At 70.5% G+C, this 55050-nt stretch carries 52 protein-coding genes, 7 tRNA genes and 2 pseudogenes (2 of these 61 running past the window's edge); 43 read left to right on the top strand and 18 right to left on the bottom strand.

What is annotated here, in order from left to right; genetic code table 11:
- The 4 genes in view from argJ to ACFT7S_RS08910 are tightly spaced (at most 25 nt apart) and all read left to right on the top strand, a layout consistent with a single transcriptional unit that may run on beyond the window.
- Positions 1 to 1134 carry the 3' portion of a bifunctional glutamate N-acetyltransferase/amino-acid acetyltransferase ArgJ gene (gene argJ, locus ACFT7S_RS08925; protein ID WP_382728944.1) on the top strand. 21 nt of this gene lie to the left of the window's left edge, so only the last 1134 of its 1155 coding nucleotides appear in the window; its start codon lies off the left edge, out of view; it ends in the stop codon at positions 1132 to 1134.
- The gene (gene argB, locus ACFT7S_RS08920) at positions 1131 to 2045 is read left to right on the top strand and encodes an acetylglutamate kinase (protein ID WP_382728943.1); all 915 of its coding nucleotides are present in this window, start codon (positions 1131 to 1133) and stop codon (positions 2043 to 2045) included. The genes argJ and argB overlap by 4 nt, the downstream gene beginning before the upstream one ends.
- Positions 2042 to 3238: an acetylornithine transaminase gene (locus tag ACFT7S_RS08915; protein ID WP_382728941.1), complete on the top strand. Its 1197-nt coding sequence runs from the start codon at positions 2042 to 2044 to the stop codon at positions 3236 to 3238. Before argB ends, ACFT7S_RS08915 begins: the two co-directional genes overlap by 4 nt.
- Before the next feature lie 25 nt (positions 3239 to 3263).
- Positions 3264 to 3800: an arginine repressor gene (locus tag ACFT7S_RS08910; RefSeq protein ID WP_018515284.1), complete on the top strand. Its 537-nt coding sequence runs from the start codon at positions 3264 to 3266 to the stop codon at positions 3798 to 3800.
- Between the two features lie 60 nt (positions 3801 to 3860).
- Here ACFT7S_RS08910 and ACFT7S_RS08905 read toward each other — a convergent pair whose 3' ends face one another.
- From ACFT7S_RS08905 to ACFT7S_RS08895, 3 genes are all read right to left on the bottom strand, one after another.
- The gene (locus tag ACFT7S_RS08905) at positions 3861 to 4562 is read right to left on the bottom strand and encodes a L,D-transpeptidase (RefSeq protein ID WP_382728939.1); all 702 of its coding nucleotides are present in this window, start codon (positions 4560 to 4562) and stop codon (positions 3861 to 3863) included.
- A 64-nt stretch (positions 4563 to 4626) separates the two neighbouring features.
- Complete coding sequence (locus ACFT7S_RS08900) at positions 4627 to 5226, bottom strand: pyridoxamine 5'-phosphate oxidase family protein (RefSeq protein ID WP_382728937.1); 600 nt, start codon at positions 5224 to 5226, stop codon at positions 4627 to 4629.
- A gap of 44 nt (positions 5227 to 5270) precedes the next feature.
- Positions 5271 to 6026 (bottom strand): hypothetical protein, encoded by a 756-nt coding sequence (locus ACFT7S_RS08895; protein ID WP_382728935.1) that lies wholly within the window; start codon positions 6024 to 6026, stop codon positions 5271 to 5273.
- A gap of 158 nt (positions 6027 to 6184) precedes the next feature.
- Here ACFT7S_RS08895 and ACFT7S_RS08890 point away from each other — a divergent pair, with 158 nt between their 5' ends.
- The 4 genes from ACFT7S_RS08890 (at position 6185) to ACFT7S_RS08875 (ending at position 10927) form a co-directional block, all read left to right on the top strand.
- A complete protein-coding gene (locus ACFT7S_RS08890) occupies positions 6185 to 7378 on the top strand; it encodes an argininosuccinate synthase (protein ID WP_382728933.1) in 1194 nt (397 codons plus the stop codon).
- Between the two features lie 121 nt (positions 7379 to 7499).
- Complete coding sequence (argH, locus tag ACFT7S_RS08885) at positions 7500 to 8927, top strand: argininosuccinate lyase (RefSeq protein WP_382728931.1); 1428 nt, start codon at positions 7500 to 7502, stop codon at positions 8925 to 8927.
- 69 nt (positions 8928 to 8996) lie between these two features.
- Positions 8997 to 9968: an aldo/keto reductase gene (locus tag ACFT7S_RS08880; protein ID WP_382728929.1), complete on the top strand. Its 972-nt coding sequence runs from the start codon at positions 8997 to 8999 to the stop codon at positions 9966 to 9968.
- Between the two features lie 80 nt (positions 9969 to 10048).
- Positions 10049 to 10927 (top strand): sigma-70 family RNA polymerase sigma factor, encoded by an 879-nt coding sequence (locus tag ACFT7S_RS08875; protein ID WP_382728927.1) that lies wholly within the window; start codon positions 10049 to 10051, stop codon positions 10925 to 10927.
- An 11-nt stretch (positions 10928 to 10938) separates the two neighbouring features.
- Here the strand turns inward: ACFT7S_RS08875 and ACFT7S_RS08870 are convergent, their stop codons facing one another.
- Entirely contained in the window at positions 10939 to 11445 is a 507-nt protein-coding gene (locus tag ACFT7S_RS08870) for a hypothetical protein (protein ID WP_382728925.1), read from the bottom strand.
- A 91-nt stretch (positions 11446 to 11536) separates the two neighbouring features.
- Between ACFT7S_RS08870 and ACFT7S_RS08865 the strand changes: the two genes are divergently transcribed.
- Together ACFT7S_RS08865 and ACFT7S_RS08860 are read left to right on the top strand one after the other, a co-directional pair.
- Positions 11537 to 12088, top strand: coding sequence for a TetR/AcrR family transcriptional regulator (locus ACFT7S_RS08865; RefSeq protein WP_382728923.1), 552 nt, complete (start codon positions 11537 to 11539; stop codon positions 12086 to 12088).
- Entirely contained in the window at positions 12085 to 13629 is a 1545-nt protein-coding gene (locus ACFT7S_RS08860; protein WP_382728921.1) for an MFS transporter, read from the top strand. The genes ACFT7S_RS08865 and ACFT7S_RS08860 overlap by 4 nt, the downstream gene beginning before the upstream one ends.
- 95 nt (positions 13630 to 13724) lie before the next feature.
- Here the strand turns inward: ACFT7S_RS08860 and ACFT7S_RS08855 are convergent, their stop codons facing one another.
- On the bottom strand, positions 13725 to 14396 hold the full coding sequence (locus tag ACFT7S_RS08855; protein ID WP_382728919.1) for a lysophospholipid acyltransferase family protein: 672 nt from the start codon (positions 14394 to 14396) through the stop codon (positions 13725 to 13727).
- Between the two features lie 232 nt (positions 14397 to 14628).
- Between ACFT7S_RS08855 and ACFT7S_RS08850 the strand changes: the two genes are divergently transcribed.
- From ACFT7S_RS08850 to ACFT7S_RS08840, 3 genes are all read left to right on the top strand, one after another.
- Positions 14629 to 15789 carry a glycerophosphodiester phosphodiesterase gene (locus ACFT7S_RS08850; protein ID WP_382728917.1) on the top strand — a complete coding sequence of 387 codons (1161 nt, stop codon included), beginning with the start codon at positions 14629 to 14631 and terminating at the stop codon, positions 15787 to 15789.
- A 115-nt stretch (positions 15790 to 15904) separates the two neighbouring features.
- Positions 15905 to 16453 carry a sigma-70 family RNA polymerase sigma factor gene (locus ACFT7S_RS08845; protein ID WP_382728915.1) on the top strand — a complete coding sequence of 183 codons (549 nt, stop codon included), beginning with the start codon at positions 15905 to 15907 and terminating at the stop codon, positions 16451 to 16453.
- A gap of 37 nt (positions 16454 to 16490) precedes the next feature.
- Positions 16491 to 16994 (top strand): GNAT family N-acetyltransferase, encoded by a 504-nt coding sequence (locus ACFT7S_RS08840; protein ID WP_382728914.1) that lies wholly within the window; start codon positions 16491 to 16493, stop codon positions 16992 to 16994.
- 21 nt (positions 16995 to 17015) lie between these two features.
- Here ACFT7S_RS08840 and ACFT7S_RS08835 read toward each other — a convergent pair whose 3' ends face one another.
- Positions 17016 to 17447 (bottom strand): hypothetical protein, encoded by a 432-nt coding sequence (locus ACFT7S_RS08835; RefSeq protein ID WP_382728912.1) that lies wholly within the window; start codon positions 17445 to 17447, stop codon positions 17016 to 17018.
- Positions 17448 to 17449: 2 nt separating this feature from the next.
- Positions 17450 to 17809, bottom strand: coding sequence for a hypothetical protein (locus tag ACFT7S_RS08830; protein ID WP_382728909.1), 360 nt, complete (start codon positions 17807 to 17809; stop codon positions 17450 to 17452).
- A 614-nt stretch (positions 17810 to 18423) separates the two neighbouring features.
- Between ACFT7S_RS08830 and ACFT7S_RS08825 the strand changes: the two genes are divergently transcribed.
- The 8 genes from ACFT7S_RS08825 (at position 18424) to ACFT7S_RS08790 (ending at position 29466) form a co-directional block, all read left to right on the top strand.
- Positions 18424 to 19485 (top strand): methionine ABC transporter ATP-binding protein, encoded by a 1062-nt coding sequence (locus ACFT7S_RS08825; protein WP_382728906.1) that lies wholly within the window; start codon positions 18424 to 18426, stop codon positions 19483 to 19485.
- Positions 19482 to 20153: a methionine ABC transporter permease gene (locus ACFT7S_RS08820; RefSeq protein ID WP_382728903.1), complete on the top strand. Its 672-nt coding sequence runs from the start codon at positions 19482 to 19484 to the stop codon at positions 20151 to 20153. The genes ACFT7S_RS08825 and ACFT7S_RS08820 overlap by 4 nt, the downstream gene beginning before the upstream one ends.
- Positions 20154 to 20225: 72 nt before the next feature.
- Complete coding sequence (locus tag ACFT7S_RS08815; RefSeq protein WP_382728900.1) at positions 20226 to 21092, top strand: MetQ/NlpA family ABC transporter substrate-binding protein; 867 nt, start codon at positions 20226 to 20228, stop codon at positions 21090 to 21092.
- Between the two features lie 101 nt (positions 21093 to 21193).
- Positions 21194 to 21880 carry a GNAT family N-acetyltransferase gene (locus ACFT7S_RS08810; protein WP_382728897.1) on the top strand — a complete coding sequence of 229 codons (687 nt, stop codon included), beginning with the start codon at positions 21194 to 21196 and terminating at the stop codon, positions 21878 to 21880.
- Positions 21881 to 21985: 105 nt separating this feature from the next.
- The gene (gene cbiE, locus ACFT7S_RS08805; protein WP_382728894.1) at positions 21986 to 23224 is read left to right on the top strand and encodes a precorrin-6y C5,15-methyltransferase (decarboxylating) subunit CbiE; all 1239 of its coding nucleotides are present in this window, start codon (positions 21986 to 21988) and stop codon (positions 23222 to 23224) included.
- Positions 23225 to 23556: 332 nt separating this feature from the next.
- Positions 23557 to 26892, top strand: a complete 3336-nt coding sequence (gene cobT / locus ACFT7S_RS08800; RefSeq protein WP_382728891.1) for a nicotinate-nucleotide--dimethylbenzimidazole phosphoribosyltransferase — start codon at positions 23557 to 23559, stop codon at positions 26890 to 26892.
- Between the two features lie 437 nt (positions 26893 to 27329).
- Complete coding sequence (gene cobA, locus ACFT7S_RS08795; RefSeq protein ID WP_382728888.1) at positions 27330 to 28583, top strand: uroporphyrinogen-III C-methyltransferase; 1254 nt, start codon at positions 27330 to 27332, stop codon at positions 28581 to 28583.
- A gap of 64 nt (positions 28584 to 28647) precedes the next feature.
- A complete protein-coding gene (locus ACFT7S_RS08790; RefSeq protein WP_382728885.1) occupies positions 28648 to 29466 on the top strand; it encodes a TrmH family RNA methyltransferase in 819 nt (272 codons plus the stop codon).
- 11 nt (positions 29467 to 29477) lie between these two features.
- Here ACFT7S_RS08790 and ACFT7S_RS08785 read toward each other — a convergent pair whose 3' ends face one another.
- On the bottom strand, positions 29478 to 30800 hold the full coding sequence (locus tag ACFT7S_RS08785; protein WP_382728882.1) for a protein kinase: 1323 nt from the start codon (positions 30798 to 30800) through the stop codon (positions 29478 to 29480).
- Positions 30801 to 31006: 206 nt separating this feature from the next.
- Here ACFT7S_RS08785 and ACFT7S_RS08780 point away from each other — a divergent pair.
- The 4 genes and pseudogenes from ACFT7S_RS08780 (at position 31007) to ACFT7S_RS08765 (ending at position 33257) form a co-directional block, all read left to right on the top strand.
- A pseudogene (locus tag ACFT7S_RS08780) lies at positions 31007 to 31296 on the top strand (hypothetical protein).
- A 188-nt stretch (positions 31297 to 31484) separates the two neighbouring features.
- Positions 31485 to 31691, top strand: coding sequence for a hypothetical protein (locus ACFT7S_RS08775; RefSeq protein ID WP_382728879.1), 207 nt, complete (start codon positions 31485 to 31487; stop codon positions 31689 to 31691).
- Positions 31692 to 31908: 217 nt separating this feature from the next.
- Complete coding sequence (locus ACFT7S_RS08770; RefSeq protein WP_382728876.1) at positions 31909 to 32895, top strand: phosphotransferase family protein; 987 nt, start codon at positions 31909 to 31911, stop codon at positions 32893 to 32895.
- A gap of 65 nt (positions 32896 to 32960) precedes the next feature.
- Complete coding sequence (locus tag ACFT7S_RS08765; RefSeq protein ID WP_382728873.1) at positions 32961 to 33257, top strand: zf-TFIIB domain-containing protein; 297 nt, start codon at positions 32961 to 32963, stop codon at positions 33255 to 33257.
- A 125-nt stretch (positions 33258 to 33382) separates the two neighbouring features.
- Here ACFT7S_RS08765 and ACFT7S_RS08760 read toward each other — a convergent pair.
- The 5 genes from ACFT7S_RS08760 to ACFT7S_RS08740 all read right to left on the bottom strand — a co-directional run bounded on the left by ACFT7S_RS08760 (position 33383) and on the right by ACFT7S_RS08740 (position 33828).
- Positions 33383 to 33457, bottom strand: a tRNA-Val gene (locus ACFT7S_RS08760).
- A 23-nt stretch (positions 33458 to 33480) separates the two neighbouring features.
- Positions 33481 to 33552 (bottom strand) — tRNA-Val (locus ACFT7S_RS08755).
- Positions 33553 to 33571: 19 nt separating this feature from the next.
- Positions 33572 to 33643, bottom strand: a tRNA-Val gene (locus tag ACFT7S_RS08750).
- A 1-nt stretch (position 33644) separates the two neighbouring features.
- Positions 33645 to 33718: transfer RNA gene (locus ACFT7S_RS08745), tRNA-Cys, on the bottom strand.
- A gap of 37 nt (positions 33719 to 33755) precedes the next feature.
- Positions 33756 to 33828: transfer RNA gene (locus ACFT7S_RS08740), tRNA-Gly, on the bottom strand.
- Positions 33829 to 33991: 163 nt separating this feature from the next.
- Here ACFT7S_RS08740 and ACFT7S_RS08735 point away from each other — a divergent pair.
- The 3 genes from ACFT7S_RS08735 to ACFT7S_RS08725 are packed head-to-tail and all read left to right on the top strand — an operon-like array spanning position 33992 to position 36734.
- Positions 33992 to 35029 carry a chorismate-binding protein gene (locus ACFT7S_RS08735; RefSeq protein WP_382729220.1) on the top strand — a complete coding sequence of 346 codons (1038 nt, stop codon included), beginning with the start codon at positions 33992 to 33994 and terminating at the stop codon, positions 35027 to 35029.
- Positions 35026 to 35847, top strand: a complete 822-nt coding sequence (locus ACFT7S_RS08730; RefSeq protein WP_382728870.1) for an aminotransferase class IV — start codon at positions 35026 to 35028, stop codon at positions 35845 to 35847. Before ACFT7S_RS08735 ends, ACFT7S_RS08730 begins: the two co-directional genes overlap by 4 nt.
- A 50-nt stretch (positions 35848 to 35897) precedes the next feature.
- Entirely contained in the window at positions 35898 to 36734 is an 837-nt protein-coding gene (locus ACFT7S_RS08725) for a GNAT family N-acetyltransferase (protein WP_382728867.1), read from the top strand.
- Between the two features lie 32 nt (positions 36735 to 36766).
- On the opposite strand, the gene ACFT7S_RS08720 is transcribed toward ACFT7S_RS08725, so the two are convergent.
- Positions 36767 to 37282 carry a DsbA family protein gene (locus tag ACFT7S_RS08720; RefSeq protein WP_382728864.1) on the bottom strand — a complete coding sequence of 172 codons (516 nt, stop codon included), beginning with the start codon at positions 37280 to 37282 and terminating at the stop codon, positions 36767 to 36769.
- Between the two features lie 154 nt (positions 37283 to 37436).
- Here ACFT7S_RS08720 and ACFT7S_RS08715 point away from each other — a divergent pair, with 154 nt between their 5' ends.
- The 4 genes and pseudogenes from ACFT7S_RS08715 (at position 37437) to ACFT7S_RS08700 (ending at position 40571) form a co-directional block, all read left to right on the top strand.
- The gene (locus ACFT7S_RS08715; protein ID WP_382728862.1) at positions 37437 to 37886 is read left to right on the top strand and encodes a hypothetical protein; all 450 of its coding nucleotides are present in this window, start codon (positions 37437 to 37439) and stop codon (positions 37884 to 37886) included.
- A gap of 317 nt (positions 37887 to 38203) precedes the next feature.
- Positions 38204 to 39211, top strand: coding sequence for a LacI family DNA-binding transcriptional regulator (locus ACFT7S_RS08710; protein ID WP_382728859.1), 1008 nt, complete (start codon positions 38204 to 38206; stop codon positions 39209 to 39211).
- 41 nt (positions 39212 to 39252) lie between these two features.
- Positions 39253 to 39803: pseudogene (locus ACFT7S_RS08705) on the top strand (acetylxylan esterase); the annotation flags it as partial.
- 612 nt (positions 39804 to 40415) lie between these two features.
- Positions 40416 to 40571: a hypothetical protein gene (locus tag ACFT7S_RS08700; RefSeq protein WP_382728856.1), complete on the top strand. Its 156-nt coding sequence runs from the start codon at positions 40416 to 40418 to the stop codon at positions 40569 to 40571.
- Positions 40572 to 40662: 91 nt separating this feature from the next.
- On the opposite strand, the gene ACFT7S_RS08695 is transcribed toward ACFT7S_RS08700, so the two are convergent.
- Positions 40663 to 41235, bottom strand: coding sequence for a CGNR zinc finger domain-containing protein (locus ACFT7S_RS08695; RefSeq protein WP_382728853.1), 573 nt, complete (start codon positions 41233 to 41235; stop codon positions 40663 to 40665).
- Between the two features lie 374 nt (positions 41236 to 41609).
- Positions 41610 to 42023, bottom strand: coding sequence for an SsgA family sporulation/cell division regulator (locus ACFT7S_RS08690; protein ID WP_003959770.1), 414 nt, complete (start codon positions 42021 to 42023; stop codon positions 41610 to 41612).
- Positions 42024 to 42213: 190 nt separating this feature from the next.
- Between ACFT7S_RS08690 and ACFT7S_RS08685 the strand changes: the two genes are divergently transcribed.
- From ACFT7S_RS08685 to ACFT7S_RS08655, 7 genes are all read left to right on the top strand, one after another.
- Positions 42214 to 42666 carry a TIGR02611 family protein gene (locus ACFT7S_RS08685; RefSeq protein ID WP_382728850.1) on the top strand — a complete coding sequence of 151 codons (453 nt, stop codon included), beginning with the start codon at positions 42214 to 42216 and terminating at the stop codon, positions 42664 to 42666.
- Between the two features lie 63 nt (positions 42667 to 42729).
- Positions 42730 to 42801: transfer RNA gene (locus ACFT7S_RS08680), tRNA-Val, on the top strand.
- Between the two features lie 315 nt (positions 42802 to 43116).
- The gene (locus ACFT7S_RS08675; RefSeq protein WP_382728847.1) at positions 43117 to 44388 is read left to right on the top strand and encodes an ABC transporter substrate-binding protein; all 1272 of its coding nucleotides are present in this window, start codon (positions 43117 to 43119) and stop codon (positions 44386 to 44388) included.
- Entirely contained in the window at positions 44388 to 45377 is a 990-nt protein-coding gene (locus ACFT7S_RS08670) for a carbohydrate ABC transporter permease (protein ID WP_382728844.1), read from the top strand. Before ACFT7S_RS08675 ends, ACFT7S_RS08670 begins: the two co-directional genes overlap by 1 nt.
- Positions 45374 to 46234 carry a carbohydrate ABC transporter permease gene (locus ACFT7S_RS08665; RefSeq protein ID WP_382728842.1) on the top strand — a complete coding sequence of 287 codons (861 nt, stop codon included), beginning with the start codon at positions 45374 to 45376 and terminating at the stop codon, positions 46232 to 46234. Before ACFT7S_RS08670 ends, ACFT7S_RS08665 begins: the two co-directional genes overlap by 4 nt.
- A gap of 8 nt (positions 46235 to 46242) precedes the next feature.
- Complete coding sequence (locus ACFT7S_RS08660) at positions 46243 to 46836, top strand: hypothetical protein (protein WP_382728839.1); 594 nt, start codon at positions 46243 to 46245, stop codon at positions 46834 to 46836.
- A gap of 81 nt (positions 46837 to 46917) precedes the next feature.
- Positions 46918 to 49674: a Tat pathway signal sequence domain protein gene (locus tag ACFT7S_RS08655; protein ID WP_382728836.1), complete on the top strand. Its 2757-nt coding sequence runs from the start codon at positions 46918 to 46920 to the stop codon at positions 49672 to 49674.
- A gap of 28 nt (positions 49675 to 49702) precedes the next feature.
- Here ACFT7S_RS08655 and ACFT7S_RS08650 read toward each other — a convergent pair whose 3' ends face one another.
- Entirely contained in the window at positions 49703 to 52210 is a 2508-nt protein-coding gene (locus ACFT7S_RS08650; RefSeq protein ID WP_382728833.1) for an SCO7613 C-terminal domain-containing membrane protein, read from the bottom strand.
- A 78-nt stretch (positions 52211 to 52288) separates the two neighbouring features.
- Between ACFT7S_RS08650 and ACFT7S_RS08645 the strand changes: the two genes are divergently transcribed.
- Together ACFT7S_RS08645 and ACFT7S_RS08640 are read left to right on the top strand one after the other, a co-directional pair.
- Positions 52289 to 52735, top strand: coding sequence for an SRPBCC family protein (locus ACFT7S_RS08645; RefSeq protein ID WP_382728830.1), 447 nt, complete (start codon positions 52289 to 52291; stop codon positions 52733 to 52735).
- Positions 52736 to 52774: 39 nt separating this feature from the next.
- Positions 52775 to 52846, top strand: a tRNA-Val gene (locus tag ACFT7S_RS08640).
- A 79-nt stretch (positions 52847 to 52925) separates the two neighbouring features.
- Here ACFT7S_RS08640 and ACFT7S_RS08635 read toward each other — a convergent pair.
- Positions 52926 to 53651 carry a 3'-5' exonuclease gene (locus ACFT7S_RS08635; protein ID WP_382728827.1) on the bottom strand — a complete coding sequence of 242 codons (726 nt, stop codon included), beginning with the start codon at positions 53649 to 53651 and terminating at the stop codon, positions 52926 to 52928.
- A gap of 196 nt (positions 53652 to 53847) precedes the next feature.
- Between ACFT7S_RS08635 and ACFT7S_RS08630 the strand changes: the two genes are divergently transcribed.
- Positions 53848 to 54444, top strand: coding sequence for a DUF4365 domain-containing protein (locus ACFT7S_RS08630; protein ID WP_382728824.1), 597 nt, complete (start codon positions 53848 to 53850; stop codon positions 54442 to 54444).
- Positions 54444 to 55050 carry the 5' portion of a hypothetical protein gene (locus ACFT7S_RS08625; RefSeq protein ID WP_382728821.1) on the top strand. Its footprint extends 650 nt past the window's final position, so 607 of the gene's 1257 nt are visible here — the first part of the coding sequence; its start codon is at positions 54444 to 54446; its stop codon lies off the right edge, out of view. Before ACFT7S_RS08630 ends, ACFT7S_RS08625 begins: the two co-directional genes overlap by 1 nt.

The following is a 55050-nucleotide window of genomic DNA, read 5'->3' as shown; positions in this document are numbered from 1 at the left end:
GGATTCTCGGCGGCCGGTATCGCCGCCGGAATCAAGGAGAGCGGTCAGCCGGACCTGGCCCTCGTGGTCAACCACGGGCCGCGTCGCGCCGCCGCGGGCGTCTTCACCTCCAACCGCGTCAAGGCCGCCCCCGTCCTCTGGTCGGAGCAGGTGCTCAAGGGCGGCGAGGTGACCGCCGTCGTCCTCAACTCCGGTGGCGCCAACGCCTGTACGGGCCCCCAGGGCTTCCAGGACACCCACGCCACCGCCGAGAAGGCCGCCGAGGTCCTCGAAGGCCACAGCGCGGGCGAGATCGCGGTCGCCTCGACCGGACTCATCGGCCAGCTGCTCCCCATGGACAAGCTGCTGCCCGGCATCGAGCAGGCCGCGGCGGCGCTCAGCGAGCACGGCGGCGAGAGGGCCGCCATCGCCATCAAGACCACCGACACGGTGCACAAGACGAGCGTGGCCACCCGCGGCGGCTGGACCGTCGGCGGCATGGCCAAGGGCGCGGGCATGCTCGCCCCGGGCCTCGCCACCATGCTGGTCGTCCTCACCACGGACGCCGACGTCGAGACCACCGCACTCGACGCCGCACTGCGCGACGCCACCCGCACCACCTTCGACCGGGTCGACTCCGACGGCTGTATGTCGACCAATGACACCGTGCTGCTGCTCGCCTCGGGGGCGAGCGGAATCACGCCCGCGCAGGACGAGTTCGCCGAGGCCGTACGGACTGTCTGCGCCGACCTCGCCCGTCAGCTGATCGGCGACGCCGAGGGCGCTTCCAAGGACATCCGCATCGAGGTGATCAACGCCGCGACCGAGGACGACGCCGTCGAGGTCGGCCGGAGCATCGCCCGTAACAACCTCCTCAAGTGCGCCATCCACGGCGAGGACCCCAACTGGGGCCGCGTCCTCTCCGCGATCGGCACCACGAAGGCCGCCTTCGACCCGGACCGGCTGAACGTCGCCATCAACGATGTCTGGGTCTGCAAGAACGGCGGCGTGGGCGAGGACCGCGAGCGCGTCGACATGCGGTACCGCGAGGTCAAGATCACCGCGGACCTCTCCGAAGGCACGGAGTCGGCCGTCATCTGGGCCAACGACCTGACCGCGGAGTACGTCCACGAGAACAGCGCGTACAGCTCATGAGTACGGCGCGGAAGCACACCGCACTGCCGAAGGCGCAGATCCTCATCGAGGCGCTGCCCTGGCTGACCCGGCACAACGGCAGGACCGTCGTCATCAAGTTCGGCGGCAACGCCATGATCGACGAGGAGCTGAAGGCGGCCTTCGCCCAGGACGTCGTCTTCCTGCGCCAGGCAGGCCTCAAGCCCGTCGTCGTGCACGGCGGCGGCCCGCAGATCAGCGCCCAGCTCGACAAACAGGGCCTGGTCAGCGAGTTCAAGGCCGGACTCCGGGTCACGACGCCCGAGGCGATGGACGTCGTACGGATGGTGCTGGCCGGACAGGTCCAGCGCGAGCTGGTCGGTCTCCTCAACCAGCACGGCCCGCTCGCCGTCGGCATGACCGGCGAGGACGCCCACACCATCACCGCCGTCCAGCACCGGCCCACCATCGACGGCGAACTCGTCGACATCGGCAGGGTCGGCGAGATCACCGCGATCGACACCGGCGCCATACAGGCCCTCCTGGACGACGGCCGGATTCCGGTCGTCTCCTCCATCGCGCGTTCCGCCGACGACAACCACGTCTACAACGTCAACGCGGACACCGCGGCGGCCGCACTCGCCGCCGCGCTGAACGCCGAGACGCTGATGGTCCTCACCGACGTCGAGGGCCTCTACGAGGACTGGCCCAACAGCGACGACGTGATCAGCCGGCTCACCGCCACCGAGCTGGAGAAGCTGCTGCCGAGCCTGTCCAGCGGCATGGTCCCGAAGATGCAGGGCTGCCTCCACGCCGTACGCAACGGCGTCGAGACCGCCCGCGTCATCGACGGCCGGGTCCAGCACTCGATCCTGCTGGAGATCTTCACCGACGAAGGAGTCGGCACGATGGTCGTGCCCGACGCACCGACAGATACCCAGGGGGAGTCATGAGCAACGAGGAGCTCTCGCAGCGCTGGCAGGGCGCGCTGATGGACAACTACGGCACCCCGCAGCTCCCCCTGGTCCGCGGCTCCGGCGCCCATGTCTGGGACGCCGAAGGCACCGAATACCTCGACTTCGTCGGCGGTATCGCGGTGAACGCGCTGGGCCATGCCCACCCCGCCGTCGTCGAAGCCGTCTCCACCCAGATCGCGTCCCTCGGCCACGTCTCGAACCTCTTCATCGCCGAACCGCCCGTCGCCCTGGCCGAACGGCTGCTCCAGCTCTTCGGCCGGGCGGGCAAGGTCTACTTCTCCAACTCCGGCGCCGAGGCCAACGAAGCCGCGTTCAAGATCGGCCGGCTGACCGGGCGTACGCACATGGTCGCCACCGACGGCAGCTTCCACGGCCGGACCATGGGCGCGCTCGCCCTCACCGGCCAGCCCAAGAAACGGGAGCCGTTCGTCCCGCTGCCCGGCGACGTCACGCACGTCCCGTACGGCGATGTCGAAGCGCTCCGGACCGCGGTGACCACCGACACCGCACTGCTGATCATCGAGCCGATCCAGGGCGAGAACGGCGTCGTCGTCCCACCCAAGGGCTACCTGGAAGCGGCCAGGGAGATCACCCGGGCCACCGGCACCCTGCTCGTGCTCGACGAGGTGCAGACCGGCATCGGCCGCTGCGGCCACTGGTTCGAGCACCAGGCCCACCAGGGCGTCGAGCCCGACCTCGTCACCCTCGCCAAGGGCCTCGGCGGTGGACTGCCGATCGGCGCGACCGTCGCGTTCGGCGCGGCGGCCGAGCTGCTGAAGCCCGGCCAGCACGGCACGACGTTCGGCGGCAACCCGATCGCCTGCGCGGCCGGACTCGCCGTCCTGGACACGCTCGCGGCCGACGGCGCCCTGGACAACGTGAAGCGTCTCGGCGAGAAGATCCGGGACGGCGTGGAGGGCCTCGGTCACCCCCTGGTCTCCCACGTCCGCGGCTCCGGCCTGCTGCTGGGTATCGTGCTCACCGGACCCCTCGCACCGAAGGTGCAGCAGGCGGCCCAGGGAGCCGGACTCCTGGTCAACGCGCCCGCCCCCGATGTCGTACGGCTCATGCCGCCGCTGATCATCGGCGACGCGGAGGTGGACGCGTTCCTGCGAGTCCTGCCGGGCGCTCTCGACGCGGCATACGGGGACGGACAATCCGGAGAATGACGATCCGGAGATTGAGGCGACGACGATGACCGAGGCGCAGGAAACCGAGCACGGCGGGCCGTCCGTGCCGCAGACCCGCACGGCCCGCCACCGCCGGATCGTGGACATTCTGAACCGGCAGCCGGTGCGCTCGCAGAGCCAGCTGGCCAAGCTCCTCGCCGACGACGGGCTGAGCGTCACCCAGGCGACGCTCTCCCGCGATCTGGACGAGCTGGGCGCGGTGAAGATCCGTAACACCGGGGGCGAGCTGATCTACGCGGTGCCGAGCGAGGGCGGTTTCCGCACCCCGCAGGCACCGTTGGGCGGCTCCGCCAAGGAGGAGCGGATGCGCCGGCTCTCCGCCGAACTGCTCATCTCGGCGGAGGCCTCGGCCAACCTGGTGGTCCTGCGTACGCCTCCGGGCGCGGCGCAGTTCCTCGCCTCGGCCATCGACCAGGCCGAACTTCACGACATCCTCGGGACCATCGCGGGCGACGACACCCTGATGCTGATCAGCCGCGACCCGGCGGGCGGCCAGGCCCTCGCCGACCACCTCCTGCGCCTCGCCCAGAACGACCGCTGACATCTAAGGCCTTTCGTTTGGATCACGGCCGGGGTCACGCCCTGATCCGCCGGACAGGCCCTAGTAGCGGGTGATCGCCGTCCGGCCCGAACGCGTCCCGATCGCGATGTGAGGACGCCGGGCCGGATCGGCCCAGGCCAGGATCCGGCTCATCGCGGCCGCCGGTACGGAGACGCAACCGGCGGTCGCACCACGGCCGTTGACATGGAGAAAGATCCCGGCGCCCCGGCCCCGCACCGGCCGCTCGTAGTTGAAGCCGATGACGAGCGCGTGCGCGTACTGCGTGCCGTACGTGACCAGATGCTCGGCCTCCGTGGCCCGGCAGTCCGCAGGCCGCGGCTCCACCCACCGGTTGTAGGAGCGGGCCTCGTTGTCCTGGCACCACCAGGAACGGTCGTTGACCCGGCGGTACGGGTAGTCGGTCCCGGCCGGGGCCTGCTCGATCCCGAAGGCGTACGGCAGGTCGTACAGACCGGTGGGTGTGGTGTTCGTGTCCTGGGTACGCGTACTGCCCTCCGTCAGGCCCTTCGCGCCGAAGCGGGCCGGCGCCGACCCGGCCTCGGTCCAGCTGCCCCGCCGCCGCTCCCACCAGGTGACCGTGCCGGTGGTGGAGCCCTCGGACGGGGCCTCGGCGGTGATCAGCTGGGAGCCGCCGCCGGTGTCGGCGAGCCGCTCCGGAAGGGGCGGCGCGCCGGGGTCACCGGCCGCGACCGAGCCCAGCAGAGCCAGCAGTACCGAACCGGTGACCAGAAGTCTGCGCATGATCCGGACCGTACGACCACGGCGGCCGGGCCCCCACCGCGCCTGCTCCGTACGGCCCAACGGGTCACCCGGCGGGCGGCACGGGCATCGGAGGCAGCGGCAGCGGCAGCCCCGGCAGCCCGTCGATGCTCGTGGCGATGTCCGGCTTCTTCTCGAAGTACGCGCCGAGACTGTCGTCGTCCTCGCGACGGAAGCGGTCGGCGTGCAGCGAGCGGTCCTCGTCGTACGAGAGATACGGCACCGCGAAGCCGCACGTGTCCCGGATCAGTTCCGCCGTCACCACGATGATCGCCCGCAGTCCGTGGGGCGAGGGGTCCACGGCCGGGAAGTGGCTCAGCAGCCCGGCGAAGCGGGGATCGTCCCGGAACACCGGCTCCCCGCGCCCGTGCACCCGGACGATGTTCGGCGGTCCCTGGAAGGCGCACCACATCAGAGTGATGCGGCCGTTCTCGCGGAGGTGGGCGATGGTCTCCGCGGTGCTCCCGGCGAAGTCCAGATACGCCACGGTCCGTTCGTCGACCACGGCGAACGATCCGCTCACGCCCTTGGGGGAGAGGTTGACCGTGCCCTCCGCATCGAGAGGAGCGGTCGCGGTGAAGAAGATGTGCTGCTCTTCTATGAAGGTCCTGAGTCGTCCGTCGATGCGCTCGTACGTTTTTCCCATACGGGAATTTTATCGCGGCCGACTCCCGCCAGGACACGGCTATTTCACCCTGCGGGACGACCACCGCGCCGGGCGCGCGCACGCAGCAGCCACTTCGCCGCCACCCGTGCCGCGCGTGGCCGCTCCGGAGCGAGACACGCGAGCAGCCAGGGCTCATCGAACCGGTCGGCGTCCGGGAGCAGCGCGAGCGTCGCGGCCCGGACCACGGCGGGCGCGGGGTCCTCGAGCAGCGGGCACATCCGCTCGTAGGACACCACGTCGAGCGCACGCAGACCGGTGACCGCGTGGACGCGTACGGCCGAGAGCGGGTGTCCGGTCAGCGCCCACAGGGTGTCGGTGTCCGCCCGTTCCCCGCACTCGCCGAGCCCGGCGGCCGCCCCCGGATGCGCGGACGGATCGGAGCACAGGGCCCGGTAGAGGGGCAGCGGGTCGACTCCGGCCTGTCGCAGGACGTAGCGGGCGCAGGCCCGTACGACGGCGGAGCGGTCGGCAAGGCAGGGCTCCGCTTCACTGTGCCGCCCGGCCCCGCGCAAGGCGGTGACACCCGCCGACCGCACACGGGGCGCGCGTGCGTTCAGCAACCGGTCGAGTACGGCGGGCTCGGCACCGTCCCGCAGGCCGACGAGGGGGGCGTCCGCGCACAGGGCCTGGAGGGTGACATCGCCTTCGGTCGTGGCGATGACGGCCAGCCGCATGGGCGACAGCAGCCGTCGGCCGACCGCGATCCGGTGGGCGAGCCGGCGCGTCGCACGGTCCGGGTGCGCCATCAGCACCTCGACGTCGGCCGCCGGCGCCCCCACCCCTCGTCAGGCGCCGATCGTAGAGGGGCCGGGCATCAGGAGCCGCCGCCATTTACGGTTGCCCCGCTCTCCGGACCGTCCTGACCTGGAGCTTTGACAAAGCATACGGAGGACTGCATAGTTATACCCATCAGTGATTGCACCGTAAGGAGAAACCCGTGACCGAGCGCGTCGTACTCGCCTACTCGGGCGGCCTGGACACCTCCGTCGCCATCGGCTGGATCGCCGAGGAGACGGGCGCCGAGGTCATCGCCGTTGCCGTGGACGTCGGCCAGGGCGGCGAGGACCTGGACGTCATCCGCAAGCGCGCGCTCGCCTGCGGCGCCGTCGAAGCCGAGGTCGCGGACGCCAAGGACGAGTTCGCCGAGGAGTACTGCCTCCCGGCGATCAAGGCCAACGCCCTCTACATGGACCGCTACCCGCTGGTCTCGGCGCTCTCCCGGCCGACGATCGTCAAGCACCTCGTCGCCGCCGCCAAGAAGCACAACGCCGGCATCGTCGCCCACGGCTGCACCGGCAAGGGCAACGACCAGGTCCGCTTCGAGGCGGGTATCTCCGCGCTCGGCCCCGACCTGAAGTGCATCGCCCCGGTCCGCGACTACGCGATGACCCGCGACAAGGCGATCGCCTTCTGCGAGGAGAAGAACCTCCCGATCGCGACCACCAAGAAGTCCCCGTACTCCATCGACCAGAACGTCTTCGGGCGCGCGGTCGAGACGGGCTTCCTGGAGGACATCTGGAACGCGCCGATCGAGGACATCTACGAGTACACGCAGAACCCGGCCACCCCCCGTGAGGCCGACGAGGTCGTCATCTCCTTCAAGGAGGGCGTCCCGGTCGCCATCGACGGCAAGCCCGTCACCGTGCTCCAGGCGATCCAGCAGCTCAACGAGCGGGCCGGAGCCCAGGGCATCGGCCGGATCGACATGGTCGAGGACCGCCTCGTGGGCATCAAGTCCCGCGAGGTGTACGAGGCCCCCGGCGCGATCGCACTGATCACCGCGCACCAGGAGCTGGAGAACGTCACGGTCGAGCGCGAGCTGGCCCGCTACAAGCGGCAGGTCGAGCAGCGCTGGGGCGAGATGGTCTACGACGGCCTGTGGTTCTCCCCGCTCAAGCGCGCCCTGGACGGCTTCATCAATGAGGCCAACCAGCATGTCACCGGTGACATCCGGATGACCATGCACGCAGGCCGCGCGGTCGTCACCGGCCGGAAGTCCGAGCAGTCGCTGTACGACTTCAACCTCGCCACCTACGACTCGGGCGACACGTTCGACCAGTCCAAGGCGCAGGGCTTCATCGAGATCTTCGGACTCTCCTCGAAGATCGCGGCGCGGCGCGACCTGGCCTGACACACTTTCAGCCCCTCCGGCGTTTGAGGAGCGGGGGTCTGGGGGCAGAGCCCCAATTCGGGAAGGGGCGGGGTGGGGAGAAGAATCCCCGCCCCGCCCCACCGCACAACAAGGAGCAACCGTGAGCAGCAACACCAGCGACGTACGCCTCTGGGGCGCCCGCTTCGCCGACGGCCCGGCCGAGGCGCTGGCCAAGCTGTCCGCCTCCGTCCACTTCGACTGGCGGCTCGCGCCGTACGACATCGCCGGCTCCCGCGCCCACGCGCGCGTCCTCAACAAGGCGGGCCTGCTCAGCGAGGACGAGCTGACCCGGATGCTGAGCGGCCTCGACCAGCTCGAAACCGATGTGGCCGACGGCTCGTTCACCGGCACCATCGCCGACGAGGACGTCCACACAGCGCTGGAACGCGGTCTCCTGGAGCGCCTCGGCCCCGACCTCGGCGGCAAGCTGCGCGCCGGCCGGTCCCGCAACGACCAGATCGCCACGCTCTTCCGGATGTACCTGCGCGACCACGCCCGGATCATCGGCGGCCTCGTCGCCGAACTCCAGGACGCCCTGGTCGGCCTGGCCGAGGCCCACCCGGACGTGGCCATGCCCGGCCGTACGCACCTCCAGCACGCCCAGCCCGTCCTCTTCGCCCATCACGTCCTCGCCCATGTGCAGCCCCTGTCCCGGGACGCCGAGCGGCTGCGGCAGTGGGACGAGCGGAGCGCCGTTTCGCCGTACGGCTCCGGCGCGCTGGCCGGCTCGTCCCTCGGTCTCGACCCGGAGGCGGTCGCGGCCGACCTGGGCTTCGAGGGCGGCTCCGTCGCCAACTCCATCGACGGCACGGCCTCCCGCGACTTCGTGGCCGAGTTCGCCTTCATCACCGCGATGATCGGGATCAACCTCTCCCGGATCGCGGAGGAGATCATCATCTGGAACACGAAGGAGTTCTCCTTCGTCACCCTGCACGACGCCTTCTCCACCGGCTCCTCGATCATGCCGCAGAAGAAGAACCCGGACATCGCCGAGCTGGCGCGCGGCAAGTCGGGGCGCCTCATCGGCAATCTGACGGGCCTGATGGCCACGCTCAAGGCCCTCCCGCTCGCGTACAACCGCGACCTCCAGGAGGACAAGGAGCCGGTCTTCGACTCCTGCGACCAGCTCGAAGTCCTGCTGCCCGCCTTCACCGGCATGATGGCGACGCTGACCGTCAACCGGGAGCGCATGGAGGAGCTGGCCCCGGCCGGTTTCTCGCTCGCCACCGACATCGCCGAGTGGCTGGTCAAGCAGGGCGTCCCGTTCCGTGTCGCGCACGAGGTCGCGGGCGAGTGCGTCAAGGAGTGCGAGCAGCACGGCATCGAGCTGGACCAGCTCACCGACGAGCAGTTCGCGAAGATCTCCGAGCACCTCACCCCGGAGGTACGGACCGTCCTCAATGTGAAGGGCGCCCTCGCCTCCCGTGACGGGCGCGGCGGTACGGCCCCGTCCGCCGTCGCGGTCCAGCTCGCCGAGGTCAAGGCTGATCTGGCGGCGCAGCACGCCTGGGCAACCGCACGCCAGTAGGTGTAGGAACGGCATCGCGGGCTACGTTGAACGGGACGGACCACCGACCCGACCCACGAGGAGCCCGCGATGCCCTTCGCCAGGCTGGCCACCGCTACGACCCCGACCGCCCACATCGGTTTGGGCCTGGCCGCCGTCGCCAGACCCGGCTACATCAACCTCCACCGCGACCGGGACCTGCCCGACGACCGCAGTGTCGAGGCCCTGCGAGCCCGCACCCATGAGCTCCTCGACGCCGCCTACGCCCAGGGCGTCCGCTACTTCGACGCCGCCCGCTCCTACGGCCGCTCCGAGGAGTTCCTCGCCGACTGGCTGACGGCCCACCCCGAGGTCGACGACGTCGTCATCGGCAGTAAATGGGGCTACACCTACACCGCCGACTGGCGCGTGGACGCCGAGGACCACGAGGTCAAGGACCACGGCCTCGCCACGTACGAGCGCCAGCGCGCCGAGACCCAGGACCTGCTGGGGGACCGGCTCGACCTCTACCAGATCCACTCCGTGACCGCCGACAGCCCGGCCCTCACCGACAAGGAACTGCACGCGCGCCTCGCCGAGCACGCCGCCGAGGGCATCACCGTCGGACTCTCCACCAGCGGGCCCGGCCAGGCCGACGCCATCCGGGCCGCGCTCGCCGTCACCGTCGACGGCGCCCCCCTCTTCCGTACCGTCCAGGCCACCTACAACGTGCTGGAGACCTCCGCGGGACCCGCGCTCGCCGAGGCCCATGACGCCGGGCTCACCGTGATCGTCAAGGAGGGCATGGCCAACGGCCGGCTCGCGGGCACCGAGGCCCCCGCTGTCGTACGGGAGATCGCCGCGGAGGCGGGTCTCGAAGGTGACGCCGTCGCTCTCGCACTCGTCCTGCACCAGCCGTGGGCCGGTGTCGTCCTCTCCGGCGCGGCCACAGTCACCCAGCTCGCCGGAAACCTCCATGCCGCCGTCCTCGACCTCGACGAGCAGCGGCGGGCGCGGCTCGACGCGCTGGTGGAGGAGCCCGAGGCGTACTGGCGCCACCGCGCCTCATTGCCCTGGAGCTGAGCTTGCAGTTGCCGGAACCCGTCACATCCTGCCCGTCCGATCCGTCAGAGTGACAACGGACCGCGACGGAGGATGGGGCAGTGGACGAGAACGCGTACCTTGCAGAGCGTTTCGAGGAGAACCGGGACCACCTGAAGGCGGTCGCCCACCGGATGCTCGGCTCGCAGAACGAGGCCGAGGACGCGGTCCAGGAGGCGTGGCTGCGGCTGAGCCGTTCCGAGGCCGGGGACATCGAGAATCTGGGCGGCTGGCTGACCACCGTCGTCGGCCGGGTCTGCCTGGACATGCTGCGCTCGCGCCGCTCCCGGCGGGAGGAGCCCTTCGACCCGCCGACGGTGCCCGCGCCCGAGCCGGTGAGGGGCGGGCGGGACGGCGGTGACCCGGAGGAGCAGGTGCTGCTGGCGGACTCGGTCGGCCTGGCCATGTTCGTGGTGCTGGAGACCCTGGAGCCGGCCGAGCGGCTGGCGTTCGTGCTGCACGACATGTTCGCCGTGCCCTTCGACGAGGTGGCCAGGATCGTGGACCGGACCCCGGCGGCCGCCCGTCAGCTGGCCAGCCGGGCCCGCCGCCGGGTGCAGGGGGCCGAACCCGTCACCGACCCGGACCTGGCGCGCCGACGCACCGTTGTGGACGCCTTCCTCGCCGCCGCCCGTAACGGTGAGTTCGAGGCGCTCGTCGCTGTGCTCGACCCGGATGTCGTGGCGCGCTCCGACGCGGGCGCGGGTCTTGCGGTGCGGGGAGCGGCCGCGGTGGCCCGCCAGGCGATGATGTTCGCGCCGTTCGCCCGGTCCGCGCAGCTCGTCCTCGTCAACGGGGAGCTGGGCGTCGTATCGATCCGCGAGGGGCAGCAGTTCTCCGTCATGAGCTTCACGTTCACGGACGGGCGGATCGCGTCCCTGGACGCGATCACCGACCGGTCGCACCTGCGCGACCTGGATCTCATCCTGCTCGCCGACTGACGGCCGCGGGCTCAGTCCCCGGCCCACGCGGCGAGCGCGTCGAAGTCGTCCTGATCCAGACCGACCCACGGATCGATCCGCCGCAGCAGTGACCGGGCCGGGTGATGGGCCGCCACCCACGCCCGGTCCCGTTCCGTGATCTCGTCGTCGATCCAGGCGAACGGCCGCCCGGCCGCGTACTCCACGACATGACCGGTCTTCCAGAACACGCCCTCCGGTGTGCCGCCGAAGAGCGAAGGCCACTCGATGTACGGCAGCTCGGGCAGCCCGAGCGGCGGGGCGATCCATTCGTTGGCCTCGGCCATCCACGTCGTGGCCCAAGCCAGTTCGTACCGGTCGGCGAGGGCCAGCAGCGCGCCGCCGTGCCCGGGACTGAGCAGGACCGGCAGCGCGGGCCCCACCGTCCACCCGGACGGCCGCATCAGGTACTTGCGATATCCGTCCGGCGTACCGGGACGGGACAGCAACAGGTACGGGTTGAGCGGACCGTCGATGTCGATCAGCAACAGCGGCTTCATTGCCCCATGGTGCCCTCGGAGTGCCGGGCAGGGCGATGGGTTCGCCCTTAATGATGAGACGCGAATGTCTCATGTGGGTTATGGTTGTCTCATGACTCTGGATCGTGAGCAGGTGCTGCGAAGCGCCGCCGCACTGCTGACCCACAAATCCACCGCCACCATGGACGAGGTCGCCAAGGCCGCCGGCATCGGCCGCGCGACGCTGCACAGGCACTTCGCCGGGCGGGACGCGCTGGTCAAAGCGCTGGAGAATCTGGGCATCCAGGAATTCGAGGCGGCCCTGGACGCCTCCGCGCTGGACGAGGGCAGTGCGGAGGACGGCCTGCGCCGCTTCGTCGCCGCCGTCGAACCCGGCGCGGGGCTGCTCTCCTTCCTCGTCAACGAGAACCAGCTCTTCGAGGGCGACGAAGTGAACGAGGGCTGGAGCCGGCTCGACGCCCGGGTCGGCGCCTTCTTCCGGCGCGGCCAGGAGCGCGGCGAATTCCGCATCGACCTCACCCCCGCCTGGCTGACCGAGGCCCTCTACGGGCTCATCGGTACCGGCGCCTGGGCCGTACAGGTCGGCAGAGTCGCACCCAAGGACTTCCAGTACATGATCGTCGAGTTGTTGATCGGCGGAGCACGCCGGAGCGTGGAGCAATGACCAGCATCGCCCAGACCTCGCACATCGAGGACATCGTGCGCCGGCCGGGACGGTGGATCGCCCTGGCCGTCCTCGTCCTCGCCGTGCTGCTGGTGGCCGTCGACGCCACCGTCCTCGGACTGGCGACCCCGTTCCTCAGCGAGGACCTCGCACCGACCGGCACCCAGCTGCTCTGGATCGGTGACGTCTACTCCTTCGTCATCGCCGGGCTGCTCGTCTCCATGGGCAGCCTCGGCGACCGCATCGGCCGCAAGAAGCTGCTGCTGACCGGCGCCGTCGCCTTCGGTGCGGTCGCGGTGCTCAACGCCTACGCGACCAGCCCGGAGATGATGATCCTGGCCCGTGCGCTGCTCGGTGTAGCGGGCGCCACCCTGATGCCCTCCACGCTCGCCCTGATCCGCAACCTCTTCCACGACCCGCGCGAACGCAGCCTCGCCGTCGGCATCTGGGGCGCCATGGCCTCAGCGGGCGCGGCCGTCGGCCCCGTCATGGGCGGCTTCCTGCTCGAACACTTCTGGTGGGGCTCGGTCTTCCTGATCAACCTTCCGGTGATGGCCGTTCTCGTCGTCGTCGGCATCAAGATGATCCCCGAATCCAAGAACCCGGCACCGGGCCCCTGGGACCTCATCAGTGTCGGACTCTCGCTCATCGGCATGATCGCCATCGTGTACGCCATCAAGGAGCTCGCCGCCCACGGCGGGAGCCGGGAGGTGGCCGCCTCGGCCGTCATCGGGGTGGCGGCGCTCGCCTGGTTCGTACGCAGGCAACTGCGGCTCCCCGCACCGCTGCTGGACATGCGGCTCTTCCACCACCGGGGATTCTCGGGCGCGGTACTCGCCGACCTGCTGACCATCCTCGGCCTGGCCGGACTCGTCTTCTTCCTCTCCCAGTTCCTGCAACTGGTCCAGGGCCGAGGCCCGCTGGAGGCCGGTCTCGCCGAACTGCCCGCGGCCATCGGCGCGGTGGCCGCAGGACTGATGGCCGGAGTGGTGGCCCGCCGCTACTCCGTACGCTCGGTGGTGACGGGCGGACTCGCCGCCGTCGGGGTGGCGCTCGCCTCGGTGACCCTGCTGAGCAAGGACACCGGATACCCGATGCTCGGCTTCATGCTGCTAATCGTCGGAGTCGGTGCCGGATTCGCCTTCACCGTCACCGCCGACGTCATTCTCTCCACCGTCCCCAAGGAGCAGGCCGGCTCCGCGTCCGCGGTCTCCGAGACGGCGTACGAGCTCGGCGCGGCCCTCGGCATCGCCCTGCTCGGCTCCATCGTCACGGGTGTCTACCAGGGCTTCGAAACCCCGGCCGGCATCGGGTCCGGCACAGCGGCGGCCGCCCACGAATCGCTGGGCGGCGCCGTCGAAGCGGCCTCCACCCTCCCCGCCGCCCAGGCGCTGCCCCTGATGTCGGCCGCGCAGGAGGCGTTCGTCGAGGGGATGCGGTACGCCGCGGGCATAGGCGCCGCCGTACTGCTGGCGACGGCCGTGGCCGCCTGGTTCCTGCTGCGGGGCCAGAAGCTGGAGGACGGCATCGAGCACCCATAGCACGCGTAGTCCGCCGTGGCACGCGGAAGGGCCCGCACCCCCGGAATGCGCCGACCGGGGTACGGGCCCTTCTCTACGACGCGGAGCGCGTCAGCTCACGCGGCCTTGGCCTTCGTGGCGTACATGTCGACGTACTCCTGGCCGGACAGCCGCATCACTTCGGCCATCACCGAGTCCGTCACCGCACGCAGCACATAGCGGTCGCGGTCCATGCCCTCGTAGCGCGAGAACTCCATCGGCTCACCGAAGCGGACCGTGACCTTGCCCGGGCGGGGCAGCCCGGCGCCGCCCGGCTGGAGCTTGTCGGTGCCGATCATGGCGAACGGGACCACGGGGGCGCCCGTCATCAGGGTCAGCCGCGCGATGCCCGTACGGCCCCGGTAGAGCCGGCCGTCAGGGGAGCGCGTGCCCTCCGGGTAGATCGCGAAGGCGTGGCCCTCGTCCAGCACCCGGCGGCCCGTCATCAGTGCCGCGACGCCGCCGCGCCCGCCGTCCCGGTCCACCGGGATCATTCCGCAGCCCGTGAAGAACCAGGCCATCAGCCGGCCCTTGAGCCCCTTGCCCGTGACGTACTCGTCCTTGCCGATGTAGAACACCGGCCGGTCGCAGCAGATCGGCATGATCATCGAGTCGATGAACGTGAGGTGGTTGCCCGCGAGGATCACCGGCCCGGTCCCGGGAATGTTCTTGGCGCCTTCCACCTGTGGGCGGAACATCAGGCGCAGGATCGGTCCGAGCACTGCCTTGATGACCGTGAGACGGGACAACGGTTCCTCCGGTGTCATGGCCGGGCGGCCGGGGCGGGTGCGAATGAAGGTCCGTGCAGGTGAGGACGATACTCGCGGGTACTCACTGATCGCACATCGGGTTCACGAACTGGATACGCAGTGTTGACGTGTGTTTCCGCCACGTTCGTCCAGAAGCTGCCCCTCGGATGGCGTAGCTGCCTACGATCGGGCCTCGCCGACCAGGTGCCGGACATCACAGCGAGGAGCATTCATGACAGAGCGTGCGCACATGAGCCCCGGCAGGCGGACCCTTCTGGGTGCCGCGGTGCTCGGCACGGCAGCCCTCGGCCTGACCGGGACGGCCGCCGCCACCGAGCGCGGCAGCAGTGGGCAGGGCAAGGGCCGCGGCGGTTACCGCGATCTCCCGGTGCCGACCGTCATAGGCCACCGCGGAGCCAGCGGCTACCGGCCCGAGCACACCCTCGGCTCGTACCAGCTGGCCCTGGACATGGGCGCGCACGTCATCGAGCAGGACCTCGTGCCGACGAAGGACGGTCACCTCGTCTGCCGCCACGAGAACGACATCACGGGCACCACGGACGTCGCCGAGCACCCCGAGTTCGCGAGCCGCAGGACGACGAAGAAGGTCGACGGCGTCTCCCTCACCGGCTGGTTCACCGAGGACTTCACCCTCGCCGAGCTGAAGACGCTGCGCGCCAAGGAGCGCATCCCCGGCACCCGCCAGGAGAACACCCTCTACGACGGCCGCTGGGAGATCCCCACCTTCGAGGAGGTCCTGCGCTGGGCCGACAAGGAAGGTCGCAGGCGCGGCGCGCCGGTCTGGCTGTACGTCGAGACCAAGCACCCCACCTACTTCCGGTCCCTCGGCCTCGGCCTGGAGGAGCCGCTCGCGCGCCTGCTGCGGCGCCATGGCCGGCACCGCGAGAACTCCCCGCTCATCCTGCAGTCCTTCGAGCCGAGCTCGATGCAGCGGCTGGCGAAGCTTGTAGCCGCTCCCCGGGTCGTCCTGCTGTCCGGCGCCGCGACGCGCCCCTGGGACTTCGTGGAGGCCGGCGACCCGCGCACCGTCGCCGATCTCGTCCAGCCCGCCGGCCTGAAGTGGATGGCCTCGTTCGCGCAGGGCATCGGTCCGACGCTGGACCTGATCATCCCCAAGGACGGTGCGGGACGGCTGACCACGCCGACCACCCTGGTGCGGGACGCGCACCAGCAGGGCCTGATCCTGCACCCGTACACGATGCGCAACGAGAACAGCTTCCTGCCCGCCGACTTCCGCCGGGGCACCGACCCCAACGCGTACGGTGACGCGTTCGGCGCGTTCCGGGCGTACTTCGAGGCAGGCATCGACGGCGTCTTCTCCGACAACCCGGACACCGCGCTGCTCGCCGCGGCCGACTTCGCCCGGGACTGATCCGAAGAGGACCGACGCGCCGGGTCAGGCGTCAGCACCCGGCCGGGCGGACCCCGGTCGGGTGGCACTCCCCGCACACGGCAACCGGCCGCGCACCCGGCACGTCGGGTGGGGCATGACGCTTATCGATCATGCCCCGCCCCCGGCAGCCCCGGCCGTCGTGCGGGCCCTGCTCCCGCTGGTCCGCGCGGAGGCGAGGGCCGAGGCCCCGGCCGCCTCGGCCGACCCCGAAGATCTCGAACAGGCCGTATGGCTCCGGCTCTTCGAGCGCCTCGACACGCAGGGGCCGCCCGCCGACCCGGCCCGCTGGGTGCGCGACGAGGTACGCGCGGAGGCACGCCGGACCCGGCGGACGGCCCGTCACGAATACCCGTACGGCAGCGCCGAGCCCGCCGCGGACCCCTACGGCTGCCCGGAGCGCATCGTCGTCGGCGCCGACACGCGGCGGGTGTTACGCACGGCGGTGGAACGTCTGCCCGACAGGTGCGCGCGACTGCTGGCCGCGATGCTTTCCCCCGCCGATCCGACCTACCGGGAAATCGCAGGAAGGTTGGGTATGTCACAGGGGAGTTTGGGTCCGATGCGTTCCCGATGCCTTGGATGTCTGCGCAGAATGCTCGCGGCGGAGGTTGTAGCTCCTGAACTGCGGGGAAAGGAGCGGTAGACAACCGGCGGATCAGGTGAGCGGGAGGCATGCGCACATGGGCATGAGCGTGACCATCTCGGCGGCGGACACACGGGACGCCGAGCAGATATTCAAACTCCGATACCTCTGTTTCCAGAGCGAGGCGGAGCTCTACGGCAACTACCGGATCGACCCGCTCGTACAGACCCTCGACTCGGTCCGCGCGGAAGTCGATACGGACCTGGTGTTCGTGGCCCGGCTCGGCGACGAAGTCGTGGGTTCGGTACGCGGTTTCACCGATCCGGACGGCACCGGGCAGATAGGCAAGCTCTGCGTCCACCCCCGGCTCCAGGGACATGGCCTCGGTGCCCGTCTGCTGCGCGCCGCGGAATCGGGTCTCACCACCGGTCGCGCGACCACCCGCTTCCGGATCCACACCGGACACCGGAGCGAGGGCAACCTGCGGCTGTACCGCAGGGAGGGTTACGCACGCGTGGGGGACACCACCGGGCAGGACGGCGTCCGGCTGATCCTGCTGGAGAAGGACGCCGCCGCACCGGCCTACGTGGCCAGCGCCTGACGGGACGTCGTACGCGGGTGGTTACGCGCTCTTCGCGCGTCGCAGCCAGATCATCCCGGTGATCGGCAGGATCACCGGGATGAGCAGATAGCCCGTACCGAAGTCCGACCAGACGGTGGCGTCCGGGAAGGCCGAGGGCTCCACCCGCGTCCACGTACCGACGACGAGCACACCCACGAGCTCGGCGGCGCAGCACACCAGCGCCGCCCTGCGTGCCATCTCCCCGCCCCGCACCAGCGAGTACGTGATGAAGCCGTATACGACGGCGGCGACGGCCGACAGCACATAGGCCAGCGGTGCCTTGTCGAAGTCCAGGATCATCTGGACGACCGAGCGGGAGGCGGCGGCCACGGTGAACACCCCGTAGAACCAGACCAGTACGCGCCCCGGCCCGGTGCCGAGCTCGAACGGCTGCTTGCGGGAACCCTCGGTGGTGCGATCGGTCTCGGTCACGGTCAGTTTCCCCAGATGTCGTAGAGCCGTACTTCGAGGACGGCCAGTACGACCGCCCCCGCCGCCACCGTCACCGAACCCCAGCGGGTCCGCTCGGTCAGCGACAGGAAGCCGGCCGCGGGCACGGCGGCGAACGCACCGATCAGATAGGCGATGAAGACGGTCATCCCCTGCTCCGGCCGCTCACCGCGCGCCAACTGCACGACCCCGACGACCAGCTGCGCCAGCGCCAGTACGGAGACGACGGCCATCCCGATGAAGTGCCAGTCCTTCGTCGGCTGGTCCCGGAAAGCGGCGAATCCGCACCAGGCGGCAAGGGCGAGCGCGGACACGGCGACCGCGATCGTCAGGGCGTCAAGCATGGAGCGAGGGTATTACGTCCGCAAAGACCCCCCGCGTGCGGCCCCGGAACGCGGACTCCCCGCAGGCAGGGCGGACTGGCCGGAGTCCGCGGCCGCAGCGAAGATCGTGGCCTTGGCCACAGCGGACACCCGCCACCGGGCCGCACCGGACCCGGCCCGCTCCACCATCCCACCGGTATCGACGCAGGTCACAGCCGTTTCGGTGAAATCCCGCACGGCTCCGAGAAGCGTGCGGGGCGACCATCCATGACTGTCCGCTATCCGGACAGGCTGGCCGGCGTCGGCGTGACGTCTGTTTTACTTGGCCCATGACCACAACGAGCTACCGCATCCCTGCGACCGAGGCGATCACCACGCCCGGTGCTCGTTGTATGTGTCGAATGCGCGCCTTCTGAGGGCCCCCGCCTGAGTCTCACGCCCCGAAGAGAGACCGAGCCCACGCCGTCCGCACCCAGCGGAACGTGCCTGCCCGGGCATGCGCTGTCTTCCGGCCGTCCGCCGCGATCAGCTGTGCCGAGACCTGCCCGGTCAAACCACTGCGAACAGTCTCATCAGACGAATGCCCCGTGCCCGGCGGACACCGCGCCGCGCACTCGACAGTGACGGAAACCCCTGTGATCACCACTACGGGCCTCACGAAGGTCTACCAGTCGCGCGGCCGAGAGGTCACCGCCATCGACGGCGTCGACCTGCATGTCCGCGAGGGTGAGGTGTACGGCGTCATCGGACAGAGCGGCGCCGGAAAGTCCTCCCTGATCCGCTGCGTCAACCTGCTGGAACGCCCCACTTCCGGCACCGTGACCGTCGCGGGCCAGGACCTCACCGCACTCGCGGGCCGGGGCCACCGCGCCGGCAAGGAGCTCCGCGAGGCGCGCAGCCGCATCGGCATGGTCTTCCAGCACTTCAACCTGCTGGCCTCGCGCACCGTCCAGGACAACGTCGAACTTCCGCTGGAGATCCTCGGCGTCTCCGGCCGGGACCGGGCCCGCAAGGCCCTCGACCTTCTCGACCTGGTCGGCCTCTCCGACAAGGCGAAGGCGTACCCCGGCCAGCTCTCCGGCGGCCAGAAGCAGCGCGTCGGTATCGCCCGCGCCCTGGCCGGTGACCCCAAGGTGCTGCTCTCCGACGAGGCGACCTCCGCACTCGACCCCGAGACCACCCGCTCGGTGCTTCAGCTGCTGCGCGACCTCAACCAGCAGCTCGGCCTCACCGTCCTGCTCATCACGCACGAGATGGACGTCGTCAAGACGGTCTGCGACTCGGCCGCACTGATGCGCAAGGGCCGCGTCATCGAGTCCGGCACCGTCCGCGAGCTCCTCGCCACCCCCGGCTCCGAACTGGCCCACGAGCTGTTCCCCGTCGGTGGTACGGCATCCGGCCCGGACAGCACGGTCGTCGACGTCACCTTCCACGGCGAGGCCGCCGGCCGGCCGGTGATCTCCCAGCTCTCCCGTACGTACAACATCGACATCTCGATCCTGGGCGCCGCCATGGACACCGTCGGCGGCAACCAGATCGGCCGGATGCGCATCGAGCTCCCCGGCCGCTTCGAGGAGAACGTCGTCCCGATCGGCTTCCTGCGCGAGCAGGGACTCCAGGCCGAGGTCGTGGAGCCCGAAGCCCCCGGCGTACCCGCCCAGACCCCCGCCCCGCTCACCAAGGAGGCCGTCAAGTGACCTGGTCCGAAATGCAGCCACTGCTGACCCAGGGCACCGTCGACACCCTCTACATGGTGCTGTGGTCCGCGCTCGTCACCGTCCTGGCCGGCCTGCCGCTCGGTGTCCTGCTGGTCCTCACCGACAAGGGCGGCCTGCTGCGGAACACCGCGGTGAACAAGGTCATCGGCGCGATCGTGAACATCGGCCGCTCGCTGCCGTTCATCATCCTTCTGATCGCGCTGATCCCCTTCACCACCTGGGTCGTCGGCACGTTCATCGGCCCCACGGCCATGATCGTCCCGCTCGCCGTGGGCGCCATCCCCTTCTTCGCCCGGCTCGTCGAGACGGCGATCCGCGAGGTCGACCACGGCCTCGTCGAAGCCGTCCAGTCCATGGGCGGCTCCATCCCGACGATCGTCCGCAAGGTCCTCCTCCCGCAGGCCCTGCCCTCGCTCATCTCGGGCATCACCACCACCGTCATCGTCCTCATCGGCTACTCCGCGATGGCCGGCGCCGTCGGTGGCGAAGGGCTCGGCTCCAAGGCCGTCACGTACGGATTCCAGCGCTTCGACAACCAGTTCATGCTCGTCACCGTCGTGCTCCTGGTCGTCATCGTCACCGTGGTCCAGCTGATCGGCGACGGAGCCGTACGCCTCCTGGCCCGCCGAGGCCGCACCACCACCTGAGACTTTCCTCCCCGCCAAGCCCGAACTCCTTGTCCGGGCGCTCCACCTTCACCACCGAAAGAGGCACTCTTCGTGCGTAAGAACATCAAGATCACCGCAGCTGCCGCCGCCACCGCCGCTCTTGCCCTCGGCCTCAGCGCCTGCGGTACGGACTCCGATCCGGCAGCCAAGAGCGAGACCGGCGCCAAGGCCGACACCTCCAAGGCACTCGTCGTCGCCGCGTCCCCGACGCCGCACGGCGACATCCTGAACTTCGTCAAGAAGAACCTGGCCGACAAGGCGGGCCTCAAGCTGGAGGTCAAGGAGTTCACGGACTACGTCCTGCCGAACACCGCGACCGAGACCGGCCAGGTCGACGCCAACTTCTTCCAGCACAAGCCGTACCTGGACGACTTCAACAAGAAGAACAACACCCACATCGTCCCGGTCGTCAATGTGCACCTGGAGCCCCTCGGCCTCTACTCCAAGAGTGTCAAGGACATCAAGGACATCAAGTCCGGCCAGACCATAGCCGTCCCGAACGACACCACCAACGAGGGCCGCGCCCTTCAGCTCCTCGCCGAGAACGGCCTGATCACCCTCAAGCCCGGTGTCGGAACCAACGCCAAGCTCAGCGACATCACGGACAAGAAGGGCCTGGAGTTCAAGGAGCTGGAGGCCGCAACGGTGCCCCGCGCCCTGAACGATGTGGACGCCGCCGTCATCAACGGCAACTACGCCATCGAGGCCGACCTCGAGCCCGGCAAGGACTCCCTCGCCCTGGAGAAGGCCGAGGGCAACCCGTACGCCAACTTCCTCGCCGTCAAGGAGGGCAACGAGAAGGACGCCCGCGTCCAGAAGCTCGCCGAGCTCCTGAACTCCGACGAGGTCAAGAAGTTCATCGAGGACACCTACCAGGGCTCGATCGTCCCGGCCTTCGGTGACCCCGCCAAGTCCTGACACCCGCACGGCACTTGCTCACGGAGCCCCGCACACCCCCACAGGGTGCGCGGGGCTCCGCCGTACGGACCCGGCCATGCACAACGCCGACCGGATGCTGCATGCTGTGCCTTTACACGGTCTTCGGCATGGAGCTGCGCATGACTACCACCTTTCCGTCCATCTCCATCAGCACGGACAGGTTGGTGCTGCGCCCCTTCGACATGGCGGACGTGCCCGCGTACATCGAGATGATGAACGACGAACTCGTCACCGCCTGGACCGAAAGCCCCCACCCCTACACCCAGGTCGACGCCGAACGATGGGTCCGCAGGATCGCTCCTGCCGAGCGCACCCAGGGCGGCGGCATCGTCTTCGCCGTCACCGAATTCCTCACCCAGCGCCTCGTCGGATCGGTCCGGCTCCTCAACACCGACTGGCGCACCCTCGCCACCGAGGTCCGCTACATCACCGCGCCCTGGGCACGCGGCGAGGGATACGCCACCGAATCCGTGCTGGCGCTCGCCGAATGGCTCTTCCGCGACCAGCGGTTCGAACGCATCGAGCTGCGCACCCCCGCCGACAACACCGCCTCCCAGCAGGTCGCCCAGAAACTGGGCTGCATCAGCGAAGGCGTCCTGCGCAACGCACGGATAGCGCGTACACGGACCGAGAACGGCACCGACGGCGGCTGGACCGACATCAGGACCGACCTGATCGTCTGGGGCCTCCTCCCCGAGGACCTCGAAGGGGTCGCCGAGGAGCTCGCCGACGCGGGCGGCTACGGCAGCTACAACGACTGGAACTGACATCGAGCAGCCGCCGGACCGGGCCAGGTACGGACCAGGTACTCTCACCGTGCCCGCCACCCCCGGGCAGCCCACGCCTGCGACACCTCCAGGAGACTGACGACGATGGCCGACCGGGTCACGGTGATCGGCTGGGACGGCTCGCCACTGAACAGGGCCGCCACCGCCGCCCTCTCGGCCGCCACGCTCGTCGCCGGAGCCGCGCACCACCTCGCCCTCCCCGAAGTCCCCGAACGCGCCGAACGCATCCGCCTCGGCAGCGTCGACCTCGCCGCCCGCAGGATCGCCGGTCACCGTGGCAGCGCCGTGGTCCTCGCCGACGGCGACCCCGGCTTCTTCGGCGTCGTACGCACCCTGCGCGCACCCGAACACGGCCTGGAAGTCGAAGTCGTCCCTGCCGTCTCCTCAGTCGCCACCGCCTTCGCCCGCGCCGGAATGCCGTGGGACGACGCCCAGATCGTCGTCGCCCACCCCCGCACCCTGCGCCGCGCCGTCAACGTCTGCCGCGCCCACCACAAGGTCGCCGTCCTCACCTCGCCCGGTGCGGGCCCCGCCGAACTCGCCCTCCTCCTCGACGGCGTGCACCGCACCTTCGTGATCTGCGAGGAGCTCGGCACCGACCGCGAACAGGTCACCGTCCTCACCTCCGACAAGGCCGCCGACCACGCCTGGCGCGACCCGAACGTCGTCATCGTCATCGGCGGCGGCCCCGAGACCACCGCCACCGGCGCCTGGATCGCCGGTCGCCACCCCGCGTACCCCCGGGGTGTACGCGGCTGGGCGCTGCCCGCCGACGCCTACCGCGACGGTGCGGCGGACACCGCGGGGGAGACCGGCGAGGGCGAGTTCCCGGGCCTGCGCGCCGCCCAGTTGGCCCGCCTCGGCCCGCGGACCGGCGACCTCGTCTGGGACATCGGCTCCGGCAGCGGCGCCCTCGCCGTGGAGGCGGCCCGCTTCGGCGCGGCCGTCCTGGCCGTGGACAGCGACCCGGAGGCGTGCGCCCGCACCGCGGCAGCGGCCCGCACCTTCGGCGTTCCGGTCCAGGTCGTCCAGGGCCGGGCCCCGCACGTCCTGGAACGCCTGCCCGAACCGGATGTCGTACGGATCGGAGGCGGCGGCGTCCCCGTCGTGACCGCAGTGGCGGACCGCCGCCCTGAACGCATCGTCACGCACGCCTCCACCCGGGACGAGGCGGAAGCACTCGGAGGCGCACTCGCCGCGAACGGATACCGGATCGACTGCGCCCTCCTCCAGACCGTCGAACTCGACACGTCCGCATGGTCGGAGCGCGAACGTTCTGTCGTCTTCCTGCTCTCCGGCGTGCGTTCGGACCTCGCCCCCTGACCCGGTCGGAGACGGCGGGAGGTAGGCTGGCCGATCGTTGTACCGCGCCCGGTCGTTCGTCGCTTCGTTCGTCAATGTCCGGAAAAGGGGACCGTTTTGGTCCTCGCTGTGGTACGGCACAACCGGGGGACGCGCAACGTGGCGCAGTCCACAGCGAGCCGTGGCAGAAGTAGCTGCCGCGGCGGCGAACGGCCGCGAGAATGTGTATGTCCGCGGGCGATTCGTGCCGCGCGGCGAGCCCGCTCGTTCTTGTTGACGAGCACCGGCGTGCCGTGGTTCGGGCGTCCCGGGCGAAGGGCCGAAGGAGCACTGACGATGGGCGAGGGGTACGCATGACTGACACCGGCCAGATCCCGGGCGAGGGACTGCCGGAGAACGCAGGCATGGTGGAGCAGCCGGGCGTCCCCGCCCCGGACGCCTACACCTTCCTCGAACCCTCCGAGCACGCACCCGAGGACGACGATCTTCTCCTGATGCCCACTTCCCAGGGCGCCTGGAGCGACCTGCAGGCGGCCCCGGCCGAGCCGGCGGCGTACGCACCGGCACCCGAGCAGGCCGTGTACCAGCCGCAGTCCTACGCGCCGGCCCCGGCGCAGACCGCCACTCAGGCCCCGCCGCAGGACCCCTCGTACGGCCATCAGTTCCAGGCCGTGCAGCCGGTCGAGCAGATCGCGGGAACACACGAGTCCGGTGGCCGTGACACCGGTTCCGTCGACTTCAACGGAGTGCGTATCCCGGCGCCCGTACCCGCCCCGGCTCAGGCCCAGGCACCCGCGCCGGTCCCGGTCGGTGCCCAGGCCGTTGCCGCCCCCACGCGCCGACCGCTGCACCGGGGCCCCGCCTCCACCGAGGCACCGTCCTTCGGCGCTACACCGAGTGGCGGCACCCCGAGCGGCGGAGTGGTCCGCTCCCTGGCCGACCGCGGCCCCACCGCCGCCCCGCAGACTCCGGCGCCGGCCCGGCACGCAGGACCGCCGACCATGGGCCCCGAATACTTCGACCTGCCTGCCGACGAGGCCGTGCAGCCGGGCCCGCAGCTGGGCGAGATCCCGCCGCAGGACCCCGGCCCGTGGACCGCCCAGGCACCGCAGCCGGTCGCCCCCCAGGCACTCCAGCCGGAGCAGGCGGCTCAGGCCGCTGCCCCGGTGGCCCCGGTGGCCCCGGTCGCCCCAGCAGAAACGGTCGCCCCCGAGCTGGTCGCCGAGTCGATCCTGCAGCCGATCCCGGAGCCGGTCGCCGAGGCTCCGGCGGAGGGCCCCGCCGAGGTGGAGGTCGTTGCCGAGGTAGTGGCCCCGCCTGCTCCTGTCCCCGCCCCTGCCCTCGCCCCCGTGGCCGAGGGCGACACCATGGGCCGGTTCGTGGCGGTGGAGGGTTCCGTACCGACGACGCCGCATCTGGCCCCGACACCGGCCCCCGAGCAGCCCGTGGCCCCCGAGGCGGTAGCCGTAGCGGAGCAGCCGGCACCGCCGGAGCCCGTGACCGCCGCCGCCCCGGAGCCGCAGCCGGAACCGGTGGTCGAGCCCCAGCCTGAGCCGGAGGCCGTGAGCGCCCCGGAGCCCGTGACCGCGCCCGAGCTGATCGTCGAACCGACCGCGACGGCCCAGCCCCAGCCCGAGCCCGAAGCAGCAGTGGCGGAGGTCGAGCCCGAGCCACTGCCGGCGGCGGAACCGGTCGCCATGGCCGAGCCGACCCCGGTCCCCGAGGCCGAACCGGAAGCCCTCACCGGACCCGAGATCATCGAGAGCCCGGACACCGCGGAACCGGCACAGACCGCCGCCCCGGCAGCACCCCCGGCAGAGGTCCCCACCGAGGCACCGGCACCCGCTGAGGCACCGGCACCCGAGACACCGGCCCCCGCAGAGGAAGCCGCACCGGTGGCCGAAGCAGCCGAAGCGCCCCAGCCGGCCGAGGAGATCGCCGAACCCGCCGCCGTCTCCCCGCCCGCTCCCGCCTACGACGACGCCGAGCGCGAGGCAGTGCTCCGCGTGATGCGCGAGCGCCGCGACATCCGTAACGGATTCCGCAGCGACCCGATCCCGCACGAGGTGTTGCTCCGCGTCCTGGAGGCCGCTCACACGGCGCCCAGCGTGGGCCATTCGCAGCCCTGGGACTTCGTCGTCATCCGCTCGGCGGAGACCCGGCGTTCCATGCACGAGCTGGCACAGCAGCAGCGCGACGCGTACGCCCAGTCGCTTCCCAAGGGCCGCGCCAAGCAGTTCAAGGAACTGAAGATCGAGGCCATCCTCGACACTCCGGTGAACATCGTCGTCACCGCCGACCCCACTCGCGGCGGCCGCCACACCCTCGGTCGGCACACCCAGCCGCAGATGGCCCCCTACTCCTCGGCCCTCGCCGTGGAGAACCTCTGGCTCGCCGCCAGGGCCGAAGGGCTCGGCGTCGGCTGGGTCAGCTTCTTCGACGAGCGCGAGATGGTCCGCGCGCTCGGCCTGCCCGATCACCTCGAAGTCGTCGCGTACCTGTGTGTCGGTTACGTCGACGAGTTCCCCGAGGAGCCGGAGCTGATGCAGGCCGGCTGGTCCAAGCGCCGCCCGCTGTCGTGGGTCGTGCACGAGGAGACGTACGGTCGCCGCGCGCTCCCCGGCGAGGAGCCGCACGACCTGCTCCAGGAGACAATCTCCAACATCCGCCCGCTGGACGCGAAGGCGCTCGGCGAGGCCTGGGAACGCCAGAAGCGGATGACCAAACCGGCGGGCGCCCTCGGCATGCTGGAGATCATCTCCGCGCAGCTGTCCGGGCTCTCCCGGATGTGCCCGCCGCCGATCCCGGAGCCCGCGGCCGTCGCGATCTTCGCCGGAGACCACGGGGTGCACGCCCAGGGCGTCACGGCCTGGCCGCAGGAAGTGACCGCGCAGATGGTCGCGAACTTCCTCGGCGGCGGAGCCGTGTGCAACGCCTTCGCGGCCCAGGTGGGCGCCGAGGTCTGTGTGGTCGACGTCGGTGTCGCCGCCGAACTGCCCGCGACGCCCGGTCTCCTTCCCCGGAAGGTCCGTGCGGGAACGGCCGACTTCACGACCGGTCCTGCACTGAGCCGCGAGGAGGTGCTGTCCGCCATCGAGGTAGGTATCGAGACGGCCCGCGACCTCGTGGCGGCAGGCAACAAGGGCCTGCTGACCGGCGAGATGGGCATCGCCAACACGACGGCTTCGGCGGCGCTGATCTGCGTATACACCGGGAGCGACCCGGCCGAGGTGACCGGCCGTGGCACCGGGATCAACGACGAGATGCACGCCCGCAAGGTCGATGTGGTCCGCCGTGCTCTCGATCTGCACCAGCCCGACCCGGCCGACCCCATCGGCGTACTCGCAGCGGTCGGCGGTCTGGAGCACGCGGCGATGGCCGGATTCCTGCTCGGTGGTGCTTCGCTGCGTACCCCCGTCATCCTGGACGGCGTGAGCGCGGGAGCAGCGGCACTGGTCGCCAGGGCAATCGCCCCGGAGGCCCTCGCCGCCTGCATCGCCGGCCACCGCAGCGCGGAACCGGGCCACATCGCAGCCCTGAACAAGCTGGGCCTGCGCCCCCTGGTCGACCTGGACCTCCGCCTCGGCGAAGGCACCGGAGCGCTGCTCGCACTCCCCATCGTGCAGAGCGCGGCGCGCGCGATGCACGAGGTGGCGACGTTCGACTCAGCAGGCGTAACAGAAAAGTAGCCCCGGCTGCCGGGCGGACCAACGTCCAGCCCGCCCGGCACCCGAGGACACCTGCTCACCCGGCTCCCAGGCACCCAGCCCACCGAGTCCCCCTTCCCCTCCCATCCCACCCCGGCCACCCCCAGCCCGTCCGGCGCTTGAGGACGGGGGCCCGGGGCGGAGCCCCGGTTTCGGGAAGAGTGGGGTCTCCCCTGGTCGAACGAAGTTGAGAGCTTGGGGAAGGGCAGGGGGAACAAGCCCGCCGCAGGCCCCCACCCCCGCACCGCAGGCGCCGCCCCCGCACAACCCACCCCCCGCCCCACACCCCGTATCGTGGTCTCACACCCCACGCCCCACCCGCGCCCCCAAACCCGCACGTCACAGCCGCTCCACCGCCGCAGCGGCCCGCAGCACACCGCACCTGCACCTGCACCCCTGCCCGAGGAGCCCGCACAGCCATGGCCGAGCACGCCGAGCACCCCGCCTACCCCGTCGGACTGCGCCTGCGCGGGCGCCGCGTAGTCGTCGTCGGCGGCGGCCAGGTCGCGCAGCGCCGCCTCCCCGCACTCATCGCGGCCGGCGCCGACATCATCCTGGTGTCCCCGTCCGCGACTCCCTCCGTCGAGGCGATGGCCGACGCCGGCGAGATCCGCTGGGAGCGCCGCCGCTACCAGGACGGTGACCTCACCGACACCTGGTACGCCCTCATCGCCTCCACCGACGACGCCGCGAACGACGCCGCGTCCGCCGAGGCCGAACGCACCCGTACCTGGTGCGTCCGCAGCGACGACGCCGAAGCCGCCACCGCCTGGACCCCGGCGACCGGCCGCAGCGAGGGCGTCACCGTCGCCGTGCTCACCACCACCTCGCAGGGCCGCGACCCCCGCCACTCCGCCGCGGTCCGTGACGCCATCGTCGAGGGCCTGCGCGACGGCACCCTCGCCGCCCCGCACCACCGCACGCACGCCCCGGGCGTCTCGCTGGTCGGCGGCGGCCCCGGCGACCCCGACCTGATCACGGTCCGGGGCCGCCGCCTCCTCGCCGAGGCCGACGTCGTCATCGCCGACCGCCTCGGCCCCCGCGACCTGCTCGACGAACTCCCGCCGCACGTCGAGGTGATCGACGCCGCCAAGATCCCGTACGGCCGCTTCATGGCGCAGGAGGCGATCAACCAGGCGCTGATCGAGCACGCCAAGGCGGGCAAGGCCGTCGTCCGACTCAAGGGCGGCGACCCGTTCGTCTTCGGCCGCGGCATGGAAGAGGCCCAGGCGCTGGCCGCAGAGGGCATCCCCTGCACCGTCGTACCCGGCATCTCCAGCTCCATCTCGGTCCCGAGCGCCGCCGGAATCCCCGTCACCCACCGCGGCGTCGCCCACGAGTTCACCGTGGTCAGCGGCCACGTGGCCCCCGAGGACCCGCGTTCCCTGGTCGACTGGGCGGCCCTCGCACAACTGCGCGGCACCCTCGTCCTCCTGATGGCCGTCGACAAGATCGGTGCCATCGCCGCCGCGCTCATTGCCCACGGCAAGTCCCCCGACACTCCGGTCGCCCTGGTCCAGGAGGGCACCACGGCAGCCCAGCGCCGCGTCGACGCCACCCTCGCGACCGTCGGCGAACGGGCCGTCGCCGAGGACGTACGCCCGCCGGCCGTGATCGTCATCGGAGACGTCGTGAACGTCGGACCCGGCCCCGTCGCCACCCCCACCGAGTAACCAGCGGTCATGGATCTTCATCCGAGCCGTTGGCACCTCACACCGGACAAGGCAGTATCACCCTGTGGCTGAACTCATCACCGTCGACGACCCCGACGACCCCCGCCTGCGCGACTACACCGGCCTGACCGACGTCGAACTCCGGCGTCGGCGCGAGCCCGCCGAAGGCCTCTTCATCGCCGAGGGCGAGAAGGTCATCAGACGCGCCAAGCACGCCGGGTACGAGATGCGGTCCATGCTGCTCTCCGCCAAGTGGGTCGACGTGATGCGTGACGTCATCGACGAGGTCCCCGCGCCCGTGTACGCGGTCACTCCCGAGCTCGCCGAGCGGGTGACCGGCTACCACGTGCACCGCGGCGCCCTCGCCTCCATGCAGCGCAAACCGCTGCCCACGGCCGACGAACTGCTCCGCACTGCTCGCCGCGTCGTCGTCATGGAATCGGTCAACGACCACACCAACATCGGTGCGATCTTCCGGAGCGCCGCCGCCCTAGGCATGGACGCGGTCCTGCTCTCCCCGGACTGCGCGGACCCGCTCTACCGGCGCTCGGTCAAGGTGTCCATGGGCGCCGTGTTCTCCGTCCCGTACGCCCGCCTCGACACCTGGCCCAAGGCCCTGGACGGCGTACGGGAGGCGGGCTTCAAGCTCCTCGCGCTCACCCCGGACGAGAAGGCGTCGAGCATCGACGACGCCGCGCCCCACCGGCTGGAACGGGTGGCACTGATGCTCGGCGCGGAGGGCGACGGCCTCTCCACCCAGGCACTCATGGCCGCCGACGAATGGGTACGCATCCCCATGGCGCACGGCGTCGACTCACTCAACGTGGGTGCGGCGGCGGCCGTCGCCTTCTACGCGGTTGCGACCGGACGTCCCCAGAGCTGACGGAACGCGGCTTACCGCTGTGCCGGGGGCAGTTCCCCGGCGGCGGCCCGCTCGTGCGTCTGCACCTGTGTCTGCCCGCCACCCAGTCCGCGTGCGGGCCCCTGGCATCCCTGGGCCGCCGCGATACCCAACGCCACCAGCAACGTCACGACGACGAAGACGACCAGCCGCTGCCGCAGCAGCCGGGGATTGGCCGGCCGCCGCCCGGTCGAGGTGGTCCGGGCGCCGGGCCGGGTGCCCGGACGTCCCTGCGCACCGTTCGTCCCCTGCGTACCGTGCGGCCGCTTCCCCGAGCGGGTCGTATTGCGCGCCGCCTGCTGACGCGAACCTCCGGTACGGGGCGGGGCGGACCGGGAGGAGGCGGACCGCTGTCCCTGCGGCCAGGAGGCCGACTCGGCACTGTCGGCCGCCCGCCGCGTCTGCTGCTCGGTGTACGGGCCGTCCATCTGCCCGGTTGGCCGGTCCGTGTCCGGCGCGGACCGCTGCGCGGGAGGCCGGCTGTCGTGCAGCCCCTGCGCCTCGCGTGCCGCGATCTCCTTGAGCCGCATGGACAGTTGCAGCGTGCTCGGCCGCTCCTCGGGGTCCTTCGCCAGGCAGGCGCGGACCAGCGGAGCGAGCGCGTCGTGCACGTCGTACAGCTGCGGCTCCTCGTGCACCACGCGGTACAGCATCACTTCGGAACTGCCGTGCCCGAAAGGCGAATCGGCCATCGCCGCATAGGCCAGCGTGGCTCCCAGCGAGAAGACATCGGTGGCGGGCGTCACCGCCGCGCCCCGTACCTGCTCGGGCGCCAGGAAGCCGGGCGAGCCCACCGCCGTACCGACATGCGTGAGCGTGCTCGCCCCGGTCGCCCAGGCGATACCGAAGTCGATGATCCGGGGGCCCTTGGGGGAGAGGAGGATGTTCGACGGCTTCAGGTCCCGGTGGACGACACCGGCTTCGTGGACCGCCACCAGCCCCTCGGAGAGCGCCGCCCCGATCGAGGCCACCTCGGCGGCCGACAGCGGCCCCTCCTCGGCGACCTTGTCGTGGAGCGAGGGGCCCGGCACGTACTGCGTCGCGAACCACGGACGGTCCGCCTCCAGATCGGCGGCCACCAGACGCGCCGTACACCCGCCGCGAATCCGCCGGGCGGCGGACACCTCGCGCGCGAAACGCGAACGGAATTCCTGGTCCTCGGCGAGATCCGGGCGGATCACCTTGAGCGCCACGCGCTGGCCCCGCCGGTCCGAACCCAGATAGACGACACCCATGCCGCCCGCACCGAGCCGCCGGTGCAGCCTGAACGAGCCGACGAGACGCGGGTCCTCGCGCCGGAGCCGCATCATCGCCATCGTCTGCCCATCCCCGCTGCCTGGTCCGCCTGACGAGGCACAGCTTACGTACCCGTTGCCCGGCACGCTCAGAGGCCGCGCCCTCGCCGGAGAATCGATTGTCAGTGCCTGGTGGGAAACTTGAGGAGTGGTCAGGGAGCGGCAGATCCAGGCGCCCCGGCTCGTGCGAGATCTCAATGGACCGTCGCAGAAGGGGGATTGGATCAATGAAGGGCGATCGCGTGGAGATAGTCGTGGACGCGGGAGACACGACCAGGACGTACGAGGTGGTGGCCTCAAGGGCAGGCCGCCGAGTGGAGACGGCCGTCCGCCGGGGGGTGGTCGAAGTGAGTGAAGTCACGCTCCCCCATAGCCCTAAAGGCATGGGAGGTGCCCCCCTGGATCAGTCGTCCGCACCGCCCGCTTCATGGCGACCAGGGTGCTGGCCCTGGTCGAACAACCGGTTCCCAGGGAGGACGCATCCGAGCATCCCCTCCGGGATGTCCCCAAGGTGTAGCGCCGCATCTCCACCCAGGGGAGTACGCCGACTGCCGACAGCTCATCCTCCGGGAGGCCCGGCAATCGGTACGCGGGCATGACGACCCATGCCCGACGGCTCCCTAATGTTGAGATCAAGCGGCGGGCGCTGTACTCGTCCCCCGAGGTCACACGCCCGCCGCTCCACATCAGGTCAGGAGAGGAATCATGTCGGACACGGCTATGCGGACCATGATCCGTACGCAGGGACGCAAGGCGCACGCCTCGTTCGGCGCCCGTCCGTCCGGTACGCGCCACCCACTGGTGGCGACGGCCATGGTTCTTCCCCTGGCGGCCCTGCTCGTAGTCGTCTTCGGCGGCTGGGACGCAGTGGTCACACAAGCGTCGTCCGTGGGCGTGATGCTGGGGCGCTGAGCGGCGCCCCGGGTCCGGAAGAGCGGTCCGGACCAGGACATCCGGCCAACAACCCCGTGGGGACGGGGGTGCGGCGGACGGCAGCGTTTGTCCGGCCAGCTGGGGAGCTGGCCGGACATCGCGCTGTCCGGGCCCTTCAGAGCCTGTCCGGCCCCGGCACGTACGCTCGGGACCGGGACCGGCGACAGGGCAGGACCCGTCACCACCGGGGGAGTCCATGACCACCACCACGGTCGTACGCGTACTGGGCGACCTCGCGCACGACAGCACCCACCCACGGGCCACGGCCTGCGACTGCGCCCCGGCGCAGGTGCTGGCGGACCGCGCGGACGGCACGGTCGTCCGCAGAGGGAAGATCGTGGCCAAGGCCCACGCCCCGGGCACCGACGGCCCGGCCCTGACATCCCGCCTCGCCCTGGCCGCAACGCCCGCCCTGGCCGGCATCCTCCTCCCGCCGCTCCCGGGACCCCACGCCGACGGCACCACGCCCCCAGAGCCCACGCAGACGCTCCTGGAAGGCCGTCCCGTCACGCTCTGGCCGCACGGCTCACCCGTCGACCCGTCGGACCCCGACGCCGCCCCCTGGGAGGAGGCGGCAGTCCTCCTCGCCCGGCTCCACTCCACACGGCCGCCCCTGCCCCTCCCACCGATGCGAGGCCCCGCCAAGGCCGCCCTCGCCGTCGCCCGGATGTGCGCGGCCCGGCCCGACGACCCTGCCACTCACCCCGTACTGGCCGCCTGGCGCCGACTGCCCGCCTGGGCCCGCGACGAGGCACCCGCGCCGGCGCACCGCGCGGGGTTCCTCTGCCACGGGGATCTGCACCTCGGCCAGTTGGTCCGGCACCCCGCACCGCACGGCCCCTGGCTGCTGATCGACGTCGACGACACGGGCCTCGGTGACGCGGCCTGGGACCTCGCGCGGCCCGCAGCCTGGTACGCGGCCGGACTGTTGCCGCCCGACATCTGGCTGCGCTTTCTCGACGCCTACCGCTCCGCGGGCGGTCCGGCCGTGCGTACCGAGGGGGACCCGTGGCCCGAGCTGGACGTGCCCGCACGGGCGCTCACCGTTCAGACCGCCGCGCTCGCCTTTGCCAAGTCCGCTGCGGAGGGACGCAGTCCGGATGAGGTGGAGCAGCTGATGATCGACGCCTGTGCCCGAATTGCGTCCCTCCCGCCCGAGTTGGCCGTCGAACGCTCGTCGTAGGGTGAACCGACCGCGGCCGGGCATGAATTCCGGCGACGGCTAACCGACGGCGAGGAGCCGACCTGATGATGCAGTGCCCCAAGTGCCATGCACAGATGCACACGTACACCCGCAATGGCGTCCAGATCGAGCAGTGCAGCGGCTGTCGCGGGATATTCCTCGACTACGGCGAGCTGGAGTCCCTGACCCGCCTGGAGTCGCAGTGGACGCAGCAGGCCCCGCCCGCTCCCGCGCCGCCGGCCCCGCAGGCGTACCCCGCCGCCGCCGCGCCCGCTCCCGCGTGGGGCGCCCCGCAGCACCAGGGCGGGCACTACGGCCACCACCGCCAGAAGAGCTTCGGCCGGATGCTCTTCTCCTCCTGAGCCGGGCACATCCGCAGCACGGCCCGGGCGCTCCGCGTCCGGGCCCGCAGCACGTTCTCTCACGAAGCGCTGAAGCCCGGGGAACGCTGAAACCCCCGGTCGTCGAGACGACCGGGGGTTTCGGATGGTGCGCGATACTGGGATTGAACCAGTGACCTCTTCCGTGTCAGGGAAGCGCTCTCCCGCTGAGCTAATCGCGCAGGGTGACCGTGCGTGTACTGCGTGCGCGATACTGGGATTGAACCAGTGACCTCTTCCGTGTCAGGGAAGCGCTCTCCCGCTGAGCTAATCGCGCGGGGATCCTTGCGGACCAGTGGACGATACTGGGATTGAACCAGTGACCTCTTCCGTGTCAGGGAAGCGCTCTCCCGCTGAGCTAATCGTCCTTGGAGGTGGAGACGGGATTTGAACCCGTGTAGACGGCTTTGCAGGCCGTTGCCTCGCCTCTCGGCCACTCCACCAGGAGCGGGGGTTCGGGAAGATCCCCCACTTTCTGCGAGCGGACGACCAGGTTCGAACTGGCGACCTCAACCTTGGCAAGGTTGCGCTCTACCAACTGAGCTACGTCCGCTTGTCATTCCCGGTTGGCTTGCGCGTCCCGGCGACGTGTTGAACTCTAGCGGATTCCCGGGCCAGTACAAAAACGCGTTTGCGCAGCTTGCCGAGGTGCACTCGCCCCGACGCAGGTCACGGCGTGCCGCCCTAGACTCACCAGCGTGTACGACCTCGCTCCCATGGCCCGCTTCGGCGGCCTCGTCGCCTCCGGTCTGCGGGATGTGACCAGTGATCCCGCGGCCCTCGACTCCTCCGGCTTCTGGGCCGTCTGCGCCGATTTCGAAGGCGGTCTCGTCTGCGCCCGCTTCTCCGACGTACGGACCGAGCAGGTGCCCGCGCCCCTGCCCGGGGCCTGGCGCGGACCCGCTGTCGGGGACTGGTTCTCGTCCCTGGACAAGGCCGCCTACATGGCCGGTGTGCGGCGCATCCGTGAACACATCGCGGCAGGTGAGGTGTACCAGGCCAACCTGTGCCGGGTGATGTCCGCGCCCCTGCCCGACGCGGTGGAGAGCGATGTGGACGCCCTCACCGCGCTGCTCGCACGCGGCAACCCCGCTCCGTACGCAGGAACGATCCGGCTGCCCGCGCAGGGCGTCGAGATCGCCACCGCGTCCCCCGAGCTCTTCCTGAAGCGGGACGGCCGGACAGTCGAGTCCGGACCGATCAAGGGCACGGGACGCACCGAGGGCGATCTGCTGGAGAAGGACCACGCGGAGAACGTGATGATCGTCGACCTGGTCCGGAACGACCTCGGACGGGTCTGCGCGACCGGGAGCGTCACCGTGCCCGATCTCTGCGTGGTGGAGAAGCACCCCGGCCTCGTCCACCTCGTCTCCACCGTGCGCGGACAGCTGGCGGACGGCGCGGGGTGGCAGGACCTGCTCGCGGCGACGTTCCCGCCCGGCTCCGTCACCGGGGCACCGAAGTCCAGCGCGCTTCGGATCATCGAGGCCCTGGAGACCTTGCCGCGGGGACCGTACTGCGGAGGGATCGGCTGGGTGGACGCCGACCGCGCCACCGCCGGCCTCGCCGTCGGGATACGGACGTTCTGGATCGACCGCACCGGCGCTGCCCCGGTCCTCCGCTTCGGCACCGGAGCAGGCATCACCTGGGGCTCCGACCCGGAGCGCGAATGGGACGAGACCGAACTGAAGGCCTCGCGGCTGCTCGCTGTAGCGTCGGGCACCTACGAGGAGACCGGAAGGACCGCACCATGATGATTTGGGTCAACGGCGAGCTGCGCGACGCCGATGACGCACGGGTGTCCGTGCTCGACCACGGGCTCACCGTCGGGGACGGTGTCTTCGAGACGGTCAAGACCGTCGAGGGCCGGCCCTTCGCCCTGACCCGGCACCTGGACCGGCTGACCCGTTCGGCCAGGGGCCTCGGCCTCCCGGACCCGGACCACGACGAGATCCGCCGTGCCGCCCGGTCAGTGATCGACGCCATGCCCCTGCCGCTCGGCCGGCTGCGCATCACGTTCACCGGCGGGATCTCACCGCTGGGTTCGGACCGCGGCGACAACGGACCCGGTCTCGTCGTCGCCCTGGGCGAGGTGGGCCGCCGCCCCGACTCCACGGCCGTGATCACCGTGCCCTGGACGCGCAACGAACACAGCGCGGTCGCCGGGCTCAAGACCACCTCGTACGCCGAGAACGTCGTCGCACTCGCCCGTGCCCACGGCCAGGGAGCCTCCGAGGCACTCTTCGCCAATACGGCAGGACAGCTCTGCGAGGGCACCGGCTCCAACGTCTTCGTGGTCCTCGACGGACAGATCCACACTCCGCCGCTCGCCTCGGGCTGCCTCGCCGGGATCACCCGCGCCCTGGCCGTGGAATGGACCGGAGCACTGGAGACCGAGCTGTCGCCGGACGTGCTCGATCGCGCCGAGGAGATCTTCCTGACCTCCACCACGCGCGACATCCAGGCCGTTCACCGAGTCGACGCGCGGGAGCTCCCCGGCGCCCCCGGTCAGGTGACCGCGAAGGCCATGCGCGTCTTCGAGGAGCGCGCGGGGGACGACCTCGACCCGTAAAGCCGTAAAAACGGGTGACGGGCCGCCGTACAGCGGATAGAACACCTCTGATGACCACCACCCTGCGGCCGACCGGGCCGAGCAAGCAAAGCGCCGACGGCGCACGGGAACGCGCCTACGACGTGTGTGACAACGGGCGTCCCGTCGGCGCCGTGGAGATCGCCACCGACCCGGCGTTCGGCGCGACGGCAGGAGTGCTCCGCTCGCTGCGGATCGACGCCTCGCACCGGAGGCGGGGCCGTGGCACCATCGCCGCGCTCGCCGCCGAGGAGGTGCTGAGGGGGTGGGGCTGCGTCCAGGTCCGCCTGGAAACCCCCGCGGACAACGAGGCCTCCCAGCGGCTGGCGGCCGCGCTCGGCTACACGGAGCGCAGCCGGAACATGATCAAGTCGCTGCCGCAGGACCCTCCCGCACTGCCCGGCGGGCTCGCCGCGCGCTCGATGTCCGAGGAGGAGTTCAGGCGGTGGGAGGGCACCGCCATCACCGTCTACGCCCAGGGCTGGATCGACCGCGGCGTCCCTGCCGACCAGGCCATGCAGAAGTCCGAGACCGACCACGCCCGGCTGCTGCCGGACGGCCTGTCCTCGGAGGGCGTGCGCCTGCATGTCCTGATCCACGACGGGGAAGCGGTCGGCCACATCTGGGTGGCACGGTACGAGAAGGCCCCCGGCTCGTGGATCGGCTGGGTCTACGACGTAGAGGTACGCGAGGAGTACCGGGGGCGCGGCTACGGCCGGGCGCTGATGCTGGAGGCCGAAGGCATGGCGCTGGCCGCCGGCGTGGACCGGCTCGGACTGCATGTCTTCGCGGCCAACACACCGGCGCTCCGGCTGTACGAGTCCCTCGGCTACGCGACGACGAACCACAACCTGGCCAAGCCGCTGTAGACGGCCCGGCCGGCACCGCGGTGATCCGGCCGTCAGCCCTGCGCGGCGAGCAGCCGGTCGGCGATCTCCTCGATCCGCTCGCGGAGTCCTTCCTGGCTCTTGCCGCCGTCCAGCCGCTCGTCGCCGATCACATACGTCGGAGTCCCGGTCACACCGATGGCCTTGCCCTCGGCCTGATCGGCGTCGACGATCAGGAGATGCCGGCCGTCGATCAGGGCCGTGTCGAACTCTTCGGCATCCAGGCCGAGTTCGCGTGCCACGTCGAGGAGGACGGACTCACCCGCGCGGGACAGGTCTGCGGTACGGGCGAGCAGGGCCTCGATGTACGGCCAGCTCCTGCCCTGTACGTACGCCTCCTCGGAGGCCTGCGCGGCGGCGTAGGCGTGCTTGTTCTTCTCCAGCGGGAAGTGCCGCAGTCGTACGTCGAGCCGGTCGCCGTAGCGGGCGCGCAGGGCGTGTACATCGGTGAGGGCCTGGTGGCAGTCGGGACACTGGAGGTCGCACCAGATGTCGAGGACGACCGGGGCCGCGGGTGTGGATTCGCTCATGAAATCAGTCTTTCAGGCCGGGAGGGAGCTTCCCAATCGGGACCTGGGGAGGAGCGCGGCCCTGAAATGTCCCTGATGTGGCCGTAGGCCGTGGCCCCGGCGCGGGCGGCGGTGCAGGATGGAAGGGACGTTTCCCCATGCCTTGGAGGCCCCGATGCTTGCCGAGACCATTTGTTCCGCGGCGTCGGCGGCGGGCCTGGGCATCGCCGCGGTCACCGCGTACCGCAAGCGATTCCTCGCGGCCACCCGGATCGCCGCCTACTCGCTCGTACCGATCGGCCTGGTGATGACCGGCGTCGTCGAGTGGGTGTCCGGTATCGCCTTCAAGCCGAGCGTCTGGCTCGGCTTCGGGGTGCTCGGTCTTGCCTGGCTGCTCTTCATGACCGCGCGAGCGGTGGAGCGCCGACGCGGCACCACCCGTGAGGAACGCAAGGCGGCCCGTGCGGCACAGAACGAGGCGATCGCGCCCGCCGGGGCGGCGCCCCCGCTGACGTCGGGCATTCCGGCGGAGCGCCCCCGGTCGAAGCCGAAGAAGGAGAAGGCGGCGGCACCCGGCGACGACTTCAGTGACATCGAGGCCATCCTGAAGAAGCACGGGCTCTGAGCGTCGGGCCCGTGCCCGGAATCACGACCGGAATCGTGACCAGGTCGTGAATCGATTCATGACGCCTTGACGCCCTGCATCGATGGGGTTACCGTCCCGATCGAATTGAAACAATTCATTCGGTGCCGTCAGTCGGCCGGCAGCCGTCCCGTACGTCGAAGCGCGTCGACGCGCGAGGGCGCGTACGGGTGCTGGTTGGGACACCGGATATGGGTGAGGATGACGGAATACCCGGTATCACCGTCCGTACGATGGGGGAGTCCCCGCGCCCGTGCGCGGCGGCCAGGAGCGTCAGTGGGGCAGGGCAAGTGGGGCGTGTGGCAGGGATCAAGGACGTGGCCCGGCAGGCCGGAGTCTCGGTGGGTACGGTCTCCAATGTGATCAACCGGCCCGAGGCGGTGCTGCCGGACACCCGTGCCCGGGTGCTGGCCGCCATCGAGGACCTCGGGTACGTACGCAGCGAGTCGGCCCGGCAGCTCAGGGCCGGCCGGAGCCGGATCATGGCGCTGCTCGTCCTCGACATGGGCAACCCGTTCTTCGTGGACGTGGCCCGCGGTGCCGAGCGGGCCGCACGACAGGCCGGACTCGGGGTCATGGTGTGCAACAGCGACCAGAGCCCCACCGAGGAGGCCGACTACCTCGGACTCTTCGCCGAGCAGCGGGTCTGCGGAGTGCTGGTCACGCCGGCCGACGCCACGGGCCGCAATCTGGAGGCGTTCAGCCGCCACCGGATTCCGTTCGTGCTGGTGGACCGCGTGTCCTTCGGCGGGGAGTCCTGCGCCGTCTCCGTCGACGACGTCCGCGGCGGCACACTCGCCGTCGGGCACCTCGTCTCGGCCGGCCATCGCTCCGTCGCCTATGTGAGCGGCACCGGCGACCTCCACCAGATACGGGACCGCCGCGAGGGCGCGCTGGCCGCGCTCGCCGAGGCCGGACTCCCGCCGGAGGCCCTCGTCGAGATCCCGTCCGACCGCCTCGACGTCGCCGCGGGCCGCGACGCGGGAGCCAGGCTGCTCGGCCTCGTGCCCCGGCCGACCGCAGTCTTCTGCGCCAACGACCTCCTTGCCCTGGGCGTCCTGCAGTCGCTGTACGCGGCCGGGGTGCGCGTCCCGCAGGACGTGGCCATCGTCGGCTACGACGACATCGAGTTCGCTGCCGCCGCGGCCGTACCGCTCACATCGGTGCGTCAGCCCGCCGTGGTGATGGGACGGATGGCGGCGGAACTCCTGCTGGAGGAGGCGGACGACGACGGCAGCCACGAACACCGCAGCGTGGTGCTCCAGCCGGAACTCGTCGTGCGCGCCTCCAGCGCCGCCCCGCGCTGACCCGTCTGTCGGACCCCCTCCCCCGTCCCCACCTTCCTTTCGCCCGGGAGCCGCTCCCGGGCGTGGTCCATTACCGGGGTTACGGCGGTGGCCGCGGCCTGCCCCACGAGCATCTGACCTGGCCCGCGGGCGGCTGGGCGGTCCTCGTGGTCGATACGCGGGACCAGGGAGCCGTCACCGGCCGTACCCCGGGTGCCACCGCCGACCCGCAGTCGCCCGGCTTTATGAGCAGGGGCATTCTCGGCCCCGACGACTCCTACTGCCGGCGGGTGTTCACCGATGCCGTACAGGCCGTCGAGGCCGCCCGTACGCATCTGTCCGTCGACCCGGCGCGCATCGGTGTGGACGTCCCTTTCCTCAGTCACTTCAGGCGGGCCGTCGAGATCACCGACCAGGACTCCTACGGGAGATCGTCCGCTTCCTCTCCACCCAGCACGGCACGGCACGGCACGGCCGAGCCTTCCGCACGCTCTCGTACTTCGACGGCATGAGCTTCGCGGCCCGTGCCACCGCCCGCGCGCTGTACTCGCTGGCGCTGATGGGCACGATCTGCCCGCCGTCCACGGTCTTCGCCGCTTACGACCACTGGGCGGAAGGAGATCCAGGTCTACCGTTCCTGTGCAGTGAGCAGGGGGTGAGCCAGTCTCACTGGGCACGCCCCGAACGGTCTTGTGCGCGCTGGTCCTCCGCTTTCGCGTCCTGGGCGGCGACGCATATCCCGTATGCGCTCCGTCCCAGGTGGGCGGAATTCCTACGACCTGGCCATGTGGGTGTGACCAAAGGCGACGGGGAGGCCCCGAACCATCTCGCTGGTGGAACGGGGGACCCGACCGCTGACACCACGCCCGGCGTCCCAAGTCGCATAGAGCACGCTACACATGCACCACCGGGCATACCCCCGGATCGTCACACTGTTCACCCAATCATGCGCATATGTGCCAAAATGATGTGCACGCGCAGCAGTTATGCACCCCTGGTACAAGCACGAGGGCGGTTCATCGGCCCAAGTGGCCGTCCAGCTACGCACGTTGCGGGAACTCGCCTGAGCCGGCGGGGGAGCGGCGGCAAAAGCCGACGTTCCGAATGTGTGAGGGTGGATCGGACGCCGGAGCGATTTTTCTCGGCCACGGAAGGGGAGAACTCTCTTCCGGGAAAAGCGTGTTGATCGCGGACGAGGGGTCAACTACGTCATGATCAACCCGAGATGGTGGACACATCCCGGGGCGAAGCCCCCGCACCCCCTGCCGAAGAGTCGCGTGGCTGCCTCTTCGCGCTTTCCCAGCCGCCCCTGATGATCTTCCTCACGGTGATCGGCGGCCTGTTGCTGATGGCCGCGCTGCACGATCTCTTCCTGCTGTGAGCTGCCGGGTGACACCCCGGCCGGCCCCGCCGCCGGGGTCGGCCGCACCGAGGCGGGCGCCCCCGCGCACGGTGCTCCGGTGCGGTGAACGTCAGAGGGACGCTTCCTTGCGCCGGGCCCGGTACGCGGCGACATGGAGCCGGTTACCGCAGGTGCGGCTGGAGCAGTAGCGGCGGGAGCGGTTGCGGGACAGATCGACGAAGGCGCGCCGACAATCCGGTGCCTCGCAGCGCCGCAGCCGCTCCTGCTCGCCCGCCACGACGATGTACGCCAGGGCCATGCCGCAGTCGGCCCCGAGGTGGTCGGCGATCGAGGCGTCCGGGGCGAAGTAGTGGACATGCCAGTCGTAGCCGTCGTGGTCGCTGAGCTGCGGGGTGGTCCCCGCGGCGGCCACCAGCCGGTTGACGAGATCGGCCGCGGTACGGGCGTCGGGCGCCGCGAAGATCTCCGCGAACCGGTCGCGTACGTCCTGTACGGCCCGCAGATCCTTCTCGGCGAGCTCGTCGACGCCGCTGATGAGATGCCGCTCCGCGAAGTCGTACAGCGCCTCGACGTCGGCGAGTCCGTCGGTCTGCTCGCTCGCGGGCAGCTCGGACTCCGGTGCGGTGTTCACCAGGTCGACCACCGTGTCGAGGGCGATCCGGGTGTCGTGTGGGATCAGCACGCTTCGCTCCCTGGAATCCGGCGGGCGGGCGCCCGCCGATGGCGGCTGACTCTACTGGCTCGCGAAGGGCTCATCCGGCCCGGAGCAGGCCCGGGGGCCCGGGGCGGCCAAAGTTGATCGCCCGGGTGGTCCGGCGGCCCGTGGTGGCCCCGCGGGCGGCTCCATAGGCCGCTTCCTGGGCGGACGCGGGGCAGGGGGTAGTGGTCGCAAGGGTGCGGGACGGTGGTGACGGCGGCGTCCGCACCGGGCGGGAGCGGCCGGAAACGAGCACCGGCGCCGTCGCCGCGGTGGATTCCGCGGTGACGGCGCCGGTATGTGTCCGCGTGACGCCGTCGCCCCGAGTTCGGACGGCGCCCTGCAGCTCTCGGCCTGGCTCAGCTCTCGGCCAGGATGTGTGAGAGCTCCGTATCGAGGTCGAAGTGACGATGCTCGGTGCCTGGCGGAACCGCGGCGTCGGTCCTCTTCAGGAACGACTCCAGGGCCCTTGCCGGGGCCTCGAGCAGGGCTTCGCCCTCTGGGGAGCTCAGTGCGATACAGACGACGCCCTGGCCGTGACTACGTGATGGCCAGACGCGGACGTCTCCGGTGCCGGTGGGCCTGTGCAGCCCCTCGGCAAGGAGGTCGCGGGCGAATACCCATTCGACCGTTTCCTCCGCTCCGGTGTGGAAGGTGGCGTGCACGGCATAGGGATCGGCCGTGTCATACCGCAGGCCCGCAGGTACAGGCAGTGAGGACTCGCTCGACACAACGAGGCGCAGGTGCAGCTCGCAGCTGACCGTGGTGTTCATAAGCGCCAGGGCCTTTCGCTCAGTGTGCGCTCGGGGATTCGCACGTCGGCGAAATCGACATGCCACCTACGGTGGCGTTGTAAACCCCTCTGACCCATTTGTGGCTCTTCGGGTCCCTCGTGCGGCGGTGTGTAACTTTGAGTTATGCGGCCATTCCGGTGACGAAGTCCGTTCAGGTAGGTTGGTGACCATGAATGCGGAGAGTGACGAGCGGAGCGGGGCCGCCGCACAGGCCCCCGAGTCCGCCACGGGGGGCGCGGTGAGGGTCGAGCGGGAGCTGGGATCGCGGGCGCCTGCCTTCATCAAGGCGTCGAGAGCCCTGCACGTGAGCTGGCAGGTCGGCGTCTTCGTCGTCGGTCTCGCCGTAGTGGCGGCGGGTGTCGTCATGCTGCCGCTGCCGGGCCCCGGGTGGCTCGTCATCTTCGGCGGCATGGCGATCTGGGCGACCGAGTTCGTCTGGGCGCAGCTGGTGCTGCGCTGGACCAGGCGCAAGGTCACGGAGGCCGCGCAGAAGGCGCTCGATCCCAAGGTGCGACGGCGCAACATCATCCTCACCACGATCGGGCTCGTGATCATCGCGGTGCTGGTCGCGGTCTATGTCTGGAAGTTCGGAATCACGATGCCGTGGAAGATCAGCGAGTGAACCGGGGCCTCCAGGGGTGGTCCTGGAGCGCCGCTGACATGGGGTAATGTTTGCGGTGCGCCCGGGCGATTAGCTCAGTGGGAGAGCGCTTCGTTCACACCGAAGAGGTCACTGGTTCGAACCCAGTATCGCCCACCCGGACAGAGGGCCCGTCAGACTGAAAAGTCTCACGGGCCCTCTGGCGTTTTCCGGGCCGGCGCAGCCGCGCGGCCCCTGTTCGCGGTGACGCCCGTGCATGTCTTCGTGTGGTGGCTTCCGGGGGTGTGCCGACCGCTCCCACCTGCGTTGTTGCGCCCCGCTTACCGCGGTGTTTCGTCGAAGCGCTTCAAGCGATTCCGTCCCAACCGTTGACGTTGCGGCATCGGGTCCTTAGCTTGTCCCAGCAAGCGCTTTCTTAAACGATTCAATCGACCGTGGCAGCGGGTGCAGTCTGCCCGGAAGGGGTGTGTCATGAGGTCTTGGCGGAGTGCCCAGGGGCTGCGTGCGGCTGGTGTGTCCATAGCGGTTCTGGGGCTGTTGGCTTCGGGTTGCGGCGGCGACGGCGGGGGAGCGGGAGCCGACGGCAAGGTCGAGATCCGCTACTCCTGGTGGGGCGGACAGGAGCGGGCCGAGATGATCAACAAGACGATCGCGCTGTTCGAGAAGAAGCACCCGGACATCGACGTCAAGACCGACTTCCAGGACTACGAGGCCTTCTGGAAGAAGTTCAACACCCAGGCGTCGGCGGGCAACGCCCCCGATGTGTTCCAGAATTCCGTGGCCTTCCTGCGCAAGTACGACGACAAGCGCGTACTGCTCGACCTGAATGCCCAGGTCAAGGCGGGCAACCTCAGCATGGAGAACTTCCGTGCCGGCCTGGAGAAGGCCGGTGACGTCAAGGGCAAGCTCCTCGGCGTACCCGTCGGCGGCAACACCTTCGCGCTGGTCTACAACCCCGCCGAGTACAAGAAGGTGGGCGTGACACCCGCGGAGGGCTGGACCTGGGACGAGTACAACGCCGCCATCAAGAAGATCAGCGAGGGCGACAAGCTCGCGGGCGACAGCGGCCACGGCGGCATCATGTACCTCTACGACCTGGTGCTCCGTCAGCAGAACAAGGCGTTCTTCACCGAGGACGGGCTCGGCTTCACCGAGGCCGACCTCAAGGACTGGTGGACCAAGAGCTACGACGGGACCAAGGACGGGTTGTTCACCGACCCCAAGAAGGCCGAACAGGCCAGGCCCACGTCGGCACTCTCCAAGGACCTCTCCGCGGGCGAGTTCACCTGGGACAACTTCCTGGTCCGGTACACCTCGGAGACCAAGGTCCCGCTCGAACTCGCCCCGATCCCCACGACGGACGGCAAGCGCACCGGGCAGTACATCTCCTCACTGATGCTCAGCGGCTCCGCCCGTACGAAGCACCCCAAGGAAGTCGCCCAGTTCATCGACTTCATGGTCCACGACCCCGAGGTCGGCAAGGTCATGGGCTACGACCGGGGTGTCCTCGCCACGAATGAGCAGTTCGAGGCGTACGAGCCGGTCGGCGTCTCGGCGCAGATCGCCGAGTACGAGAAGAAGGTCGCCGACAACGTCGAGCCGATCACTCCGCACCCGGCGGGCGCCGACATCGCCGAGGCCGCGTTCCTGCGCATCGCCACCGACGTCGTCATGGGCACGACGTCCGTCGACGACGGCGTGAAGCAGTTCTTCTCCGAGGCGAAGACGGCACTCGGCTCCTGATGGGAACGGCGATGACTGATCTCCAGGCCCCCGCGCCCCCCGTGCGCGAAGAGAGCCCCGAGCAGCCCACGAAATCCGGACGACGGCCCGCCGCTGCAAGGCGGCGGGCCCGCGGGGAGACCCTCGCCGGCTATCTGTTCATGTCTCCGTGGATCGCCGGCTTCCTCCTCCTCACCGCCGGCCCCATGCTCGCCTCGCTCTATCTGGCCTTCACCGACTACAACCTGTTCGACACCCCGCAGTGGGTGGGGCTGAACAACTTCACCGAGATGTTCGGCGACGCCCGCTGGCAGAAGTCCGTCGAGGTCACCACCTCGTACGTGGTCGTCGGCACCCCGCTGAAACTGGCTGCAGCCCTGGGCGTGGCCCTGCTGCTCACCAAGAACCGGCGCGGGCAGGGCTTCTACCGCGCCGCGTTCTACGCACCGTCCCTCGTCGGCGCGAGCGTCTCCGTCGCCATCGTGTGGCGCGCACTCTTCTCCGACGACGCGGTCGTCGACCGTACCCAGAAGATCTTCGGTGTCGACGTCGGCGGCTGGATCGGCGATCCGGACATGGTGATCTACGCCCTGGTCGCGCTCACCGTCTGGCAGTTCGGCGCCCCCATGGTGATCTTCCTGGCCGGACTCAAGCAGGTGCCGCGCGAGCTGTACGAGGCGGCGGAAGTGGACGGGGCGGGGGCCTGGCGGCGATTCCGGTCCATCACCCTGCCGATGATCTCGCCGGTGCTCTTCTTCAACCTGCTCCTGGAGACCATCCACTCCTTCCAGATCTTCGCCTCCGCCTACGTCGTCACCAACAGCAAGTGCGGTCCGGCCGACGCCGGACTCGTCTACACCTGCTACCTGTACGAACAGGGCTGGACGAACCTCCGGATGGGTTACGCCTCCGCGATGGCGTGGATGCTGCTGATCACCGTCGGCCTGGTCACGGCCGTGCTGTTCTGGTCCCAGCGTCGCTGGGTGCACTACGAGGAGGACGCCCGATGAGCGCGCTCATCCACCCGGGGCGGCGGCGCGGAATGCGGTCGGCCCTCTGGCACATCGGGGCGCTCGCCGTGCTCATGGTGGTTCTGTTTCCGCTGTTCTGGGTGATCGGGGGCTCTCTGAAGCCCAACGAGGACATCGTCGGCGGACTGGAACTCTTCCCCACCGACCCGGTGTTCACCCACTACGAACGCCTCGCCGACGGCATCGCCGACATCCCGATCTCGACGTTCTTCGTCAACTCGCTGGTACTGGCCTTCGGTTCGGTCATCGGCGTACTGATCTCGTGCTCGCTGGCGGCCTACGCCTTCGCGCGGATCTCCTTCCGCGGGCGCAACGTGGTCTTCTCGCTGATGATCGGCACGCTGCTGCTGCCGTACCACGTACTGATCATTCCGCAGTACGTGCTGTTCCAGAAGATGGAACTCATCAACACCTATGTGCCGTTGCTGCTCGGCAAGTACCTGGCGACGGACGCCTTCTTCGTCTTCCTGATGATGCAGTTCATGCGGAATCTGCCCCGGGAACTCGACGAGGCCGCACGGCTCGACGGCTGCGGGCACCCCCGGATCTACTGGCACATCATGCTGCCGCTCTGCCGGCCCGCCCTGATCACCAGCGCGATCTTCACCTTCATCTGGTCCTGGAACGACTTCCTCGGCCCCCTCCTCTACCTCAACGAACCCGAGAAGTACCCCGTCTCCATGGGCCTGAAGATGTTCATCGACCAGGACAGCGCGGCCGACTACGGCGGAATGATCGCCATGTCCCTCCTCGCACTCCTGCCGGTACTGGCCTTCTTCCTCGCCTTCCAGCGCTACCTCGTCGAGGGCGCGGCCACCTCCGGGTTGAAGGGCTGAGGAACGCCATGGCCGTACGGTCCGCAGAGCGCCCGGTCCGAGGCGCCGGGCGCCCGGAGAAGCTCGCCCGTTTCACGCTCTTCGCCGAGTGCCTGCTCACCGGCGTATGGATCACCATTGCCGCGCTGCCGCTGATCACCCTGCTGCCCGCGTGCGCGGCGGGCTGCGCCCATCTGCGGCGGCAGCTCGACGGCCGGCGCGGCGGGCTGCGGGAGTTCGCCGCCGATCTGCGGGAAGCCGTACGCACCGGATGGCGGGCGGCCCTGCTGTGGTGGGTGGCGCTCGCCCTGCTCGCCTTCGACTGGCAGGTCGCCAGGTCCGGTCTGCTGCCGGGCGGCAGGCTGCTCGCCGCCGCCAGCGTGCTCGGCCTGCTGGCACTCGCCGTCGCCGCCCTCCGCGTGTCCGCCGCCTGGCGGCCCGGCGCGTCCTGGGCACCGCTCGTACGTACAGCGGCCCGCCGGACCCTGACCGACCCGGCCGGTTCGCTGCTGCTCATCGGCGGGTTCGTCGCACTCGCCCTGACCGCCTGGCAGGTACCGCCGCTGGCCGCGCCCGCGCTCGGCGCGCTCGCGGCGGCGGCCGTCGCAGTCGACGGCCGCTGACCGGCCCACCTTCCGTACCACCCCCACCACGCACCAACGCGCGATCCGGCATGCCCAATTTCTGATCGAACTGGAGTCGTGATGTCCCCGATCCCTCGTCGTACCGTGCTCAAGGCCGCCGCCGTCACCGGCGCGGCGACTCCCTTCTCCTGGGTGCTGAATGACACCACCCGGTCGGCCGCCGCCGCGGGAACCACCGCCGAAGGGCAGACCGCCGAAGGTCCCGTCGAGATCGGCTGGCTCGAGGAGGCCGGGCTCGGGGCCGCCCCGGGCTCCACCTTCGGCGTGCCGTGGGCCAGGGGACGGTTCCCCGGCGACCAGAAGTTCGCGCTGGCGACCGCCGACGGCAAGGACATCCCCGTACAGACCTGGGCCACCGCCAAATGGCCCGACGGCTCCCTGAAGTGGACTGCTCACGCCGTCGGCCCCGAGGCGGCGGGCGGCAAGAAGTTCACCCTCGCCACCGGTGAACCCGCCGCACCGGCGCACCAGGTCGGCGTCAAGAGCACCGGCTCCACCATCACCGTCTCCACCGGCGTGATCACCGCCAGGATCGGGAAGAGCGGCTCCCACCTCATCTCCTCGCTCACCCGCGGCTCCACCGAGATCGCCAAGGACGGCAAGCTCGTCCTGATCCGCCAGGGCGAGATCGAGGACGGCGACCAGGGCCAGGAGAAGTACGAACGCTTCGAGAGCGCCATCACCCGGACCGAGGTCGAACAGAGCGGCCCCGTCCGCGCCGTCGTCCGCGTCGAAGGCAAGCACCGCAGAGGCAGCCGCTCCTGGCTCCCCTTCTCCGTACGGCTCTACTTCTACGCGGGCGCGGAATCGTTCCGCATGGTGCACACCATCACCTTCGACGGCACCCAGGAACCCGGCAAGGCCGACGGCGACTTCATCCGCGGCCTCGGCGTCCGCTTCACCGTCCCGATGCGCGACGAGGCGTACGACCGGCACATCCGCATCGGCGGCGACGACACCGGAATGCTCCGCGAGGCAGTCAAGGGCATCACAGGACTGCGCCGCGACCCGGGCGCCGCCGTCCAGGCCGCCCAGTTCGAAGGGACGAAGCTCCCCGACCCGGCCACCTGGGACCAGCGCGTCACCAGCCGCCTCCACCTCATCCCCACCTGGGGCGACTACACCCTCAGTCAGCTCTCCGCCGACGGCTTCTCGCTGCGCAAGCGCACGAAGAAGGGCCACGGCTGGATCGCGGCGGGCGGCGGCCGCCGTGCCTCCGGTTTCGGATACGTCGGCGGCGCGAGCGGCGGACTCTCCTTCGGGCTGCGGGACTTCTGGGAGAAGCACCCCGCCCAGCTCGACATCCGCGACGCCCACACCGACGCCGCGGAAGTCACCCTCTGGCTCTGGTCGCCCGAGGCCGAACCGATGGACCTGCGCTTCTACCACGACGGCCTCGGCCAGGACACGTACGCCGAACAGCTCGAAGGTCTCAACATCACCTACGAGGACTACGAGCCCGGCTTCGGCACCCCGTACGGCATCGCCCGCACCAGCGAACTCCTCTTCTGGGCCCACGACTCCACCCCCAGCGCCGAAGCTCTCGGCCGGCAGACCCAGGCCGTCCGCACCCTGCCGCAGCTCGCCGCCCCGCCGTCCCAGCTCATCGAGGCCAAGGTCTTCGGCGGACTCTTCGCCCCGGTCGACCGTTCCACCCCGGCCAAGGCGAAGATCGAGGACCACCTCGACTTCCTCTTCACGTACTACAAGGACCAGGTCGACATGCGGCGCTGGTACGGCTTCTGGGACTACGGCGACGTCATGCACTCGTACGACCCCGCCCGCCACCAGTGGCGCTACGACGTCGGCGGCTACGCCTGGGACAACTCCGAACTCTCGCCCGACCTCTGGCTCTGGTACGCCTACCTGCGCTCCGGCCGCGCCGACATCTTCCGCTTCGCCGAGGCCATGACCCGCCACACCGGAGAGGTCGACGTCTACCACCTCGGCCAATGGGCCGGACTCGGCACCCGGCACGGCATCCAGCACTACGCCGACAGTGCCAAGCAGCAGCGCATCGCCAACACCACCTACCGGCGCATCTACTACTTCCTCACCGCCGACGAACGCGTGGGCGACCTGATGCGCGCCAACGTCGACTCCGACGAGACCTTCCTCATCCTCGACCCGATCCGCAAGATCCGTACCGAGCCCTACACCCCCGACCGGCACGCCCTCTCGGTGGGCTTCGGAACCGACTGGAGCGGACTGGTCTCCGCCTGGCTCACCGAATGGGAACGCGGCGGTCCGCAGGCCGACAAGGCCAGGGCCCGAGTCCTCGCCACCATGGAGACCATCGCGGCCCAGCCCAACGGATTCGTCCAGGGCACCGGCCTCTACGACCTCGACACCGGGAGGTTCGCGATCGCCGAGAAGCCCGCCGTCGGCGTCTCGCACCTCTCCGCGGTCTTCGGCCTGGGCGAACTGTGCGCCGAACTCATCGACCTCGTCGACATGCCGGAGTTCAAGAGCGCCTACCTGGACTACTGCCGGTACTTCAACGCCACCAAGGCGGAACAGGCCGCGCGCTACGGCTCCAACTTCGGCAGCCTGCTCCTCTTCCAGGGTCACTCACGGCTCGACGCGTACGCCGCCGTGCAGACGGGCGACGAGAAACTCGCCGCCCGTGCCTGGGAGAAGTTCTACAACAGCGACGGATACCGCGAATCCGCCCCCTGGAAGACCGAGAAGCTCACCGGCCCCGTCACCACCGTGCCCGGCAGCGAGGCCAGTTGGGTCTACACCAACGACACCGCGCTCTACGGAATCGCCGCCATCGAGAACCTCGCCCTCCTCGGCGACCGCATGCCGTCCTGAGACCCCGGGGCCCCTGGGACCGGACGCGTCACCGCATCCGGCCCAGGGCGTCCCTGAGCCGCCGCGCGTCCCGCAGCCGCTGCTCGTACGTGGCCCCCACCACCAGGAGCAGCACCCCGGCCAGCGCCGGCGGCAGCCAACGGGGCAGCGCACCGGCCACCTGCACCACATAGGGCGCCAGCTCGTGCAGCGCGACCAGCGCCAGCACCGTACCGCCCAGCAGCAGCAGCGCCTGGAGCCGGAACCGGGCACCCGCCAACGTGATCACCAGGGCCGCCACCCCCAGCAGCAACGGCCGAACCCACTCCGGGTCGACCCACGCCGCGAAGAGACTCGGCACCAGCGTCGCCGCGAGACCCGCGCCGTACGCCGTCCACGAGGAAGCCGCCGGATCACGGCGCCGCCGCAGCACACCCACCACCAACGCCGGCACCGTCACCGGCAGCGTGTACGCCTCCGGGACCGACACATCGGACGCGGCCAGCCGCACCCATGTGGCCGTCACGAACAGGACCGCCGACAGATACCCGGCGACCTGCCTGCGCTCCGGGCGCACCGCGGTGCCCGCCGCCAGCACCCCGCACAACGCCAGCACCAGAGCCAGGAACGGCGCGTCCGACACCGCCATCGCCACCGCGATCACCGCAGCGAACGCCCCCGCGAGCTCGACCGCCGACCCCACCGGGCCACCCCGCAGCCGGAATCCCAGCAGCACGGTCACCGCGGGAACCGCCAGCACGACCGGAGCGCCCTCGTACGCGGCCAGACCCAGCGACGTGCCGACCGCAGACGCGACCACGATCCCGCACATCACCGCGACGCAGGCGAACACCGCCCGCATCACAGTCACCCGCGACTGGACCGCCGCACCCACGAACAGGCCCAGCAGTACCCCGAAGACCGCGTACGTGGCCGCCTCCGTTGCCAGCGACAGCACCCCCACACCCGCCGCCCCGGCCAACGCACACACCAGCGCGGTCACCGGCACCCCGGACAGCGAAGCGAGCGGCGCCCCGGACAGACCACGGACCGCCACCAGCAGCAGCCCGGCCACCAGTACCACCTGTACGACCACCGCCGGTACGTACCCGGCATCCAGCGTGGCCGGCAGCACCAGCAGCGCACCCCAGCCGAGGCAGAGCGCACCGGCCGCAGCTCCGCCGCGCCACCCCGCACCCGCCGCGACCGGCGCCCCCGGCACACCCGCAGGCCCGAACCGGTGCGCCGCGACCAGCAGACCCGCCACCACCGCGAGCACCACCGGGGAGGCCGCGAAGCCCGACCACGGCACCGAAACCCCCATCGCTTCCCGGATCCCGTCCGGAGCGCCCGACCACACATCCGCCAGCAGCGACAGCGGACCCAGCAGCGTCGCTCCCACCGGAGGCAGCGCCCACAGCACCGCACCAGCGACCACCACTCCGGCGGCAGCCAGTACGCCCTGGCCCGCGTGGCGCGAGACCCGAGCCCTCATCGCGGCAAGCAGCACCACCGCGCACGCCAGATACGCCACGACCGACCAGTCCTGCGGCACCGCGGTCCGCAGCACACCACCCACCGCGGCCACCGCGGCCAGCCCCGACAGACAGCCCGCGATCAGCGCGAACTCCCGCCGGGCCCGCCATGCCCCGAACAACGCCACCGCGGCACCGGCGAGCAACAGGCAGCCCGGCCAGAACGCAGACAGCGGCCCGTCGGCCGACACCGACTTCACCAGACCCAGCAGCAGCGCGACCAGCCCGGTCACCGCCGCACCGGCGCCCGCCGTGACCCGCACCGCGAGCCCCTTGCCCCACAACGCGACCGCACCGTCCGCGGCAGCGGTCACCAGCAGCGCCCACCCGAAGCCGAGCACCGGCGCCCCGGCCGCCCACGCCCACAGCACCAGCGGCAGCTGCCCGGCCACCACGGCCGCGGGCAACGGCAGTCGCAGCCCGCCCAGCGCCAGCCCGTACACCGCCCACCCCAGGGCCAGCACCGCCGAGGCGACCGCCGCGAACACGAGACCGTCCGCGTCCGGCGCCGCCACCGCATGCAGCGCGTACGCGTCGAGCACCGTCAGCACCAGAGCCAGCGCGGCCAGCGACTCGGCCGTCGATGACAGCCCGCGCTTCAGCAGGACCGCGGGCGCGACGAGCGCGCCGACCGTCACGGCGGCGAGCACGGCGGAGCGGCCACCGATCCCCATGGCACCCCAGCTGACCAGGGTGAACGCGATCGCGGCGATGATCAGCAGCAGACCACCGAGCGACAGCAGCACATTCTGCGCACTGCGCGGCACAGCCGCCTGGCCCGGACCCCCGGGGCGCAGCGGGGCGGAGTAGCGCCCGGCCGCCTGCGGCACGTGTGCGGGGAAGGGCGGGACCGGCGCGGCCTGTTGCTGCAGCACACTCAGCAGCCAGGCACGCCGGTTCAGCAACTGGACCCTTCGGGTGTCCAGCTGCACCAGTTCACGGTCGAGGAGCGCCAATTCCTCGGCGGGTGGCGGCAGATGTTCCATGTACGCGAGTGTGGCCGCCACCACACTCTCGTACATGCGCTCGGATACTCAGTTTCCGCGATGTTTCCCGGCCTTCTCCGACTGAGTAGGCGCCGGAACGCGCAGACTGGACTCATGGACTGGAGTCACTACCGCTTCACGAGCGTCTGGGACATCCCCGCCCCGCCCGACACCGTCTACGCCGCACTGGAACGCGCCGAGGACTATCCGCAGTGGTGGCCCCAGGTCCGTGCGGTCACTGCCATCGACGCGACGAGCGGAACCGCGCGCTTCCGCTCGTTCCTGCCGTACGAGCTGGTCATCACCGCCCGCCAGAGTTACCGCGACCCCCGCTCCCGGGTCCTCGAAGTGACGATGACCGGCGATCTGGAGGGCTGGGCCCGCTGGACCATCGCTCCGCGGGCCGGCGGCAGCAGGGCCACGTACCAACAGGAGGTCGTCGTCCGCCGGGCCCTGATGCGGCGCCTCGCCGTGCCCGGACGCCTCGTGTTCCGCGCGAACCACGCGATGATGATGCGCTCCGGACGCCGCGGTCTCACCGCCCGGCTGCAAGGAGTTTGAACCCAGCCCGCAGAGCCCTGTATGGTTCATCCCGTTCCCGGGCGATTAGCTCAGTGGGAGAGCGCTTCGTTCACACCGAAGAGGTCACTGGTTCGAAACCAGTATCGCCCACCGGGAAGAGCCGGTCCGTCAGCACCATCGACGGACCGGCTTTCGCGTTCCCGTACGCCGGGAAGCCGGAACCCCGGTCTCAGGCCGCGGCGTGCAACTCCGGGCGCAGCGGCCACGCCGGGTCGACCTCCTCCGGTGTCCCGCTCTTCGTGAACCACGCCTGCAGACCACGCGCCTGCGCCGCGTGCCACACGGCCTGCAGGGTGTGCAGCTCGGCCGGCGTCAGCCGCTCCAGCCGGCCGGAGAAACGCCGCCCCACCGCCCGTATCAGCTCCAGCGAGGCCGTCGCGTCGGCCGCGGCGTCATGTGCCCCGTCCAGCACCACCCCGTACAGCTCGCACAGATCCGTCAGCGTGCGACGGCCCTTGCGGTACCGGTCCAGATGCTTGTCGAGCACGCGTGGGTCCAGCACGCACAGCGGCGAGTTCTGGAGATAGCGGCTCAGCGACGACGCCCGGTGCCGCTTCAGCTCCCGGTCCAGCAGCGTCAGATCGAACGGCGCGTTCATCACGACCAGCGGGCGCCCCGTCGCACACTGCTCCGCCAGCGCCCGGGCTATCTCCTCCACCACCGGCGCGGGCCAACGGCCGTTGCGCTGAAGGTGATCGTCGGTCAGACCATGGATCTCGGTGGCCCCCGCGGGCACCGGAACCCCCGGATTGACCAGCCAGCGGGTGACCCGTGTGCGCCCGCCGGCGGTGTCCTGGACGACGAGAGCGGCCGAAACGATCCGGTCCTCCTCGACATCCACGCCTGTCGTCTCGGTGTCAAAAGCGGCCAGAGGCCCTTCGAACCAGTGCATCATCCCCGAACTCCTCGCACCCGCACGGCAGATGGAGTGATTCCTCTGCCCGAAACGGTGATACCCGGGGTGTTTGCCTGATACGCCGTTTGCGACCCCTCTCCTGCGGTGACAACACAGGTGACGGGAACGGAAGTTGACCTGCCCGTCGGCAGAGGCCGGGCAACCGGTCGGCACAGCCCGGAAGGCACACGGAGCCATGGCGCTCGCGCAGCCGAACCCAGGGGGCCCCTCCCGCGCCGAAGACCACGGAGGAGTCCTGCCACCGCAGCGGATCACACCGCTGCGCGGCACCCTCGCCACCACCGCCTGCATGGAGACCCTCCAGGTGGGCTACTTGCACGCGGTAGCCGCAGCGGCGGGATGCTCCTTGTCGCAGCCGTTTCCCGACAACGGCATCGACTGGCACGTCAGCCACGGTGCCCCGGACCACACCGTCGACGACGAGGTGACCATCAAGGTGCAGCTCAAATGCACCTACCAGATCCCCTCGCACCCACCCGGCCCGGCGTTCTCCTTCACGCTCGACAACGCCCACCTCGTGAAGCTCGCCAGGACACCCGTGTCGGTGCACAAGATCCTGGTCGTGATGCTCGTGCCCCGCAGTCAGGAGGACTGGCTGCGCGCCGGACACGAACAGCTCGACCTGCGGCACTGCTGCTACTGGACCAACCTGGCGGGCCACGCGGTGACGGGCCGGCACAGGACCACCGTGCGCATCCCGACCTCGCGGATCTTCGACGACCGAGCACTCTGCGAGATCATGGCCCGGGTCGGGGCGGGAGGGAGACCCTGATGCACCGGTCGACGGACGAACCGTTCTACGGAGCGAGGCCTGCGGGCCCACGATCACACCCGGTTGAACACCCGGACGCAACTCGGACCGCCGGGGACATCCCCGATCCCGCCCTCGTCGACCCCGCCGTCCTCGGCGCGCTCCTCGACCGCCACGGCTGGCAGCGGCGCGGCGGAGCAGCGGGGCGCTACAGCCGCTGGACGCCGCCCGGACCGTCCGGCGGCGCCATGAGCCTGCTGGTGCCCGAAACGGCCGCGTTCCCGGACAGCGAGGACCTCATCGGCGAGGCCCTCACCGCGCTCGCCCGGAGCGCGGCCCCCTCGGCCAGGGACGTCCTCGTCTCCCTCGCGGTGCCCAGCGACGAGATCCGGTGGTGGCGCGATGTCCCCGAGTCGGCCGCCGGGGCCGCCGGAGCGGCAGGCTGGACGGAGGACGAACAGCTGCGCTCGGCGGCCCGGCAGATCCTGCTGGCCGGCGCCCTGGCCGCCCGCGGCCCGGCCGGGTACCACGGCAACCGCCACCGCCGAAAGGCCCGGGCGGCACTGGACGGCACCCTGGTCGGGCCCGCGCCGGGCGGGCGCAGGCTCACCGTCTTCGTCCCCGTTG

The organism is Streptomyces sp. NPDC057136 (assembly GCF_042670885.1).
Classification (GTDB): domain Bacteria; phylum Actinomycetota; class Actinomycetes; order Streptomycetales; family Streptomycetaceae; genus Streptomyces.
Note: the sequence above shows the minus strand (reverse complement) of the source record. Positions and strands in the feature narration are given on the sequence as shown.

Excerpts from the sequence above, each read along its gene's own strand:
- argB (WP_382728943.1), top strand. The coding sequence starts at position 1,131 with ATGAGTACGGCGCGGAAGCACACCGCACTGCCGAAGGCGCAGATCCTC.
- ACFT7S_RS08915 (WP_382728941.1), top strand. The coding sequence starts at position 2,042 with ATGAGCAACGAGGAGCTCTCGCAGCGCTGGCAGGGCGCGCTGATGGAC.
- ACFT7S_RS08910 (WP_018515284.1), top strand. The coding sequence starts at position 3,264 with ATGACCGAGGCGCAGGAAACCGAGCACGGCGGGCCGTCCGTGCCGCAG.
- ACFT7S_RS08905 (WP_382728939.1), bottom strand. The coding sequence starts at position 4,562 with ATGCGCAGACTTCTGGTCACCGGTTCGGTACTGCTGGCTCTGCTGGGC.
- ACFT7S_RS08900 (WP_382728937.1), bottom strand. The coding sequence starts at position 5,226 with ATGGGAAAAACGTACGAGCGCATCGACGGACGACTCAGGACCTTCATA.
- ACFT7S_RS08880 (WP_382728929.1), top strand. The coding sequence starts at position 8,997 with ATGCCCTTCGCCAGGCTGGCCACCGCTACGACCCCGACCGCCCACATC.
- ACFT7S_RS08870 (WP_382728925.1), bottom strand. The coding sequence starts at position 11,445 with ATGAAGCCGCTGTTGCTGATCGACATCGACGGTCCGCTCAACCCGTAC.
- ACFT7S_RS08865 (WP_382728923.1), top strand. The coding sequence starts at position 11,537 with ATGACTCTGGATCGTGAGCAGGTGCTGCGAAGCGCCGCCGCACTGCTG.
- ACFT7S_RS08860 (WP_382728921.1), top strand. The coding sequence starts at position 12,085 with ATGACCAGCATCGCCCAGACCTCGCACATCGAGGACATCGTGCGCCGG.
- ACFT7S_RS08850 (WP_382728917.1), top strand. The coding sequence starts at position 14,629 with ATGACAGAGCGTGCGCACATGAGCCCCGGCAGGCGGACCCTTCTGGGT.
- ACFT7S_RS08845 (WP_382728915.1), top strand. The coding sequence starts at position 15,905 with ATGACGCTTATCGATCATGCCCCGCCCCCGGCAGCCCCGGCCGTCGTG.
- ACFT7S_RS08840 (WP_382728914.1), top strand. The coding sequence starts at position 16,491 with ATGGGCATGAGCGTGACCATCTCGGCGGCGGACACACGGGACGCCGAG.
- ACFT7S_RS08830 (WP_382728909.1), bottom strand. The coding sequence starts at position 17,809 with ATGCTTGACGCCCTGACGATCGCGGTCGCCGTGTCCGCGCTCGCCCTT.
- ACFT7S_RS08810 (WP_382728897.1), top strand. The coding sequence starts at position 21,194 with ATGCTGTGCCTTTACACGGTCTTCGGCATGGAGCTGCGCATGACTACC.
- cbiE (WP_382728894.1), top strand. The coding sequence starts at position 21,986 with ATGGCCGACCGGGTCACGGTGATCGGCTGGGACGGCTCGCCACTGAAC.
- cobT (WP_382728891.1), top strand. The coding sequence starts at position 23,557 with ATGACTGACACCGGCCAGATCCCGGGCGAGGGACTGCCGGAGAACGCA.
- cobA (WP_382728888.1), top strand. The coding sequence starts at position 27,330 with ATGGCCGAGCACGCCGAGCACCCCGCCTACCCCGTCGGACTGCGCCTG.
- ACFT7S_RS08785 (WP_382728882.1), bottom strand. The coding sequence starts at position 30,800 with ATGGCGATGATGCGGCTCCGGCGCGAGGACCCGCGTCTCGTCGGCTCG.
- ACFT7S_RS08775 (WP_382728879.1), top strand. The coding sequence starts at position 31,485 with ATGTCGGACACGGCTATGCGGACCATGATCCGTACGCAGGGACGCAAG.
- ACFT7S_RS08770 (WP_382728876.1), top strand. The coding sequence starts at position 31,909 with ATGACCACCACCACGGTCGTACGCGTACTGGGCGACCTCGCGCACGAC.
- ACFT7S_RS08765 (WP_382728873.1), top strand. The coding sequence starts at position 32,961 with ATGATGCAGTGCCCCAAGTGCCATGCACAGATGCACACGTACACCCGC.
- ACFT7S_RS08735 (WP_382729220.1), top strand. The coding sequence starts at position 33,992 with ATGGCCCGCTTCGGCGGCCTCGTCGCCTCCGGTCTGCGGGATGTGACC.
- ACFT7S_RS08730 (WP_382728870.1), top strand. The coding sequence starts at position 35,026 with ATGATGATTTGGGTCAACGGCGAGCTGCGCGACGCCGATGACGCACGG.
- ACFT7S_RS08725 (WP_382728867.1), top strand. The coding sequence starts at position 35,898 with ATGACCACCACCCTGCGGCCGACCGGGCCGAGCAAGCAAAGCGCCGAC.
- ACFT7S_RS08720 (WP_382728864.1), bottom strand. The coding sequence starts at position 37,282 with ATGAGCGAATCCACACCCGCGGCCCCGGTCGTCCTCGACATCTGGTGC.
- ACFT7S_RS08715 (WP_382728862.1), top strand. The coding sequence starts at position 37,437 with ATGCTTGCCGAGACCATTTGTTCCGCGGCGTCGGCGGCGGGCCTGGGC.
- ACFT7S_RS08700 (WP_382728856.1), top strand. The coding sequence starts at position 40,416 with ATGGTGGACACATCCCGGGGCGAAGCCCCCGCACCCCCTGCCGAAGAG.
- ACFT7S_RS08690 (WP_003959770.1), bottom strand. The coding sequence starts at position 42,023 with ATGAACACCACGGTCAGCTGCGAGCTGCACCTGCGCCTCGTTGTGTCG.
- ACFT7S_RS08685 (WP_382728850.1), top strand. The coding sequence starts at position 42,214 with ATGAATGCGGAGAGTGACGAGCGGAGCGGGGCCGCCGCACAGGCCCCC.
- ACFT7S_RS08675 (WP_382728847.1), top strand. The coding sequence starts at position 43,117 with ATGAGGTCTTGGCGGAGTGCCCAGGGGCTGCGTGCGGCTGGTGTGTCC.
- ACFT7S_RS08670 (WP_382728844.1), top strand. The coding sequence starts at position 44,388 with ATGGGAACGGCGATGACTGATCTCCAGGCCCCCGCGCCCCCCGTGCGC.
- ACFT7S_RS08665 (WP_382728842.1), top strand. The coding sequence starts at position 45,374 with ATGAGCGCGCTCATCCACCCGGGGCGGCGGCGCGGAATGCGGTCGGCC.
- ACFT7S_RS08660 (WP_382728839.1), top strand. The coding sequence starts at position 46,243 with ATGGCCGTACGGTCCGCAGAGCGCCCGGTCCGAGGCGCCGGGCGCCCG.
- ACFT7S_RS08655 (WP_382728836.1), top strand. The coding sequence starts at position 46,918 with ATGTCCCCGATCCCTCGTCGTACCGTGCTCAAGGCCGCCGCCGTCACC.
- ACFT7S_RS08650 (WP_382728833.1), bottom strand. The coding sequence starts at position 52,210 with ATGTACGAGAGTGTGGTGGCGGCCACACTCGCGTACATGGAACATCTG.
- ACFT7S_RS08645 (WP_382728830.1), top strand. The coding sequence starts at position 52,289 with ATGGACTGGAGTCACTACCGCTTCACGAGCGTCTGGGACATCCCCGCC.
- ACFT7S_RS08635 (WP_382728827.1), bottom strand. The coding sequence starts at position 53,651 with ATGATGCACTGGTTCGAAGGGCCTCTGGCCGCTTTTGACACCGAGACG.
- ACFT7S_RS08630 (WP_382728824.1), top strand. The coding sequence starts at position 53,848 with ATGGCGCTCGCGCAGCCGAACCCAGGGGGCCCCTCCCGCGCCGAAGAC.